This is a genomic window from Micromonospora sp. NPDC007220, assembly GCF_040634035.1.
GTDB lineage: Bacteria > Actinomycetota > Actinomycetes > Mycobacteriales > Micromonosporaceae > Micromonospora > Micromonospora reichwaldensis.
The window spans coordinates 57,672-114,296 of the sequence record NZ_JBEYEU010000012.1 but is presented as its reverse complement, the minus strand read 5'-3'; the positions used below and the strand labels follow the sequence as shown (position 1 = coordinate 114,296).

At 72.3% G+C, this 56,625-nt stretch carries 53 protein-coding genes and 2 pseudogenes (2 of these 55 running past the window's edge); 39 read left to right on the top strand and 16 right to left on the bottom strand.

From position 1 onward, the window contains the following. The 7 genes from ABZ573_RS21275 to ABZ573_RS21245 all read right to left on the bottom strand — a co-directional run. Positions 1-31, bottom strand: partial view of a carbohydrate ABC transporter permease gene (locus ABZ573_RS21275; RefSeq protein ID WP_151452652.1) — the beginning only. Its footprint begins 791 nt before the window's first position; the window shows 31 of its 822 coding nt (coding positions 1-31); its start codon is at positions 29-31; its stop codon lies off the left edge, out of view. Continuing rightward, positions 28-891 carry a sugar ABC transporter permease gene (locus ABZ573_RS21270; protein WP_192581238.1) on the bottom strand — a complete coding sequence of 288 codons (864 nt, stop codon included), beginning with the start codon at positions 889-891 and terminating at the stop codon, positions 28-30. The genes ABZ573_RS21275 and ABZ573_RS21270 overlap by 4 nt, the downstream gene beginning before the upstream one ends. 97 nt (positions 892-988) lie before the next feature. Next, entirely contained in the window at positions 989-2,284 is a 1,296-nt protein-coding gene (locus ABZ573_RS21265) for a sugar ABC transporter substrate-binding protein (RefSeq protein ID WP_358120208.1), read from the bottom strand. Between the two features lie 27 nt (positions 2,285-2,311). Continuing rightward, positions 2,312-3,418, bottom strand: coding sequence for a diphosphate--fructose-6-phosphate 1-phosphotransferase (locus ABZ573_RS21260; RefSeq protein WP_358120205.1), 1,107 nt, complete (start codon positions 3,416-3,418; stop codon positions 2,312-2,314). A 5-nt stretch (positions 3,419-3,423) separates the two neighbouring features. Beyond that, the gene (locus ABZ573_RS21255; RefSeq protein ID WP_358120202.1) at positions 3,424-4,899 is read right to left on the bottom strand and encodes an aldehyde dehydrogenase family protein; all 1,476 of its coding nucleotides are present in this window, start codon (positions 4,897-4,899) and stop codon (positions 3,424-3,426) included. Next, positions 4,896-6,116, bottom strand: coding sequence for a mandelate racemase/muconate lactonizing enzyme family protein (locus ABZ573_RS21250; protein ID WP_151452647.1), 1,221 nt, complete (start codon positions 6,114-6,116; stop codon positions 4,896-4,898). The genes ABZ573_RS21255 and ABZ573_RS21250 overlap by 4 nt, the downstream gene beginning before the upstream one ends. A gap of 403 nt (positions 6,117-6,519) precedes the next feature. Then, positions 6,520-7,302 carry a DeoR/GlpR family DNA-binding transcription regulator gene (locus tag ABZ573_RS21245; protein ID WP_151452646.1) on the bottom strand — a complete coding sequence of 261 codons (783 nt, stop codon included), beginning with the start codon at positions 7,300-7,302 and terminating at the stop codon, positions 6,520-6,522. A 128-nt stretch (positions 7,303-7,430) separates the two neighbouring features. On the opposite strand from ABZ573_RS21245, the gene ABZ573_RS21240 reads away from it, so the two are divergent. From ABZ573_RS21240 to ABZ573_RS21195, 10 genes are all read left to right on the top strand, one after another. Continuing rightward, complete coding sequence (locus ABZ573_RS21240; protein WP_358120198.1) at positions 7,431-8,306, top strand: hypothetical protein; 876 nt, start codon at positions 7,431-7,433, stop codon at positions 8,304-8,306. A gap of 2 nt (positions 8,307-8,308) precedes the next feature. Continuing rightward, entirely contained in the window at positions 8,309-9,037 is a 729-nt protein-coding gene (locus tag ABZ573_RS21235) for a sulfite exporter TauE/SafE family protein (protein ID WP_358120195.1), read from the top strand. Then, a complete protein-coding gene (locus ABZ573_RS21230) occupies positions 9,031-9,429 on the top strand; it encodes a DUF202 domain-containing protein (RefSeq protein WP_358120192.1) in 399 nt (132 codons plus the stop codon). The genes ABZ573_RS21235 and ABZ573_RS21230 overlap by 7 nt, the downstream gene beginning before the upstream one ends. After that, on the top strand, positions 9,426-9,869 hold the full coding sequence (locus ABZ573_RS21225) for a DUF202 domain-containing protein (protein WP_358120189.1): 444 nt from the start codon (positions 9,426-9,428) through the stop codon (positions 9,867-9,869). The genes ABZ573_RS21230 and ABZ573_RS21225 overlap by 4 nt, the downstream gene beginning before the upstream one ends. Before the next feature lie 86 nt (positions 9,870-9,955). Continuing rightward, positions 9,956-10,576, top strand: a complete 621-nt coding sequence (locus tag ABZ573_RS21220) for an L-threonylcarbamoyladenylate synthase (RefSeq protein WP_358120186.1) — start codon at positions 9,956-9,958, stop codon at positions 10,574-10,576. Between the two features lie 150 nt (positions 10,577-10,726). Beyond that, positions 10,727-11,296, top strand: coding sequence for a TetR/AcrR family transcriptional regulator (locus ABZ573_RS21215; RefSeq protein ID WP_151452640.1), 570 nt, complete (start codon positions 10,727-10,729; stop codon positions 11,294-11,296). A 10-nt stretch (positions 11,297-11,306) separates the two neighbouring features. After that, positions 11,307-11,663: a hypothetical protein gene (locus ABZ573_RS21210; RefSeq protein WP_327028524.1), complete on the top strand. Its 357-nt coding sequence runs from the start codon at positions 11,307-11,309 to the stop codon at positions 11,661-11,663. A gap of 72 nt (positions 11,664-11,735) precedes the next feature. After that, positions 11,736-12,725, top strand: a complete 990-nt coding sequence (locus ABZ573_RS21205; protein WP_327028523.1) for an ATP-binding cassette domain-containing protein — start codon at positions 11,736-11,738, stop codon at positions 12,723-12,725. Further along, complete coding sequence (locus ABZ573_RS21200) at positions 12,722-13,516, top strand: ABC transporter permease (RefSeq protein WP_327028522.1); 795 nt, start codon at positions 12,722-12,724, stop codon at positions 13,514-13,516. The genes ABZ573_RS21205 and ABZ573_RS21200 overlap by 4 nt, the downstream gene beginning before the upstream one ends. Positions 13,517-14,473: 957 nt before the next feature. Then, positions 14,474-15,862 (top strand): alkaline phosphatase PhoX, encoded by a 1,389-nt coding sequence (locus tag ABZ573_RS21195; protein WP_358120181.1) that lies wholly within the window; start codon positions 14,474-14,476, stop codon positions 15,860-15,862. A 160-nt stretch (positions 15,863-16,022) separates the two neighbouring features. Here the strand turns inward: ABZ573_RS21195 and ABZ573_RS21190 are convergent, their stop codons facing one another. Continuing rightward, positions 16,023-16,784 (bottom strand): hypothetical protein, encoded by a 762-nt coding sequence (locus tag ABZ573_RS21190; RefSeq protein ID WP_358120178.1) that lies wholly within the window; start codon positions 16,782-16,784, stop codon positions 16,023-16,025. Positions 16,785-17,312: 528 nt separating this feature from the next. Beyond that, positions 17,313-18,266 (bottom strand): hypothetical protein, encoded by a 954-nt coding sequence (locus tag ABZ573_RS21185; protein WP_327028521.1) that lies wholly within the window; start codon positions 18,264-18,266, stop codon positions 17,313-17,315. 1,380 nt (positions 18,267-19,646) lie between these two features. On the opposite strand from ABZ573_RS21185, the gene ABZ573_RS21180 reads away from it, so the two are divergent. After that, on the top strand, positions 19,647-22,553 hold the full coding sequence (locus tag ABZ573_RS21180) for a beta-N-acetylglucosaminidase domain-containing protein (RefSeq protein WP_358120175.1): 2,907 nt from the start codon (positions 19,647-19,649) through the stop codon (positions 22,551-22,553). A gap of 277 nt (positions 22,554-22,830) precedes the next feature. Here ABZ573_RS21180 and ABZ573_RS21175 read toward each other — a convergent pair. Further along, a pseudogene (locus ABZ573_RS21175) lies at positions 22,831-22,969 on the bottom strand (IS5/IS1182 family transposase); the annotation flags it as partial. A gap of 16 nt (positions 22,970-22,985) precedes the next feature. Between ABZ573_RS21175 and ABZ573_RS21170 the strand changes: the two are divergent. Beyond that, positions 22,986-23,132, top strand: a pseudogene (locus tag ABZ573_RS21170) (IS5/IS1182 family transposase); the annotation flags it as partial. A gap of 52 nt (positions 23,133-23,184) precedes the next feature. On the opposite strand, the gene ABZ573_RS21165 reads toward ABZ573_RS21170, so the two are convergent. Next, positions 23,185-23,883 (bottom strand): MFS transporter, encoded by a 699-nt coding sequence (locus tag ABZ573_RS21165; protein ID WP_151452632.1) that lies wholly within the window; start codon positions 23,881-23,883, stop codon positions 23,185-23,187. 191 nt (positions 23,884-24,074) lie between these two features. Here ABZ573_RS21165 and ABZ573_RS21160 point away from each other — a divergent pair, with 191 nt between their 5' ends. Beyond that, a complete protein-coding gene (locus tag ABZ573_RS21160; RefSeq protein ID WP_151452631.1) occupies positions 24,075-24,815 on the top strand; it encodes a hypothetical protein in 741 nt (246 codons plus the stop codon). Positions 24,816-25,091: 276 nt separating this feature from the next. Here the strand turns inward: ABZ573_RS21160 and ABZ573_RS21155 are convergent, their stop codons facing one another. Continuing rightward, positions 25,092-25,481 (bottom strand): hypothetical protein, encoded by a 390-nt coding sequence (locus ABZ573_RS21155; RefSeq protein WP_151452630.1) that lies wholly within the window; start codon positions 25,479-25,481, stop codon positions 25,092-25,094. Positions 25,482-25,883: 402 nt separating this feature from the next. Between ABZ573_RS21155 and ABZ573_RS21150 the strand changes: the two genes are divergently transcribed. The 3 genes from ABZ573_RS21150 to ABZ573_RS21140 all read left to right on the top strand — a co-directional run bounded on the left by ABZ573_RS21150 (position 25,884) and on the right by ABZ573_RS21140 (position 29,655). Continuing rightward, a complete protein-coding gene (locus tag ABZ573_RS21150; protein WP_358120170.1) occupies positions 25,884-26,339 on the top strand; it encodes a hypothetical protein in 456 nt (151 codons plus the stop codon). Positions 26,340-26,984: 645 nt separating this feature from the next. Next, positions 26,985-28,634 (top strand): family 10 glycosylhydrolase, encoded by a 1,650-nt coding sequence (locus ABZ573_RS21145; RefSeq protein ID WP_358120309.1) that lies wholly within the window; start codon positions 26,985-26,987, stop codon positions 28,632-28,634. Positions 28,635-28,740: 106 nt separating this feature from the next. Then, the gene (locus tag ABZ573_RS21140) at positions 28,741-29,655 is read left to right on the top strand and encodes a GNAT family N-acetyltransferase (RefSeq protein ID WP_358120167.1); all 915 of its coding nucleotides are present in this window, start codon (positions 28,741-28,743) and stop codon (positions 29,653-29,655) included. Positions 29,656-29,690: 35 nt separating this feature from the next. Here the strand turns inward: ABZ573_RS21140 and ABZ573_RS21135 are convergent, their stop codons facing one another. After that, entirely contained in the window at positions 29,691-30,332 is a 642-nt protein-coding gene (locus tag ABZ573_RS21135; protein ID WP_358120164.1) for an MBL fold metallo-hydrolase, read from the bottom strand. Between the two features lie 145 nt (positions 30,333-30,477). Between ABZ573_RS21135 and ABZ573_RS21130 the strand changes: the two genes are divergently transcribed. From ABZ573_RS21130 to ABZ573_RS21100, 7 genes are all read left to right on the top strand, one after another. Then, complete coding sequence (locus ABZ573_RS21130; RefSeq protein ID WP_358120161.1) at positions 30,478-31,023, top strand: hypothetical protein; 546 nt, start codon at positions 30,478-30,480, stop codon at positions 31,021-31,023. A gap of 127 nt (positions 31,024-31,150) precedes the next feature. Next, entirely contained in the window at positions 31,151-31,903 is a 753-nt protein-coding gene (locus ABZ573_RS21125) for an alpha/beta hydrolase (protein ID WP_151452624.1), read from the top strand. A gap of 77 nt (positions 31,904-31,980) precedes the next feature. After that, positions 31,981-32,796 (top strand): hypothetical protein, encoded by an 816-nt coding sequence (locus ABZ573_RS21120; protein WP_358120156.1) that lies wholly within the window; start codon positions 31,981-31,983, stop codon positions 32,794-32,796. 94 nt (positions 32,797-32,890) lie between these two features. Further along, positions 32,891-34,471 carry a phenylacetate--CoA ligase family protein gene (locus tag ABZ573_RS21115; RefSeq protein ID WP_327028514.1) on the top strand — a complete coding sequence of 527 codons (1,581 nt, stop codon included), beginning with the start codon at positions 32,891-32,893 and terminating at the stop codon, positions 34,469-34,471. A gap of 3 nt (positions 34,472-34,474) precedes the next feature. Beyond that, a complete protein-coding gene (locus tag ABZ573_RS21110; protein WP_132239827.1) occupies positions 34,475-34,915 on the top strand; it encodes a DUF4188 domain-containing protein in 441 nt (146 codons plus the stop codon). Then, positions 34,912-36,012 (top strand): hypothetical protein, encoded by a 1,101-nt coding sequence (locus ABZ573_RS21105; RefSeq protein ID WP_358120153.1) that lies wholly within the window; start codon positions 34,912-34,914, stop codon positions 36,010-36,012. Before ABZ573_RS21110 ends, ABZ573_RS21105 begins: the two co-directional genes overlap by 4 nt. 2 nt (positions 36,013-36,014) lie before the next feature. Beyond that, on the top strand, positions 36,015-36,998 hold the full coding sequence (locus ABZ573_RS21100; RefSeq protein ID WP_358120150.1) for a nitroreductase: 984 nt from the start codon (positions 36,015-36,017) through the stop codon (positions 36,996-36,998). Positions 36,999-37,072: 74 nt separating this feature from the next. Here ABZ573_RS21100 and ABZ573_RS21095 read toward each other — a convergent pair whose 3' ends face one another. Further along, the gene (locus ABZ573_RS21095) at positions 37,073-38,362 is read right to left on the bottom strand and encodes an MFS transporter (protein ID WP_358120147.1); all 1,290 of its coding nucleotides are present in this window, start codon (positions 38,360-38,362) and stop codon (positions 37,073-37,075) included. A gap of 210 nt (positions 38,363-38,572) precedes the next feature. On the opposite strand from ABZ573_RS21095, the gene ABZ573_RS21090 reads away from it, so the two are divergent. From ABZ573_RS21090 to ABZ573_RS21060, 7 genes are all read left to right on the top strand, one after another. Further along, positions 38,573-41,587 (top strand): MXAN_6230/SCO0854 family RING domain-containing protein, encoded by a 3,015-nt coding sequence (locus tag ABZ573_RS21090; RefSeq protein WP_358120144.1) that lies wholly within the window; start codon positions 38,573-38,575, stop codon positions 41,585-41,587. A 69-nt stretch (positions 41,588-41,656) separates the two neighbouring features. Next, a complete protein-coding gene (locus ABZ573_RS21085; RefSeq protein WP_151452618.1) occupies positions 41,657-41,959 on the top strand; it encodes a hypothetical protein in 303 nt (100 codons plus the stop codon). Between the two features lie 7 nt (positions 41,960-41,966). After that, positions 41,967-43,631 carry an alpha/beta hydrolase gene (locus ABZ573_RS21080; RefSeq protein WP_358120141.1) on the top strand — a complete coding sequence of 555 codons (1,665 nt, stop codon included), beginning with the start codon at positions 41,967-41,969 and terminating at the stop codon, positions 43,629-43,631. Then, positions 43,628-44,167: a hypothetical protein gene (locus ABZ573_RS21075; protein ID WP_358120138.1), complete on the top strand. Its 540-nt coding sequence runs from the start codon at positions 43,628-43,630 to the stop codon at positions 44,165-44,167. The genes ABZ573_RS21080 and ABZ573_RS21075 overlap by 4 nt, the downstream gene beginning before the upstream one ends. A gap of 153 nt (positions 44,168-44,320) precedes the next feature. Then, a complete protein-coding gene (locus ABZ573_RS21070) occupies positions 44,321-44,926 on the top strand; it encodes a dihydrofolate reductase family protein (RefSeq protein WP_151452615.1) in 606 nt (201 codons plus the stop codon). Further along, entirely contained in the window at positions 44,923-45,087 is a 165-nt protein-coding gene (locus ABZ573_RS21065; RefSeq protein WP_192581235.1) for a hypothetical protein, read from the top strand. The genes ABZ573_RS21070 and ABZ573_RS21065 overlap by 4 nt, the downstream gene beginning before the upstream one ends. Before the next feature lie 72 nt (positions 45,088-45,159). Continuing rightward, entirely contained in the window at positions 45,160-45,966 is an 807-nt protein-coding gene (locus tag ABZ573_RS21060) for an ABC transporter permease (protein WP_358120134.1), read from the top strand. Between the two features lie 90 nt (positions 45,967-46,056). On the opposite strand, the gene ABZ573_RS21055 is transcribed toward ABZ573_RS21060, so the two are convergent. Beyond that, positions 46,057-46,854 carry a siderophore-interacting protein gene (locus tag ABZ573_RS21055; RefSeq protein ID WP_327028506.1) on the bottom strand — a complete coding sequence of 266 codons (798 nt, stop codon included), beginning with the start codon at positions 46,852-46,854 and terminating at the stop codon, positions 46,057-46,059. 245 nt (positions 46,855-47,099) lie between these two features. On the opposite strand from ABZ573_RS21055, the gene ABZ573_RS21050 reads away from it, so the two are divergent. The 8 genes from ABZ573_RS21050 (at position 47,100) to ABZ573_RS21015 (ending at position 55,692) form a co-directional block, all read left to right on the top strand. Continuing rightward, complete coding sequence (locus ABZ573_RS21050; RefSeq protein WP_358120131.1) at positions 47,100-48,128, top strand: iron-siderophore ABC transporter substrate-binding protein; 1,029 nt, start codon at positions 47,100-47,102, stop codon at positions 48,126-48,128. Further along, positions 48,125-49,168 carry an iron ABC transporter permease gene (locus ABZ573_RS21045; protein WP_151455830.1) on the top strand — a complete coding sequence of 348 codons (1,044 nt, stop codon included), beginning with the start codon at positions 48,125-48,127 and terminating at the stop codon, positions 49,166-49,168. Before ABZ573_RS21050 ends, ABZ573_RS21045 begins: the two co-directional genes overlap by 4 nt. Further along, positions 49,165-50,199: an iron chelate uptake ABC transporter family permease subunit gene (locus tag ABZ573_RS21040; RefSeq protein ID WP_358120127.1), complete on the top strand. Its 1,035-nt coding sequence runs from the start codon at positions 49,165-49,167 to the stop codon at positions 50,197-50,199. The genes ABZ573_RS21045 and ABZ573_RS21040 overlap by 4 nt, the downstream gene beginning before the upstream one ends. After that, a complete protein-coding gene (locus ABZ573_RS21035) occupies positions 50,196-51,053 on the top strand; it encodes an ABC transporter ATP-binding protein (RefSeq protein ID WP_151455832.1) in 858 nt (285 codons plus the stop codon). Before ABZ573_RS21040 ends, ABZ573_RS21035 begins: the two co-directional genes overlap by 4 nt. An 84-nt stretch (positions 51,054-51,137) precedes the next feature. Beyond that, positions 51,138-51,260: a hypothetical protein gene (locus ABZ573_RS21030; RefSeq protein ID WP_358120124.1), complete on the top strand. Its 123-nt coding sequence runs from the start codon at positions 51,138-51,140 to the stop codon at positions 51,258-51,260. Between the two features lie 5 nt (positions 51,261-51,265). Further along, complete coding sequence (locus tag ABZ573_RS21025) at positions 51,266-52,972, top strand: ABC transporter ATP-binding protein (protein ID WP_358120121.1); 1,707 nt, start codon at positions 51,266-51,268, stop codon at positions 52,970-52,972. Then, positions 52,969-54,825, top strand: a complete 1,857-nt coding sequence (locus tag ABZ573_RS21020) for an ABC transporter ATP-binding protein (protein WP_151455834.1) — start codon at positions 52,969-52,971, stop codon at positions 54,823-54,825. The genes ABZ573_RS21025 and ABZ573_RS21020 overlap by 4 nt, the downstream gene beginning before the upstream one ends. Before the next feature lie 99 nt (positions 54,826-54,924). Continuing rightward, positions 54,925-55,692, top strand: a complete 768-nt coding sequence (locus ABZ573_RS21015) for a DUF2071 domain-containing protein (protein WP_358120117.1) — start codon at positions 54,925-54,927, stop codon at positions 55,690-55,692. Here ABZ573_RS21015 and ABZ573_RS21010 read toward each other — a convergent pair. After that, positions 55,684-56,163 (bottom strand): winged helix-turn-helix domain-containing protein, encoded by a 480-nt coding sequence (locus tag ABZ573_RS21010; RefSeq protein WP_358120114.1) that lies wholly within the window; start codon positions 56,161-56,163, stop codon positions 55,684-55,686. The two genes, ABZ573_RS21015 and ABZ573_RS21010, sit on opposite strands and share 9 nt — an antisense overlap. Before the next feature lie 357 nt (positions 56,164-56,520). Here ABZ573_RS21010 and ABZ573_RS21005 point away from each other — a divergent pair, with 357 nt between their 5' ends. After that, positions 56,521-56,625, top strand: the start of a protein-coding gene (locus ABZ573_RS21005) for a S8 family serine peptidase (protein WP_358120111.1). The gene runs 4,278 nt beyond the window's last position; the window shows 105 of its 4,383 coding nt (coding positions 1-105); it begins with the start codon at positions 56,521-56,523; its stop codon lies beyond the right edge, outside the window.

Here is a 56,625-nt window from a genome sequence, read left to right as displayed (position 1 = left end):
AGACGCCGACCAGCCGCTTGCCCGCGCTCATTTCGCGGCCCTCCTTCGGACCAGGGTGAAGACGGTGGCGATCAGTACGACGAGCACCAGCAGGGCGATCTGCAGGGCGGCGGCGTAGCTGGGCGCCTGGTTGATGAACGCCTCGTTGTAGCCGTACACGTTGAGGGTGTTCGTCGAGTCGACCGGCCCGCCCTGGGTCATGATGTAGATGGTGTCGAAGAAGCGGACCAGGTCGACGGTGCGCAGCAGCATCGCGACGATGAGCACCGGCCGCAGCAGGGGCAGACCGATGTTCCACGCGGTACGCCAGCCGCTCGCCCCGTCGATGGCCGCCGCCTCGAACGGCTCCTCCGGCAACGACCGGATGCCGGCGGAGATGATCAGCGCCATGAACGGCGTCCACTGCCAGATGTCCACGAGCGCGATGGACCAGGGCGCGATGGACGGGTCACCGAGCCAGACCACGGGGTCGATCCCGATGACGGCCAGCAGTTCGTTGGCCGCCCCCAGCGACGGATCCATGATCAGCAGCCAGAGCAGGCCGACCGCCACCGACGCGGTGATCGCCGGGATGAGCATCATGCCCTGGAAGACGCGCCGGCCGGGCACGTCCAGGCTCATCACGTAGCCGAGCGCGAGTCCCAGCACGGTCTCCACGGCGAGGCACACCACGAAGAGGAAGAGCGTGACCTTCAGGGAGTTGTAGAACGCCGGGTTGGCGAACATCTGGGCGTAGTTGTCGAACCCGAGGAAGCCCGTGTTCGTGCCGTCGGACTGCCGGTCGGTCACCGACAACCAGACGGTGTACGCGATCGGCAGCAGGACCAGCAGGGCGGTGACCACGGCGGCCGGCACCACGAAGGGCCAGATCCCCCGGGCGGTCGGATGCACCGTCCTTCTCGGCCGGCGCCCCGCCCCCCGCCCCGCCGTGCTGGCGGGGCGGGGGCCGGTCGGGCGTTTCGTCGTCGTGTCGGTGCTCATGAGGCTCCTACTCGCTGTTCTTCGCCAGCAGCGGGGTGAGGCCGTCCTGGATCTGCTTGGCCGCGTCCGCAGCGCTCGCCCGGCCGAGGATCACGGTGCCCACCGCGTCGCCGATGACCTTGCGCATCTCGGGGGCCGCGACACCCACCGGCCCGACCTCGGTGTCACCGTCGGTCTGCGCCTTCGTCAGCGCCGCGTTCCACTGCTTGAGCGTCTCGGTGTTGAGCGTGGCGGTGTAGGCGGGGTCCTGGCTGACCGAGGTGCGCGGCGGGGCGATGCCGGACTTGGTGAGCTCCAGCTGCGTCTTCGCGCTGGTGGCCCACTGCACGAACTTCCACGCCGCGTCCTTGTTCTTCGAGAACGAGGAGACCGACAGGCCCCAGGACAGCACGGTGGTCTTGGAACCGGCGGCGCCGGCCGGGAAGTCGAGGACGCCGATCTTGTCCGCGATCTTGGAGGTCTTGGGGTCGACGATGCTGCTGACCTCGTTGCTCGACTCCAGCTCCATGGCGGCGTTGCCGGCGGCGAACAGGGCCGAGGACTGGGTGAAGGTGTTGTTCACGACGCCGGGCGGGCCGTACTCGCGGGCCAGGGTGGCGTAGCGGTCGATCGCCTCGATCGCCTTGGGGTCGTCGAAGTTGGGCGTGCCGTCGGACTTGGTCCAGCTCACGCCCTGCGAGTGCAGGAACGGGCCGAAGGTAAACGGCAGCGCCGCGGACTGCCCGCGCAACGCGATCGGGGTGACGCTGCCGCCGGACTTCTGCTTGATCGTCTCGGCGGCGGTGGTCAGCTCGTCGAGCGTCTTCGGCGGCGTGACGCCGTACTTGTCGAACAGGTCGGTGCGGTAGTACAGCACCACGCCCTCGACGTTGATCGGCGCGGCGATCAGCTTGTCGTCCACGGTCATGCCGGCCCGTACGGCGGCCGGGAAGTCGTCGACGTCGTAGTCCGCCCCCGCCTTGCCGACGTGGTCGTCCAGCGGCTCGTAGTAGTTGGACTTGGCGAACTGGGGGCCCTCACGGGAGGGCAGCGTCATGAACACGTCCATCGAGGCACTGCGCGACTGGAGGTTGAGCTGCACCTTGTCGCGCATCTGCTGCTCGGCGAACGTCTGGACCTTCACCGTGACGCCCGACTCCTTCTCGAAGTCGTCGATCAACGGCTCGATCGCCCGCTGCCAGGGGTGGTTCGACATGATCAGGTTGATCTCGTTGGCGGAGCCGGCGGAGTCCGAGCCGCAGCCGGCGGTGAGTCCGCCGACCAGGGCCAGGGCGAGCGCCGCGCTCAGGTACCTGTGCCGCATGTGCCTGCCTTTCGATGGAGGGGTCACTCAGGCGATGAGAGGGGTGAGCCAGTCGTGGAAGTCGCCGAGGTCGGCGGGGTCGGTCGTGCGCCACGGCGCGGGTACCGGTCGGGTGTGGCCGGCCACCTGGGCCAGTGGCACCGGGTCGTACCCGGCGGCGTAGGGGTCGGTGCCGACGCGGTGCAGGCCGACCATGAGCCCGCTGCGCCCGTCCGCGAGCAGCCGCGCGGCGTGCCGTCCGGCCTCGGTCGCCTCCCGGCGATCGACGTCGCCGGCCAGGGCGCCGGCCGAGCGCTGCACCATGCCGAGGACCTCGCCGCGGGCGGCGACCCCGAGTTCGGCGGTTACCAGCGCGGCGAGCCGGCGGGACACCCCGCCCAGCAGGATCCGGGTGTGGTTGGCCGCCTCGAAGGGCTCGTCGGTCAGCTCGCGGGCGGCGCCCTCGCTGGTCACCACGAACGCGCGGCCGTGCGCGTGCAGGGCGTCGTCGACCTGGCGCAGGAAGTCCGCCCGGTCGAACGGCACCTCCGGCAGCAGGACGAGGTGCGGTGCGTGCGCCGGGTCCTCCCGGTGCCACGTCGCGGCCAGCGCCAGCCAGCCCACCGACCGGCCCAGGGTCTCCACGATGCGTACCGGCTCGATCGCCCGCATGGCCGCGTGGTCGCGGGCGAGGTCGGGCACGACCCGGGTCAGGTAGCGCGCGGCGGAGCCGAATCCGGGGCAGTGGTCGACGCCGACCAGGTCGTTGTCGACGGTCTTGGGGATGCCCGCGGTGCACAGGGGCAACCCGGCCTGCTCGGCGCGTTCGGTGAGGGCCCGCAGCAGCGCCATCGTGCCGTTGCCGCCGATCAGCGCGACCCCGTCGACGCGGTGCTCGGCGAGCGTCGCGACCGCCGCGTCGAGGTCGTCGCCGGTGACCGCCCGGCGGCCGGCGCCGAGCCAGGACCCGCCGCGGTGGGTCCAGGCGGGCGGGACGTCGGCGAGGGCGACCGGGGTGAGCCGGCCGTCGACGAGACCGTCGGGGCCCCCGCGCAGGGCGAGGACCTCGTGTCCCTCGGCGCCCTCCAGGAAGCCGCGCAGGCTCGCGTTGACGACGGCGGTCGGCGCGCCGGTCTGGCCGATGAGCAGGCGCATGACGCTCAGGCCCCCACCGGGCGGGAGGCGACGCTGAGGTGGGTCTGGAACGCCTCCAGGCCCGGCCGGCCGCCCTCGTAGCCGACGCCCGAGTCACCGAGCCCGCCGAACGGCACCCACGGCGTGTTCGGCGTGCCCGTGTTGATCCCGACGATGCCGGCGCGCAGCCGGTCGGCGACCGCCCGCGCGGCGTCCAGGTCGGTGCCGCACACGTAGCCGGCGAGCCCGTAGCCCGTGGCGTGGTGCACCGCCAACGCCGCGTCGAGGTCGTCGTAGACGTGCACCGGCGCGACCGGTCCGAAGATCTCACCGGTCATGGCGCGGCTGTCCACGGGCGCGTCGAGCAGCACCGTCGGGGCGGCGTAGTGCCCGGCGGACGGTGCCGCGCCGTGCGGCGCGACGGCACGGGCGCCCCGGGCGACGGCCTCGTCGACCAGGGCGGCCATGCGCGCCGGGTCACCGGCCGGGGCGAGCGGGCCGATGTCGGTGCCGGGGTCCCGGGGGTCGCCGACGCGCAGGGCGCGGGTGGCCTCGACGAACGCCTCGACGAACTCCCCGGCCACCTCCCGGGCGACCAGGATCTGGTTGGCCGCGATGCAGGACTGGCCGTTGTTGCGGTACTTGGCGACCATCAGGGTCTGCGCCGCGGCCTGCGGGTCGGCGTCCGGGAGGACGACGAACGGCGCGCAGCCGCCTAACTCCATCACCGTACGCAGGAACCGCGGCGCCGCCTCGGTGGCCACCAGGCGACCTACCCGGGTCGAACCGGTGAACGAGACCGCCCGCACCGCCGGCGCCGCGAGCCACGGGGAGACGACGTCGGCCGGGGTGCCGAGGACGGTGCCGAGCGCCCCGTCGGGCAGGTGCCGCTCGCACACCGCGGCGAGCACCATCGACGACAGCGGAGCCAGCTCCGAGGGCTTGAACAGCACCGGGCAGCCCGCGGCGAGTGCCGGTGCGATCTTCCGGGCGGGGATGGAGACCGGGAAGTTCCACGGGGTGAGTACGGCCGCGACCCCGACCGGCCGGGCGGCGACCCGGTGCTCGTGCTGTGGCACCACCGTCAGCCGTTGCTCCTCCTGCCGCTCGACGAGGTCGGCCATGACCCGGAAGTAGGTCACGGTCAGCCCCAGCTCGGCGGTGGACTCGGCGAGCCGCTTGCCGGTCTCCCGGGTGATCAGCCCGGCCCAGTCCGGGCGGGTCGCCAGGGCCTCGATGTCGTCGGCGATGGCCCGCAGGGCCGCGGCGCGCTCCGCCACCGGGGTGGCCGCCCAGGTCGGCAGCGCGGCGGTGGCTGCGGCGAGCGCGCGGGCGGCGTCGGCCGAGCCGCCGGTGCTGACCTCGGCGAAGGCCGTCCCGGTGGACGGGTCGACGACGGGCAGGGTGGGCGCCCCCGTGACGGCGCCCGGGACCGCCCGGCCGCCGATGCGCACCGCGCTCGGGGTTGCCAGGACCTCGTCGACGATCGGGGAATCGGTCACGACAGCTGCTCCTCGTACGGCTCGAGCTGGTCCGGATCGAGGTCGATACCGAGACCGGGGCGGTTGGGCACGGTGACCGTGCCGTGGGCGGTCAGGAACTCGTCGGCGGCTTGGCGCAGCGGGTTGGACCGGACGTCCCACTCGACGAGGGACGTCGCCGGGCTGCTGGCGGCCACCTGCACGGTCGCGGCGGTCGCGATCGCGCCGTTGTACAGATGCGGGTTGACGGTCTTGCCGGCGGCCTCGGCGGCCCGGAGCACCGTCAGGTACTCGCTGATCCCACCGACCTTGGTGAGGTCCGGTTGCACGATGGTGACCCCGCTGCCCCGCAGGTACGGGGTGAAGGCCGCGGCGCCGTAGAGGTTCTCGCCGGTGGCCAGGGGCATGCCGGTGCGGGTGCCGAGTTCGTCGAGTTCCTCCGGCCGGTCGCCGGCGAGCGGCTCCTCGACCCAGGCGACACCCAGGTCGGCCAGCGCCGGCAGCATCCGCAGCGCCTCGGGCAACGACCACGCCTGGTTGGCGTCGGCGAAGATCTGCGCCCCGTCGCCGAGGACGCGCCGCGTGGTGCGGACGTTGTCCAGGTCCCGGTCCCGGCCGAAGCCGACCTTGACCTTCACGGCGGTCAGCCCGAGCGCCCCGCAGTGCGCCGCGGTCTCGGCGACCCCGGCGGGGCCGAGGCTGGAGCCGTAGACGGGCAGTTCGGTGCGGGGGTGCGTGGTGAGCAGCGACGCCAGGCTCCGCCCCGCGTGCCGGGCGGCCAGGTCCCACAGCGCGATGTCGACCGCGCTCACCGCCTGGTGGATCGGGCCGGGCGCACCCCACTGGCGGCCCAGCGGACCCAGCTTCGCCATCAGCGCCCGCTGCGCGTCGGCGGGGTCGGCCGGCCGCGTGCCGAGCAGCAGTGGCGTCACGCCCTCCCTGATCGTGGCGATGCGCTCGCGCCAGGCCCAGGACGGGTAGTTGGCCCAGCTCTCGCCGACGCCGATCGAACCGTCGGCCAGCTCGACCTCGACCAGCACCATCACCCGGTGGGTCAGGGGGGCGAAGGACATCGCGATCTGCTCGGCGGGCCGGGCGCGGAACACCCGGCACCGCACGTCGGCGACGGGGACGTCGGGCAGCCGCACGGCGCCCACCGAGGGGCCGGCCTTTCCGGCCGCGGGGGCGGCCTGGTCGACCACGTCCGGGGCGTGCTGCAGATCTCCGCTGAGTCCCATGAGGCCTCTCTCACACTTGTGAAGAACTGCATGCAGTTCTAGCCGGCGTTCATCCGCCCGTCAAGGGCTGGAAACAAACTGGGTCGTCCCGGTGACCGGCGGTGGCGGGCGAAAAAGGACGACGCGCCCCGCAACGGGACGTGTCGCCGCGGTGGTGCTGGTGGGCTACCCGGACCGCCGGGCCCGCCGCAGGGCTACGCGGACGGCAGGGCCCCGCCGCTGGGCTACCCGGACCGCCGGGCCCGCCGCAGGGCTACGCGGACGGCAGGGCCCCGCCGCTGGGCTAGCTGGACGGCCGGGCATGCCGCTGGGCTACCGGGACGGCCGGAGCCCGCCGCAGGGCGTCGTGACACCCGGTGCCGCCCGCCGGACCGGCGGCCGGTGGCGGAGTGGGCCGGGGAGGTCAGGCGGTGATGACGCGGATGCCGTTGCGCCGCACCGTCGTCGCGACCGGCTCGGGCAGGGGCGCGTCGACGACCACGCTGTCGATCCGGTCGAGCCCGCAGACCTGCACCGGGGCGGTGGCGGTCAGCTTGCTCGCGTCGACCACCAGGACGATCTCGTCGGCGATCTCCATCAGGGCGTGCTTGGCGCTGAGCTCGATCTCCGAGCGCACGTAGACCCCGCGCTCGTCGACGGCGCCGGCGCCGAGGAAGAGCATCCGGATCCGCAGGCGGCGGGTCAGGTCCAGGGCCGCGAAGCCGACCAGCGCCTGGTTGTCGTGCAGCAGCTCGCCGCCGATCCCGATGACGCGGGCACGCGGACGCGACAGCATGTGCCCCAGCACCGGCACCGAGTGGGTGACCACGCATCCCTCGAACTCGGCGGGCAGGGCGTGGGCCACCTCGGCGGCCGTGGTCCCGCTGTCGATGCCGATGGTGTCGCCGGGCTGCACCAGGGCGGCGGCGGCCGCCCCGATCGCGAGTTTGGCCTGCGTGTGGGTCTGCGCCCGGGAGGCGAAGCCGGGGCCGGCCACACCGCCGGGCGGCAGGCTGACCCCGCCGTGCACGAGGGTCACCTCGTGGGACTCGGCGAGCTGGCGCAGGTCGCGGCGGACGGTCATCTGCGAGACGCCGAGCTGGGCGCTGAGCTCCGCCACGGAGAGGAAGCCCGCCCGCCGCAGCGCGGCCATGATCTGCGTGCGGCGCCGGGGGGCGCTCTCGTAACGGGACGTCTGCACGCTCACGCCGGGCCCTCCTGCCGGATGTCACCCCACGGGGCTCGGTGGAGAGTTTAGAGCAACCGAGGGATGTTATTTTTCTACCATCCGATGGTACGTTGCCAACGTCCTTTGGTAATCCTGGGAGGTACCCCATGACCGTCGCCACCGTGTCGCCCACCGTCCTGGCCCGCCCCTCCGGCGGCTACGCCATGCTCGCCGTCGACCAGCGGGAGGCCCTGCGGGCGATGTTCGCCGCCCACCAGAGCCAGCCGGTGACCGACGAGCAGATCACCGCCTTCAAGGTCGCGGCGGCCCGCGCGCTGAGCCCCCACGCCTCGGCGATCCTCGTCGACAAGCAGTTCGGCTGGGACGCCGTCATCGCCGAGGAGGCCGTCGCCGCCGAGTGCGCCCTGATCGCCGCCGCCGACCGCTTCACCGCCAGCGCCACCGAGTTCGTCGCCGACGTCGCCATCGACGACGACGTCGACCCCGCCGCCGTACGTGCCCAGGGCGCCAAGGCGCTCAAGCTGCTCGTGCTCTGGCGCCCCGACGAGGACGCCGCCCCCCGGGTCGCCCTGGTGACGGACTTCGTGCGGCGGTGCCGCGACAACGGACTCGTCAGCATCATCGAGCCGGTGTCCCGCGCCCCCCGCCAGGGCGGCGCCTTCGACCACGACGCCGGCATCCTCGCCGCCGCCAGGGAACTCGGCTCGCTCGGCGCCGACCTCTACAAGGCCGAGGTCCCCACCGCCGGGCAGGGCACCCCGGCGGAGATCGTCGCCGGCTGCTCCCGGCTGAGCGAGTCCATCGCCGGGCCCTGGGTGGTGCTGTCGTCGGGCGTACCCGCCGAACTCTTCCCCGACGCCGTCCGCCTCGCCTGCCAGGCCGGGGCGTCGGGCTTCCTGGCGGGCCGGGCGATCTGGGCGTCGGTCGTCGGCAGCCCCACGATGGCCGACGACCTGCGGACCATCTCCGTGGATCGGCTGCGCCGCCTCTGCGACGTGGTTGACGACGCCGTGTCCCGCTGACGGTGGCCCTCCTCGGCGCCGCCCTCGCGGTGGTGGCGGTCGCCCTCGGGGCGGCCATGCAGCGGGTCACCGGGCTCGGCTTCGCGCTGGTCGCGGCGCCGTTCCTGGTCATCATCCTCGGCCCGTTCACCGGTGTCGTGCTGGCGAACCTGCTCTCCGCCGCGATCAACCTCGTCGTCCTGGCCTCGACCTTCCGGGCGCTGCACCGCAGGTTGGCCGTGGAGATGATCGTGGGCGTCGTGGTCGCCGTCCCCCTCGGCGCCTGGGTGGTGGCGTCCCTGCCCGGTCCGCTGCTGCTCATCGGCGTCGGCTCGATCACGGCGATCTCCGTCGCCTGGGTCGCCCGGGGCAACCCGCTGCGCTTCCTCCGCGGCCGGGCCGGGCCGGTGTTGTCGGGCTTCACCTCGGGGTTCTTCAACACCACCGCGGGCACCGGCGGGCCGCCCCTGGCCGTCTACGCGGTGAGCACCGACTGGAGCCAGCGCAGCTTCGTGCCGACCGTGCAGGTCGTCGGCCTGGTCACCAACGTGCTGTCGCTGGCCGCCAAGGGCACGCCGGCGCTGTCCTGGCCCCTGCTGCTGGCCTGCGGCGTGGCGATGACCGTCGGCATCGCCGGAGGTCAGGTGCTGTCCCGTTGGCTGCCGGAGGAGCGGGCCCGAGGATCGGTCATCGGGCTGGCCTTGGTCGGCAGCGTCATCGCCGTCGGAAAGGGAGTGACCGCCCTGTGGTAGTCGAAACGGACGACGAGACCTCCTCGCGGACGCCCGGGCGACGCCGGTGGCCCGGCCGGGTCTTCGACCGGGGCGTCGATCCCGACCCCCGGTTCAGCCTCGCCAACGAGCGCACCTTCCTGGCCTGGATCCGTACGTCGCTGGCGCTCTTCGCGGCCGGGATCGCCCTGGAGGCGCTGGCCCTGCCCATCGCGCCCGGGCTGCGCCGCGCCGCGGCCGTCGTGCTGATCGTGCTCGGCGCCGCGGCCCCGGTGCAGGCGTGGATCGGCTGGCTGCGTACGGAGGCGGCGCTGCGCCTCGGTCGGAGCCTGCCGCCACCCGCGCTGGCGATGCCGCTCGGCCTGGGCCTGGTCCTAGCGGCCGGACTGATCCTGGTCGGCCTCGTCTGGTGAGCCGTGCCGCCGCACCCCGCGACGGGGACCGCCCGGCGTCGGCGGGTCCACCCGGGACACCCCCTCGCCTGGACGGCGACCCCGGCCTGCAACTGGAGCGGACCATGCTGGCCTGGCGGCGCACGGCGGCGGCGTTCCTGGTGGCCGGTGCCGTCGGCGCGCGACTGCTCACCCCGCTGCTCGGCGGCTGGGCCTATCCGGCCGTGGCGGCACCGGCGCTGTGCGTGGGCGCGCTCGCCCTCGCCAGGCGCGTCCCACCGCGCCGCCCTACTGGGCGGCGACCGGCCACGACGGCGCGCGGGAAGTCGATGCCACCGGGTCCGACGGTCGTCACCCCGGGGGCGGGCCGGATGGCCGGCGTCGCGGCCCTGACCTGCCTCCTCGGCCTCGCCGCGGCGGCGACCGTGCTGACCGCCACGACGCCGTCGTCGACCCCCTGACCGTGCGAACTACGGCGACCGCGTCGAGGTGGCCGTACCAGAACTGGGGGAGGCGCGTCGTCCGGGCAACACCTAGTCTCGGGCGTATGGCGAGGTACTACGACGTGCACCCGGACAACCCGCAGCCCCGGGTCCTCCGGCAGGTCGTCGACCTGATCCGCAGCGGCGGCTTGATCGCCTACCCGACGGACTCGTGCTTCGCGTTCGGTTGTCAGCCGGGCAACCGGTCCGGTCTGGATCGGATCCGGGAGATCCGTCGGCTGGACGAACGGCATCACTTCACTTTGGTGTGCCGTGACTTCGCCCAACTCGGCCAGTTCGTGCAGGTCAGCAACTCGGTTTTCCGGATGGTGAAGGCGTGCACCCCGGGCAGCTACACCTTTATCCTGCCGGCGACCCGCAAGGTGCCGCGCCGGCTGCTGCACCCCAGGAAGCGCACCGTGGGCGTACGGGTCCCCAGGCACACGGTCGTCCAGGCGCTGCTGGCCGAGCTCGGCGAGCCGTTGGTGTCGAGCACCCTGATGCTGCCTGGCGAGGACGAGCCGATGACCCAGGGGTGGGAGATCAAGGAACGGCTGGACCATCTCCTCGACGCGGTGATCGACGCTGGCGACTGTGGAAAGGAACCGACCACCGTGGTCGACCTGTCGCAACCTGAGCCCGAGATCCTGCGCTACGGGGCCGGAGACCCGGGCTGCTTCGAGTAGCCGCATCGTTGGGGCGACGATCGTTCGGGACGCGGGCGCGGGTTGCCCACGGTCACCTACCGCTTGCGGTTAGTCACCGGACATCTCTCGACGGAATTTAGGAACGACTGTTCTTGACTGGTCGTTCCTAAACCCGCTACCGTGGTTGACATGGGAAGACCACGCGGGTTCGACGAGGAACAGGCTGTTCAGGCGGCTGTGGAGGTGTTTGCCGACCAGGGCTACGACGGCACGTCCGTCGATGACCTGGTGGCCAAACTCGGCGTCCATCGCAACAGCCTGTACAAGACTTTCGGCAGCAAGCGTGGGCTCTACACAAGGGCGCTGCGCTGGCACGTGGAGCACCAGGTGCGACCACTCGTCCTGGCCGTCTCGGCGGCCCACGACATCACCGAGGCCCTGCATCGCGCACTTGCCGCCGACGCGGCGCAACCCGGCTTCGACCTGCTCCTGAGGGCCGCGGTTGAACGCGCGCCCATCGACGCCGAGGTCGCCGAAATTGTCGCCGGTTGCTTGCAGGAGTTCGACGAGGCCCTCGGCCGGGTTCTGATCGCCACGTATCAGGGCGCTGACGAGACCGCTCGCGTCGCGGCGCCGGCCACCGAGCTGACCGCCGCTGTGCTGGGTCTGCGCCTGCGAGCCAGGGCCGGCGCGTCCGGAACGCACACCACCGAAGCCGGCGGCGCTGTGGCCGACCAGCTCAGCCGGCACGAGATCTGAGGAGAGAGACATGGCACGTGTGCACATCGACGGCGAGGCCCTCGTCGTGGAGATCGAAGGCCTCGACAAGCTCTGGGCATTGAAGAGCCGACTCACGATTCCGCTGGTCAACGTCAGGGGCGCGACCGCCGACCCGGGAATCGTCAAGGAGTCGAAGGGGCTGCGAGCGCCGGGAGCGCACCTTCCCGGGGTCATCGTCGCGGGCACCTTCCACCTCGACGGCGAGCGGGTGTTCTGGGACGTTCGCGACCCGGCCCAGGCCGTCGTCATCGAACTGACCGACGAACGCTACAACCGCCTCGTCATCCAGGTCAGCGACCCCCGCGCGACGGTCCGGCTCATCGAAGAGGCCACCCGGAAGTCCTGACCGGTTCGTCCGTCCTTCCCCGGCCGGTGGCCACACCGGCCCCTGCCGACCCACCACGAATGGCGATGCCTCATGCCCGCGATCCGGAAACTGATTCCCGATGACCACGACGAGCCGCTCACCGGCATCACGAAGACGTCCGACGGCGTAAGGGTGCAGGTGCGCAACCTCACCAAGCGGTTCGGTGCCGTCCCGGCCGTCACCGACCTGAGCTTCACCGTGGAGCCTGGGCGGGTGACTGGTTTCCTCGGACCGAACGGCGCCGGGAAGTCGACCACCCTGCGGATGATCCTGGGATTGATCCGGCCCACCTCTGGCGACGCCCTCATCGGTGGCCGACACTACGTCGATCTGCCGCAGCCGGCTCGTACCGTCGGCGCGGCTCTGGACGCATCGAGCTGTCACCCAGGAATCAGCGCCCGGGACCACCTGCGGATCTACTGCGACATGGCCGGGCTGCCGGTACGGCGCGCGGACGAGGTCATCGAGGCCCTGGGCATGTCCGGATTCGCGGGCCGGAGGACCGGCGAGTTCTCCACGGGTATGCGCCAGCGGCTCGCCCTCGCCACGGCCCTGCTCGGCGATGCTCCCGTGCTACTCCTGGACGAGCCGACCAACGGGCTCGATCCCGGGGGGATCGCCTGGCTACGCCGGTTCCTGCGCCAGTTCGCCAACGAGGGGCGCACCGTCCTGGTCTCCAGTCATGTGCTCAGCGAGGTGGAGCAGATGGTGGATCGCGTGGTTGTGCTCGACAGTGGGCGCCTGATGGCCGAAGGCACCCTCGACGAACTCGCTGCGGTAACCGTTCCCGCCGTCGTGGTCCAGTCTCCGGACGCTGACCTCCTCGCCGTGCTATTGGGCGACGTCGGGACGACCGACGGTCGCCCGCCCCAGATCGAGAACACCGGTCCGGGCACCCTCCGAGTCCATGGCCTCAACGCCGAACGGGTGGCTGACACCGCGGCGGGCGCGGGCCTGCGGGTGTACGGACTGACTCCGTACCGCACCGACCTGGAACAGGCATTTCTGCAGTTGACCGGGGAAAAGAGGACCACCAGATGAGCCACCTCGTCCGAGCCGAGTTCCGTCGGCTGGTCGCCACCCGCCTCTGGATTTGGGCGGTGGTCGCCGCGGTCGTCTTCGGAGGCGGCCTGGTCGGGCTGCTCACCGTAATCGGCCCGGAGAACGTCAACCCGCCACTGCCCGGGATGGACACTGAGGCCGGCATCCGGGCGGTACTCGGCCTCGCCGGGCTCGGAGTGATCGTCCCTGCGCTGTTCGGCGCAACGGCGGTCACCTCCGAGTACCGGCACCGCACCATATCGACCGCGTTCCTGTTCGCACCTCGACGCTGGAGCGTGCTGGCCGCGAAACTCCTCGTCTACCTCGTCGCCGGAGTGGCCTATGGGCTGATCACCACGACCACGGCCGGCATCGCGCTCTACGCCGGGATGGCTGTCCGGGACATCCCCGCCGGCGCAACACTCGATGTCGTCGTCGGTTTGCTGCTGCGCCTGGTCGTGGCGATGGCCGCCTACACGGTACTGGGCGTGGGCATCGGCGCACTGGTCCGCAACCAGGTGATCGCGTTGGCCGGCCTGGGCGCGTACCTCTACATGGGGGAAAACCTGCTGCTCTTCATTCCCGAGGTGAACACGGCTTACCCGTTCCTGCCTGGCGGCGCCACCGCCGCGCTGACCAATTTCACCGCGCTCACCCAGGCGGCCCAGGGCGCGGCCGGGGCCGCACCGCAGCTCCTCTCCCCGCCGGCCGGGGCCGGGCTGCTGATCGCCTACGCGCTTGCCGCCGCGCTACTGGCCATCGTCCTGCCCCAACGTAGGGACGTTGCCTGACCGGGGCGGACCACGGGGTCCTCCGAAGAGGGCACATGAGCGGGGGCCACCGTGCCGCCGTGTCCGGCGGGGAGCCCCGGCGGCCCGGGCTGCTCCGGGACCGTGACGGTGGCCGCAGGAAAGCTGCCGTAGGCCGTTTTTCCCGGGTAGATATAACTGGGACGACCCGCGCGCGTTGGACGCGTTGCGGCGTGCCGCACACGATGAGGACCTATCTGATGTGGCGGGAGACGAGATCGGCCGATCGTTGGCAGCATTCGTGGATCGTGGCCTCGCAAGGGATCTACTCGCCGAGGACTTGCACGTCATGGTGCGGTACGGCGTCAACGAAGCATCGGGCCGTTGACCCGCATTGCTGCGGTGCTGGCGCAGGATGGGTACGGCCCGAAGTGGAGGGAACCCGTCGCCGCGGTGCTGCTGTGGCGGGCGGACCGGACCGAGTTCTCCCAGTCAGTTGACCGGCGGACGGTCGAGGACCTCGACGAACATGCTCCTGGAGCACTCGGAGACTGTCGACCTGGTCGACCAGGTCGCTCTCGTCCGCCTCGTGAAGCGCGGTCGCAAGCTCCGCCGCCAAGCGTGGCCATTTGTTGGCCAGAAGTGGTGGTTGCTCAAGCGTCATCGTTGACGACGGTAGTCGACGACGGAGGTTCGCAATTGTACGTGCTCACCGGGCGCGGCGTGGAGCCCGGGGGACGGCCGAGCGAGCGTCACCGTCGCCAGTGGCCTGCGACCGGAACATCCGGGTGCGCATCTCCGGCGCGAGCAGCACGCCGCGCTCGATCGAGTCCACTGTCGATGCCACTGCCTCGGGTGACTGCCGATGTCATCCTGCCCGGTCCCACTGTCTAACCGTCATCTACTTGACGGGTGGGTCGGGATGTGACGTAGTGGATCGAGCGATTCGGGTCGATGTCGGCCGGACGCGACGGTCCGTGACGTCTAGGAGGCTTGTCCGTGTCTTTGTCTCGCCGCCAGTTCCTGTCCCGCTCGGCCGGAGTCGGTCTCGCCGTGGCCGTGGCCGGTTCGGCCGACGCCCTGTTCACCGCGGCACCCGCGCTGGGGGTGTCCGGCCCGGAGGCCGGGTACGGTCCGCTCGTGCCTGACCCGGCCGGCATGCTCGACCTGCCGGTGGGCTTTCGCTACACTGTGCTGTCGCGCGAAGGCACCGTCCGGCCCGACGGTGGCATCGTGCCGAGCCGGTTCGACGGTATGGGTTCCTTCGCCGACAAGGCGCGCGGCACCCGCCTGGTCCGTAACCATGAGTGCTCCCCGACCGCGAGGATCACGGTTGTGGCTCCGCCGGAACGCACGTACGACCCGGCCGCCGGGGGCGGGACCAGCACCCTCGCCGTCGACGCGTCGAACCGTGCCGTCTCCGAGCACGTCAGCCTTGGCGGCACGGCCATCAACTGTTCCGGCGGCCGGACGCCGTGGCGCACGTGGCTGACCTGTGAGGAGACCGAAGACAAGGCGGGTGCCCGCGGGTACGCGAAGGACCACGGGTTCATCTTCGAGGTTGACCCGTACGACGATGCTCGCAACATCGATCCGACACCGCTGACCGCGATGGGTCGGTTCCAGCACGAGGCGGTCGCGGTCGACCCGCAGACCGGCATCGTCTACGAGACCGAGGACGCGTTCGTGGCGCCGCTGGGCAGCTTCTACCGTTTCCTGCCGAACCGGCCGCTCGGCGGTCACGGGAGCCTGCGGGCAGGCGGCGTGCTGCAGGCCCTGCACGTCCCGGATCTGCCGGACCTGTCGGTGGTGACGACGGCGGGCACGTCCTTCTCCGGCGTCGAGTGGCTTGACGTGCCTGACCCGCTGGCGACGACGGAGTCGGTCCGTGCCCAGGACTACGGCAAGCCGATCACCGGTGGGTACAAGATCGAGGGCGCCTGGTGGGGGGAGGACGACGGCTGCGCCTACTTCGTCTCGTCGTTCGCCCGGCGCGCGCAGGGCTCGGCCCGCGACCACGACGGTCAGGTCTGGCGGTACGACCCGCGAGCCAACACGTTGCGCCTGGAGACCATCTTCACCCGCTCCACCCCGGCACCGGAGAACCCGGAGTTCGACGCCCCGGACAACATCTGTATGTCGCCGTACGGGGGCCTCATGATGTGCGAGGACGGGATCGGGGACCAGCACATCCTTGGTACGACTGCCGCCGGGGAGGTGTTCGTCTTCGCACGTAACCGGGTCGACGTCGGCACCGCCGGTGACCCGGAGTTCGGCGAGTTGGCCGGCGCGACGTTCTCCGCCGACGGCCGGACCATGTTCTTCAACGTCTACAACCCGGGCATCACGTACGCCGTCACCGGCCCCTGGAACCGCCGCCAGCGCTGACCCCGCGGCCACCGTGCGGTGCTTGCGTGGTCCCCGTGTGATCGGGGACCCCGCCTCGCCGCGACCTCGGGGCGCCCACGACCGTGCGGCTGATTCACGGGTGGCTGCGCCGACCTCCCCTGCTCCTGACCCGGTCTTTCATCCTTGCGGTGGAGGCGTTTCAGACCAGGCCGGCGACGGCGCCTATCGCGGTGATGGCGACTGCGACCTGCTCGGTAAGGGCGCCGTCGACCGGCCACGAGCCGTCCGGGCGCTGGGTGGCGGTGAGCCGCCGGACCACGACGCGGAACACTGGATGCTCCGGAGGCAGCAACGTCGCCCGTAGCGCGCATCCGGCGCGGGCGATGTCGGCCGGCGGGGCGTCGAGCAGCCGTCGCGCCAGGATGTCCAGCCCTCGGTCTGCCTCCTCGCGCAGCCCCGCCGCCAACAGCAGGGCGGCGGCGAGCCAGGTGGTGGTGAGGCACGACGGCCAGACCCCTGAGGCCTCGACGGCGTCGCGCACCGCCCGGGCGGCCGGCCCGGCCGCCTCGGGCCGGTCCAGGACCGCCAGGCACCAGCCGACCTTGGCGGTCAGGTAGAGCGGGTCCCGCGACGGCAGGTGCCCGGTGTCCACGGCGGAGCGCACCGCGCCGTCCGGCGCGACCAGCGCGGCGAGCCAGTCGGCGCAACGATCCACCCGTGAGCTGTACCGCAGGTCCAACTCGATGATCCGGTCAAGCCGTTCGCACGTCGCCGCCACCGAGGGGGCGCCGGGTGACCAGGGCGCCGGGAAACCACCCTCGGGAGACTGGTCGGCGAACAGGGCGTCCGCCACATCCAGCGGCGCCGGCCACACCCCTGTCAGCACCGTCGCCAGTCGGTGCCTGTCGGGCTCGTCGCCGTGCGCGATCACCCACTCGACCGCCGCAGCAGTGTCGATCATGTGCGGAACCTAGCAAGCGCGAAGCGACGAGCAGAGGCGCACCTTCGGAGATCCTCGCCGGTGGCCAGCGGAACGAGCGCACCGGCCCTGCGGAGCGCGGCCTGCATCTGACCGGCCTCGTGCTGGGCCTGCCGCACCCGCCGCCGGTGCCGACCGTCCACCACCCGCGTCCGGGCCCGGTATCGGCCCACGATCGAACATCCCAAGCCCGAGTCCGACGGTCCCACTACCAGCGCAGACTCAGTCACCAAGCCAGCCGAAAGATCAAGTGACGTTGGTGTACCACATGAACTGGTCGAGGCACGACAGCAGAGCGGACACCATCATGTCCTCATTTTCGGCCGTGGTGAATCCAGCGTCTGAGTGGTGGCTGCGAACAGGTCCAGGTTAGCGATTGGCACGCCGAGCAGGGCGCAGATCCTACGGGTGGAAGTGGCGCAGCGCCAAGCTGCGCCTGCTCGGCAGCCGTTCTACCGAGGTGCGTCATCAGAACAGTACTATCGCCCTTGGCATCGACGTCCATCGCGGCTACGGGCAGTCGTAGAATAGTATCGTCTCGTCAATGACGCCTCCACGGTTGATGGAAGGGTCATGGCGCTGGAAGGGGCGAGCAAAATAGGCCTCCATCAACTGCATGTCTTGGCTGCTCAAATATTTCGCATAGAAGTTCTCTGGAGTGCCGAGCCATTCTGGCCGAAGGGCGCGATTGACGATGATGTCTTGGCAAAGGACCATGAAGTGATATGCGCGCTCGGCTGGCGACGCGGAGGGGGGCGACTGAAGATCCCCTTCCTCCAGTATCACCACAGTTCCTTCGGGGGCGACACGTCTCAGGAAAGCGCCTATCTCGGACCACCGATATTCAGGAAAGACGTGGTGCAGTGTCCAGAAGGCTAGAATTACATCGAATTTCGTGCCGCCCATCCCTTCCAACTCGGTTGATTGCAGATCATTGATGTCGGGATGCTGGAGGCTGCTGAAAGGATTGTAGCGAAAAATGGTGGCCTCTTTGCAGATCCCCCGCCTGATGAGTCTCTCGGCGATCCGGCGTTCATCCGCACACGAGTCAGCTCCATAGCCGAGAATATTGATCGAATCTCGAGGGGGCAGAGCTGAGAGGTGTCGCATCATAGTGGCGTTGAGGGCGCGGTCGCGGGCGGCCGTTATCTCAAAAAAGGTCTTGGCCGACACTTGTGACGGATAGTTGAGATAGTTTCGAATGAGTACGTGGATCACCTCCTCCTCGACGGCTTCGCCAGAGAGGAGTCGCGTCATCAACTCGCCATGCGCGGCGACAAACTCCCTTGCCATGACGCAGTATTCATCGCCAATGACCGGATATGATCGGAAGATTCCAAGCTTGCGACACCTGCTTGCCATGTCCGGCGACGAGAGCATTTCGATAACCTGGCGAGACGTGATGCTGTTAGAGCCAAAAATCAGTTCCGAATTGCTCGTTGTTCTGCGCACAACTCTGACCACCTGCTCCTTGTCATCCTCTAGGTGTTGGCGTAACAGGAACTGCGCCCTCCTGGACCCTTGCCGGGGTCGACCAGGAGCGCGCATTGCCTGTCCTGTTCATGAACAGTCGCAAACTACCGACACCTGATCGGTTCGCGATTCCGCAATTGGCAGCTGTGTGCACCTCCTACTCAAGCTTCGCTAACTGCATGGGCTCACAGCGGTGATCAGTGCCTAAGCAAATACTTTCCCTGGCCTCGCCCACGGGTGTCAATCCCCTGGAATCGTGGAGTGCGTTGTTATGCGGCCCAGGCCTCCGGTGCGCGGGTCTCTGACCGTTCTCAGTCGATGGGTGATCGCCGGTCGCAGACGGAGTGCCGGCGGCGCCGGTTGTAGAAGTCGGTGATTCAGGTCGCGATCTTGCGGCATGGAGTACGCCGGCTGGAAGTCGTTGCCCACCGACGTCGGCTTCGAGATCGCCCCCCGCGAGCGGAACGTCCCGCAACGACTGGATCGTCACCAACCGTCTCGCCCCGGTGGCCGCCCTCAGCACCCCGGCCGGCGAGCCGTTGGACTGGCTGGTCACCCACGTGCGCCTGGTCGCCCGCGTCCGGTCAACACCTGACGCCCGGTAGCCCGGTCGGGGGAGGACCGCGATGTCGGCGGTCGGCCCAGTGCCGACCCACCTTCGCGTGCCGTCGGCTCGCGGAGATCGTCAGCCGCTTCGCCGAGGCTCACAGATGGGTTCCGCCGGTGGCGTCGATGGTTTGGCCCGTGATGCATCTGCCGGCGTCGCTTGCGAGGAAGCGGACCGCGTCGGCCAGGGCGGCGGCGACATCATCGCGTACGACCCGCCCCGGCGACCCGAGGTCCACTGGGCCCGGGCGGTGGTGGACGGCACGTCCCCGCGAACAGCACGTGCGGTGTGGGGGCGATGAGCGTGCCGCTGCCTCTCGGCCCGGTGGCTTCGTGCATCGATGAGACATCATGATCGCCGTGGACAGATCGTTGGGACGACGGTCGGCGCGCTTCTCGCGGCGGTATGGACGACCGGCGCCGCCTTCCTGCTCTGGACCGTGGCGGTGTTGTACCTGGTCGCCGCGACCGGCTTGGGCCCCGCCGCCAGGGACACGCTTCGACTCGGTGGACTCCTACACGAATACGCAAGACGCCGTCTGACCAGCGCGGACGAGGTTTTCGGCACCCGCAGGGCCCCGGGGCGCCCGCTGCGTGCGGGGGTCCGCCACCCAGCGGACCCCGCGGATCCAGGCTGATTCAAGATCATGACTGCTTGGCTGACCGCATCCATTGACGAGACCATCTGGTCTAGCCCAGTATCTCCTTGAGTCGCTAGGTGCCATCGGCTCCAGTCATGATTCTCAAGTGCCCAGGAGTACGCCCATGCGAAGCAGTTACCGTCAGGGACGCTGGCGCTTTTCAAACCCAGTGGCCGCCTACGCGTTCGCCTCGCTCCTCGTTGCGGTCACGCTGATCGGCTCACCGCCCACGGCCAGTGGCGCTGCAGCCACCCCATCTCTCAGTCCCAAGCCACGGGAATTGTCCGTTACCGGAACCGCACTTGACCTGCCGGCCGCTTTGACAGTTGTTCGTGGCACGGCTGCGGACCAGTCGGCCGTTGACGCCGTGGTGGCTGCTTTCACCGCGCACAACACGAGCGTCACCATCACCGGCACCGATCCGGGCGCCGGAACAACCGTCTACGTCGGGGGAGAGCAGGAGACGCCCGCCAGCGCGGCGGCCCTGAATGCAATCGGTGTCACAGCGCCGAGCACCTTGCCGGATCAGGGCTATCTGCTGGCCACCGGTACGGACTCTGCCGGCAGGCAGCGAGTCGTGCTCTCCGGCGGCCAGAAGGTGGGCACCTTCTACGCCGCACAGACCCTGAAACAGCTCCTGACGTCGGACTCTTCTGGCGCGGAGATCGCGCGGGTCACGATCAAGGACTGGCCAGCCTTCACATTCCGCGGTGGGATGGACTCGGCCAACCCCCCACCCGCAGGGGTGGCCCGGTGGACGAAGGCTGACCGGCTGGAACAGGTGGAGGTCCTCGCTCGGAACAAGATGAACCGCTTCTTCTACGGGCCCGCGGCTGACCCGCGCACGGGCGGTAGCGGAAGCAACAACTGGCGCACCCCGTACACGAACGCGGAACTTGGCGACCTGCGAGAAGTCGTCACCAAGGCCAACAGCCTGCATGTCGCGTTCGTCTACCGGATCTCACCCGAGATGCCGCTGGACCAGGCTAGCGGCATCTGCCACTCCTCCGCCACGGAGCGCAACACCCTCCTCTCCCGGCTCGACCAGATGTACCAGATCGGGGTCAGGCACTTCGTCATCGCCTGGGACGACGTCTTCCCGACGCGGCCGTTCTCCTGCGTCAGCGACGGCCAGACGTACGGAACCGGGGAAACGGCGTGGGCCCGGGCGCAGGCCGACGTCACGAATTTCGTCCAGACGAAGTTCGTCCGAGCCCACGCCGACATGGGCCAGCTGTACACGGTCAGCAGCGAGTACGCCGGGATGGCGGTGAGCAGCTACCGGACCGAGTTCGACACTCGGCTCGACACCGCCGTGGGCGTGTACTGGACCGGTCCCGAGGTGCTGTCGCCGAGTATCACCCGGAAGAACCTCGACGACGCACAGTTGGCGTTCCCCAGGCACCGCCTCGCCATCTGGGACAACTTCCCGGTCAACGACCAGGTCTGGGACCGACTCCAGATGGGCCCGCTGGTCGGGCGCGAGGCTGCGCTTTCCGCTGCTCCGGGAATCCTGTTCAACGAGATGACCCAGCAGGGCCCCTCCCAGCTGCCCCTGCTCACTGCCGCCGACTTCGCCTGGAATCCGGGCCACTACCGGCCAGAGGACTCCTGGTCCCGCGCCATCAACACCCTGGGTGGATCGATGGCCAGCCAGCTGCGAACCTTCGCCGAGATCAACCGTTCGTCCGTCATCGACCACACCGACTCGGTGGCGCTGGCCGATGCCATCAGGAACTTCCGCAACGCCCTCCGTACCGGAAGCGGGGTGGACAACGCCGCCGCCGCACTCAAACAGAGGCTCTCTGGCCTCAAGACGGCCAGTACGGCCCTGCAGACCATGAACACCAGCCTGACGACCGAGGCGGGACCATGGTTGCAGCAGACGGTGCGCCTCGTGGAAGTGGCGACTCGCGCCGTGGATCTCCTGACCGCCGAGCGCGCCGGACAGACCACCGTGGCGAACAACCTTCGCCAGGAGATTCGTAACCTCCTTCCCGCCATCGCCGCCCATCCCGAGTCGGTGGCGCACGGCGTGCTCCACCCGCTGGTGACCTTTGCGCTGCGCCGGGGCGTCGACAGCGTGGATCTGAGCGGAGACGGGCGCTCCGATGTGCTGGCAGTCAGGGCAAACGGCACGCTGAACGCGTACGAGAACCTGCGTACCACAATGAACTGGCCGGAGCTGGGCGCTACCCAGACGGTCGGGCAGGGTTGGTCGGCCACGCAGCTGCCTATCGTCGGTGATCTCGACGGTGACCGGCTCGCGGACCTGCTGACAGTGACCAGCACCGGGGCCCTCGTGCAGTTCAGAAACACCGGGTCCTTCACGGGTGGCATGTTCGCGGCAGGTGTCCAGGTCGGCAGCGGCTGGCAGGGGATGCTGGCGGTGCACCTGACTGACCTCGATGACGACGGGCGCGCTGACCTGCTGGGAGTGTTCCCGGACGGCACGCTCAAGGCGTTCCGTAACACCGGCATGAACAACGGTGCTGTCACCTGGGGTCTGGCCGTCCAGGTCGGCCAGGGGTGGAGCACCGCCGAGCGTCCCATCGTCGGTGATCTCACGGGTGATGGAAGAGCCGACCTGGTGTCCATCAAGTCCGATGGATCGCTGTGGCACCACCTGAACACCGGTAGCTTCACCGGCGGAATGTTCGCCACCGGTCAACGGATCGGTGAGGGCTGGGCCGGTTACCTGGCCGTGCACGTCGTCGACCTCGACGGCGACGGACCTGCGGATGTGCTCGGTGTACTGGTGGACGGGACGCTTGCCGCCTTCCGCAATCAGGGCATGACGAACGGACGTGCCAGCCTGGGACCCCGAGTTTCTGTGGGTCAGGGTTGGAACGCCAACATGCTGCCCAACCCGACCGACCTGAGCGGGGACGGTCGCGCCGACCTGGTCTCGATCAACGGTGAGGGCAGGCTCATCACGAACATCAATGCAGGCCGCTTCGCTAGCGGATTGATGTTCCCGACGACGGCAGCACACGGCCCAGGATGGCAAGGAACCCTCTTTCTCCGCTGACGGGGCTCTGAGCCGGCCGCCGGCCGGCAATGCCGACGGGTTCCATGCGTGGCTGCGCGGCACCGCCTGGCCGGGGTGGCGGGGTGCAGGTCGATCGAACTGCGCCCCGCGGCCAACCTGAGAACCGCAGGTGTGGGTGTGCTCGATGCGGTGAGCAATAGTGTCGAACCCCAGCCATCAGGCATGCCTCAGCTCCGGCAGACGGACCAGCGAAGTGAACGGCGAGCTGCTGCATCTTGCGCGGGTACATCGGGGCGACCGTCAGGTGGACCTGCGGGCTCCCGCCGGCTCCCTGGTAGCCCTTGTCGACGAAGGTCATCACGTCGGCGCTGCTCAGCGCGTCGATGATGCAGTGAACGCGGGCGGCGCTGAGGTCGTGGGTGGCCCCGCAGCGCATCCGACGCCCAAATGAGCCGGGGTCGTCGAATGCACATCGGCTGGATCATGCACCACCGACGCCTGGCCCGCGACTACGAAGCCCTACCCGACAACTCCGCCAGCATGAGCCGCATCGCCATGATCGACAACTTCACCAAACGCGTCACCGACGAAACCATCCCAGCCGGGCGAGACGATTGAAGGCAGCATCACTCACGAAATTCGCAATTCAGACGCCTCTAAGTTGTTCAGGTCAAGTTGACGGATTGTCAGCGTGCTGGCCGCCGAACCGGGTCTCGTCGGGAAGCCGCGTCGCCCGGGCAGGCGCGGCCGGCGGGCTCGGCCGGGACAGACGCACGACCCGCATTGCGATGCCGCCCGCTATGGTGCCGGCCAACGCGAGCACGACCACCAGCACGTCGAACAGGAACACCGGCCGCCAACTCAGCGCTTGCGCCACCACGCCGCTCGCGACAGGTCCGAACAGGAGTGCAGCACCGAGCGCGACGCCGAGCACCAGTCGCGCCCGGGAACGCCAACGGCCCAGCTGACCGGACAGGGCGAGGGCGACACCAACTACGGTTCCGGCACCCAGCCCGACAATCACCCGCCCAACCGTCATCAGCGCCGCCCCCGACGCGAGCGCACTCACCATGCACCCAACGACCAGGAGCACAAGCGCCGGCACCCCGGCTGCAGTGGGCCACCGCCGCCCGAGCAGATATCCGGGCACGACCAAGGCCGCCGTCGCCACCACGCCCGGTGCAACCACAGTCGCTGCCATGGCTGCGGTGGAAAGCCCAAGATCACGCCCGATCGCGCCACCCAGCGGGCCGATCGGCGCGGTGAGCAGTCCGGCGGCGACCATTGCACCAAACGCCGGACCGGCAAGCGACCAGAGCGGGCGGACCACCGGCGGTCGGGCCGGGGCGGGGTATCCAGGTGAGCTCATCCGCCGAGTGTATGCACCGGGCGAAGCAGCCTGGAACGGATCGGGTTGGGGCTTAGGCGGTGTCTTCAAAGGGTCTTGCGGTGCACTCGCTCTCGTCGGCACCCGATCCCGTCACCGCCTTCTGTCGTGGGCCTGGCGGGGGCGCCGGAGCTTGCGCTGGGCCCGCTCTGCCGGTGCGGCAGGATGCTGGTGTGAGCGCGGAGGAAGACGACGAGTTCGAGGAAGTCGCCGATGTCCTTCGAGGGCGGGCGACCGTTGACGCGGAACTTCGCCCGGCACTTGAGGCGCTTGAGGCTCGGCTCGGTCAGCCCCTCATTGCCCTTACCTGCGGGTCCATGAACTTTGTGGCCGGCCACGGAGTCCCGGGCGTGGAGGTTCCGACCATCACCGCCTGGGTACGCGGCGCGGCACCCGACCATGATCGCCGCCTGCCGGCGGACGCGGTCCTCGATCAGATCGTCGCCGACTTCGGTCCGTGGCGGTGGCGGCAGTTCACGGCACGGGCGTTGCGGATCGGGAAACTTCCAAGTTCGCGGGCCCGGCGCATCGCAGCACTTGCCGGCGTCGAGTTCGTCACTGGTCCGGTCATGGGCGGGCTGGGGTACTTCGATGAGGAGGCCACGGCACGCGTCATGGCAGCGATACCGCAGGAGCGGTGGGACCAGTCCCGCGACGACTGGGGAGACAGCGTCTGGACCGTCGCGGTGAACGCGGATCTTCACCGCGTCTCCGTGTTCGTCCACACGGCGGCTCAGATCGCGCAACTGCAGCAGACACCGCGATGGCATGAGTGGGAACGACAACTTCGCGCTCTCATCGCCGAAGAGGACGAGTTCGGGTCGACCAGCATCATCCCGGTAGATATTGCTCTCGAGAGCCGGGAATCATTCGAGTCCGACTGCCAGGGAAACTGGAGCTACTACTGGTACTGAAGTTCGTGCCAAGCTCGGGTTGCGCCGAGCACAACACCGACGGCCCGCCATCGCAACAGGCCGGCGTTGACCACCGGCTGCGCCCGGTCTCGGGATCGGGCGAGGGTCGCAACGGCTCCTGGGCGAAGGTGGGGGAGTGGATCGGCGGCGGTGTTGCTGCCAGCCAACGTGGTGTCGGCAGGGCTGTCTCGTTGCCCTCATCTGGCCGGCCTGCGGTCGTAGCGCCAGTTGACGAACAGCCGGTGAGAGTGCGTCGCTCGACCGGCAGCCTCGCGATCAAAGCAACTCGCCGGCGCAGCATTCATGCTCGCCGCAGCCGTAGCAGGTGTATCGCATGCAGCCGGTGCAGATCCCGAGGTTCTCCAGTCGGTACCGGTCATGGCAGGTGGAACAGATCTCGCGGCTGTTGAGCATGGCGTTCCAGCCGACGGACCCGCCATTGAGTTCGTACGAGGCGGCGACGAACTCGGCCAGTTCGGCATCGTGGGCCGGAGCCGTCGAGTCGCCGATCTTGTAGTTCAAGCTCCAGCAGTAGACCGCGAAGAACGCCGTGCCGGTGACCAGGAAGGCGCGACCTCGTCCGTCCCGGGCCCAGGCGTCGTGGAGGTGCTGGACGCGTTCCCGGATAGGCCGCGAGCCGTCCAACATGACGCGTTCGCCAGTCATCATGGCATTATGCGGGCAGAGCCAAGTGGTGGTGCAACGGCGCTGGTGCGCCGTGGGCTCGTCCCACACCGTCGGTGTCACCTGTTCGATCCGCTCCCGGACGCATGTCGGGCATCACCGAGTAGCTCACGCATCGCGGCCTCGGCGCCTCGGGCGTCGCTGGCCGCAACGCAGTTCGCGACCCGGTCGTGCAGGTCGCCACCGGCTGGGAACATTTCGGCATCAGGCCATGCTCGGTCCGTCCGGCGAGCACCTCGGCGATCACGCCGGTCAGCGCGGTGAACATCTCGTTGAGGCACGCGCGGAGGGCTGTCCGCCGAGGGCGCCTGCGCTATCACGCTCCTCTACGACAACACCGACCTGGTCGGCTACCACGTCGTCTGGGGCGCGGCCGGCGGTGCGGTGACGCCGACGCAGGAGCAGATCAACCGGATGAAGACCGTGACCGGTGGCATCCACGTCGGCACCGGACTCCAGGACTGGCTGATCGGCATCGCCCCGAACTCGCTCGCTCGAACCGAGAACTGGCGTCCGGCCGGCGTCGACGTCACCGAGCACAACATCAACGGTGTCCATGTCTGGGATGTCTGGCGGCAGATGCTCGACGACTATCTCCGCGCCGTGGCGTTCCGTACCACCACCAGCCTGGAGGTCGACACCACCTCGGCTGGCAACCCGCACCGCACCCACGTCACCGCGACCGCCGAGGTGGACCCGGTGACCATCAGCAACCGCGCACCGTCCGGCACGGTCGACTTCTACGCGGGCGCCAAGTACCTCGGCTCCGGGGCGGTCGGCGGTGGACGCCGGCTGACCCCGACGCCCAGACACGGCAACACCTGCGCCGGCTCAGCGTAGACGGTCTCCGCGAACCTGCCGCGTCCCCATCGCTGCGGTCAGCTCGATCTCTGCGGTCGGCTCGGCGCAGGTCATGACCGCCGGTCCCGGTTCGGCGCGATGGGCGATTGCCCCGGTCGCACCTCACCGTCTGCAAAGGGCGTGAAAGCGGTAGGCTGTCGAAGGCGGGTATGTGGCGGCCGATGACGCGCCCCAACCACCCGCCTTCTTCCCGGCTTGCAGCTGCCAGCTGATCTGTTGTGCGCTGCCCTGTGACATCTTGGAGTCCGTTTTGGCAGATATGACGCCGCCCGTCCTGAATCCCTTCGCTTCAGGGAGCGACCGGGACACCGACCGCGAACACGGGCAGGCGGTGGACGTGAGCGCGGACGCGATGACCCGCATGCGCACCCCGTTCGTCTCCCGGAACACCGACCGCAGCACCGCTGACGAAACCGACCGACAGTAGCCACAGGTGTCCCGCGTCCCGTGACGCCTGAAGATCACCGGGTCGGTCACGGCAGATCCGCTCTGGTGGCCGCTCTCCGGGGAGCGCTCCCGCTGCCGGACGCGTCGCAGTCCTCCGGGTCGGCGGCCAGCCTTATCCGACCGTTAAGTAGCGGTCGGCCTGGTGCGCCCGGAGGTTCGACTGTGCAGACTGAAGCGATGCGCGCCGCCGACTCGCCCGCCCGCCGCCGTCGTACCCAGGCATTCGTCGCGGTGGTCGCCGCGCTCGCCGTGGCGGTCGCCCTCGGCGCCTGGTCGCTGCGAGAACGGGTCGCCGGTGGACCCGGCCTGTCGGAGCGGGGCGCCGTGACCGCCTTCGGGGCCGCCCCGGCGGATCGCACCCCCGCCTGCGCCGGTCGACCGGCCGAGGCGCCCCGCGAGCTGCGGGGCATGTGGATCACGACGGTCAACAACATCGACTGGCCGAGCCGGCGGGGGCTGTCGCCCGAGGCGGCGCGGGCCGAGTTCCGGGGCTGGCTGGACCTGGCGGTGCGGCACCACCACAACGCGGTCTTCGTGCACGTGCGGCCGAGCGGGGACGCACTCTGGCCGTCGGCGTACGCGCCGTGGTCGGAGTGGCTGACCGGGCGCCGCGACGGCCGCGACCCGGGCTGGGACCCGATGGAGTTCATGGTCGCCGAGGCGCACGCCCGCAACCTGGAGTTCCACGCCTGGTTCAACCCGTACCGGGGCGGGCAGCCGGCCACGGTGGGCGGGCCCGGCCCGAGGCTGGACCGGCTCGCGCCGACGCACCCGCTGCGGCGGCACCGCGACTGGGTGGTGACCTACCCCAGCGCCGACCGGCCCGGCAGCCGCCTCTACTTCAACCCCGGCATCCCCGAGGCGCGCACGTTCGTCGAGGACTCGATGCTGGAGGCGGTCCAGCGGTACGACGTCGACGGGGTGCACTTCGACGACTTCTTCTACCCGTACCCGGAGGCCGGGCAGGACTTCCCGGACGACGCGACGTTCGCCCGTTACGGCCGGGGGTTCGCCGACAAGCACGCCTGGCGCCGGGACAACGTGAACACGCTGGTCCGCGAGATGAGCGAGCGGATCAAGGCGATCAAGCCCTGGGTCAAGTTCGGTATCAGCCCGTTCGGCATCTGGCGCAACGAGCGCACCGACCCGGCCGGCTCGGCGACCGCGGGGTTGCAGAGCTACGACGACATCTACGCCGACACCCGACTCTGGGTACGGCGGCAGTGGCTGGACTACGTCGTGCCGCAGCTGTACTGGCACATCGGTTTCGACAAGGCCGACTACGCCAAGCTGCTGCCGTGGTGGGCGGCCACGGTGCGGGGCACCCGGGTGCAGCTCTACATCGGCCAGGCCGACTACCGGGTGGGCGAGCGCGGCGCCTGGCGCGACCCGGCCGAACTGGACCGCCAGCTCGCCCTCAACCGCCGGCACGGCGCGAGCGGAAGCGTGCACTTCAGCGCCAGGCAGGTGCGCGCCGACAAGCTCGGAGCGGTCAGCCGGTACCGCGCGGCCCACTACGCCGGGCCGGCGCTGGTGCCCGCGATGGCACAGCTGCCGGCGACGCCGCCGGCCGCCCCCACGGTCACCGGCGCGCGGCGTGCCGGTGTCGGCGGGGTGACGCTGACCTGGCGTGGGGACGGCGCCGCGAGCTTCGCCGTCTACCGCGTCGACGGCGACACGGCCCGGCTCGTCGGCACCGCCCGGGGCACCGGCTGGGTCGACCGCACCGCCCCGGCCGACCGTCCACTGTCCTACTGCGTCTCCGGCCTGGACCGCAGCGGCAACGAGGGCCGCCTCAGCGCACCGGTAGCCGTCGCGGCGCGGTAGGAGGGGTTTCCAGGCTCGCCCGCGGCGCCCGGCCCGGACGGACCGCGACGGGGTGGCCGGCAGTAATCGTGTTGACCGGACGGGGCGTCTCTGGCGGACTTTGCCGGTGGACACTGCCGATCTCGCCGCGCGCCTGGCCTGCGTCCGGCGAACCTGGACCCCGCAGCAGCGGCTGCACGTCGGCAACGTCGCCTGGTCCCACGCCCACGGGGACGGCAGCGCGGCCCCTGACCGCACCCTCGCCTGGTGCCGCCCCCTGCTGGGTTTCGCCGACATCTGGCTACCGGCGTCGGCCGAGGAGCCGGCGAACGCGTCGCTCCACCTGTCGCCGCGGACCATGACCCCCCGCCAACTGGTGAACGCGCTCGACGAGCTACGACAGGTCGCTCCCCGCGTCAGCCTGGAGGTGCCCCTACAGCAGACCGAGCTCATCGACGCGCTGTCGGCGCGGGGTTTCGTCGAGTCCGGTGGGCCGTGGTTCGCGCAGCTGTGGCGCAGTCTCGCGGACCTGTCCGACCTCGAGGCGCACACCGTCCCCGACGGCTACTCGATTCGCGCCGTCCGTCCCGACGAGCTGGCGGCTCGGGTCGAGGTGCACCGTCGCTGCTGGGACCCGGCACGCATCAGGCGCATGCTCGGCCTTCCGGTGACCGGCGATGAGGGCAGCTCGAGCTACTCGATCGACAGACACCTGGCGGTGACGGCCACTCCGGTCTACCGCGGGGAGCTGGACATGGTCGCCGTGGCAGCTGACGGATCGCTGGCCGCCTTCGGTCTGGGATGGCTCGACGCGGAGTCGGGGTCGGTCTTGTTCGAGCCGGTCGGGACCGGGCCGCACCACGCCGGGCGTGGACTGGGGCGCGCCGTGTGCGCCGAGATCCTGCGGGCGGCACGAGACCTCGGCGCCACCCAGGCGGTGGTCGGCCCGCGCGGCGACGGCGGATACCCGGTGCCACGCCGGCTCTACGAAGGGCTGCGGATGCGGGAGGTCGCCCAGGTCGTCCGCTTCGCCACCGCATGAGGACGGACGACCCGGCTCGGCCGACGAGCGTACGGTCAACCGACGAGGTGGACACGCTCCCCGGGTCGCAGGCGGCGGATGTCGGCGCCCAGGCGGTCGGCCTCGCTCCGCAGTACGCCGTCGAGCACCCGCAGGCCCCAGTCGTTGAGGAGGCCGTCGTGGATGGCGTAGGCGCGCCGGGGTGCCGTCCGGCGTAGGTGCTCGATCAGGTCGGGGACGGTCATCCACGGCGCCTGGCCGGGCACGAGCAGCGTGGGCACCTCCACGACGGTCAGCGCGTCACCGGGATGGAAGACCTCCTCGTCGATCAGGAAGCCGACGTTGTCCACGGGCGGGACGTCGGGGTGGCTGCGGTGGTGTTTCTCCCCGACCACCCGTACCCGGAAGCCCGCCACGTGCAGCACGTCGCCCTCGCGGACCACGTGGACCCGATCCTCCAGGCCCGTCAGGTGCCGGGCGACACCCGGACAGGTGTAGACGGCCAGAGCGGGATCGACCGCGACGGCCGCGTGCAGCCGGTCGGGCTCGAAGTGATCGAAGTGTTCGTGGGTGATGAGCACCGCCTCCACGTCCGCCAACGCCTCGGGCTCGGGCGTCATCGCGCCGGGGTCGATGACGAGCGCACGCCCCGCCTTCTCCAGTCGGACGCAGGCGTGGCCGTACTTGGTCAGCTCCATCGCTCCCTTGTAGCACCACCCGCGCCGGAAGGGCTGCCCACGGGTCTGCCTCGGTGGCCGGATCTGCCGCAGGCAGAACCCGGTAGGCGACGGAGGGGTCGCCCCGGTTGCGGCCACGCCCGGGCGCGCCGGTTACCCTGCGGCGGTGGTGGTCGGCGAGGACGGGGAGCGGCTGGCGGCGTCGCTGGCCGACCGGCTCGACGCGGTCACCTTCACCGACCTGACCACGGACCAGGTCACCGCCCGGCTGATCGACGCGGTGGTCGACTGGGCGGGGGAGCGGGGCTGGCGGGTCTACCGGCGGGCGTCCAGCGTGTTGCCGCTGCCGCCGCCGATGTCCGCTCAGCAGTCGGTGCTCGACGTGGCCTGTGCCCGCCCGGACGGGCCGCCGGTCGTCGTCGAGGTCGATCACGGTACGCGCCGCCGTACCTGGGAGAAGCTGCTCGCCGAGGCCGACGCGGGGCGTCTCCCGCTCTGGGTGCGCTGGGGCGCCGGCCGGTTCACCGCGCCGCCCGCGCCGATCCTGATGGTGGCCTGCGAGGTGAGCGGGCGGCCGGATCCGACCGGCCGGGGCCGGGTGCACAGTCGTTCGCCGCGAGCCGACAAGCTGCCGCCGGCGCATTCGGCCGTGCGGGTCGCGACGGTGGACGCCGTCGAGCTGCCGCTGCCGCCGCCCGGCACCGGGGCCTGAGCCGGACGGCAACGGCCGCCGTACGCCTCGCGGGGACCGCCCCGGCGCATGGGCGCCAGCGGGCGGTCGACGGTGCGACGCTCGGCAGGGGCACCACAGAGTGGCCGAGCCGTGCCAGACTGCGATCATGGACGAGACGCCGAGCTTCCTTCGCCCCTTCGTGCTGACGCCGACGGCACGCCAGCCCGAGCGGGAGGCGAATCTCGACTGGTACGTGCCGGAGGGCGGCGGTCCGCACCCCGCCGTGGTCCTCGTCCACGGTGGACCGCTGCCACCCGGCCCGCACCAGGGTCCCCGCGACTGGCCGGTCTTCCGCGGCTACGGCTGCCTTCTCGCCGACCTCGGTCTCCTGGCCGTCACCGTCGAGCACCGGATGCGCGTCGTCGTCGGTCCGCAGGGCCCCGTCACCGACTGCCCGACCGCCGCCCTCGACGTCGCCTCGGCCGTGGAGCGGGTCCGCGCCGACCCGCGCGTCGACGGCGGGCGGATCGCCCTGTGGTTCTTCTCCGGCGGGGGACTGCTGAGCACGGACTGGCTGCGGGACCGGCCTTCCTGGCTGCGGGCGGTGGCACTGACGTACCCCGTCCTCGCGCCGCTGCCGGGTTGGGGCGTCGACCCGCGCTTCGCGCCGGGCGCGGCGATCGGCGCGGCGGGTGGGCCCGTACCGCCGCTGCTGATCACCCGGGTCGGCCGGGAAGGGGAGGAGATGGCCGAGACGGTCGCGGCGTTCCTCGACGCGGCGGGCGACGCCGGCGTACGGGTGGACGTGATCGACGTACCGGGCGGGCAGCACGGGTTCGACATGCTGGACCACACCGACGAGTCCCGGCGGGCGGTCGAGCAGGCGGCCGACTGGATCTCGCAGCGACTGGCCCCGTGACCGGCTCCCCTTCCCGTCCCTGACCGGCGACGCTCAGCGGCGCGGCGGCGGGCCGGGCGACCGGGAGGAGCCCGCGAGTGCACGTCAGCATGGCGACCAGCGCCGGTAGGGCCGGCAGGCCGAACGAGGACTTCGTCGGCGCGGTCCCCGGCGCCGCCGTGCTGCTGGACGGCGCCGGCATCCCGGGCACGGAGTCGATCTGCTCCCACGGTGTCGCCTGGTACACGCACCGCCTCGGCGGCGCGCTGCTCGGCCGGCTGTCGCGCGACGACGGGCGGGACCTCGTGGCGATCCTCGCCAGCGCGATCGACGAGACAGCCGCCGAGCACCGCGACACCTGCGACCTCACGAACCCCGGCAGCCCGCAGGCGACCGTGGTGATCGTCCGCGCGCACCGGGGTCGCCTGGACCACCTCCTGCTCGCGGACTCCTTCCTCGTCCTCGACCAGGTCCGCGGCGGCCCGCAGGTCCGCACCGACGAGCGCGAGGTCACCGCCAGGCGGGTCTGCTCGGCGCCCCTGGACGGCGTCCCCAGGGGAACCCGGGAGTACGACCGCATCCGGGACTCCTGCGTGGAGGCGCTGCGGGCGCGTCGGAACCAGCCGGGCGGCTACTGGATCGCCAAGGACGATCCGCGCGCGGCGGAGGAGGCGGTGACCGGCAGCCGGCCCCTCGACGACCTCAACGGCGTCGCGCTGCTCAGCAACGGCGCGAGCCGCATCGTCAGCCCGTACGGCCTGACCGACTGGTCCGGCGTGGCGGACCTGCTCGGCGCGCACGGGCCGGCCGAGATCATCCGCCGCGTCCGGCAGGCCGAGGCCGGTGCCCGCGGCGGCCCCGATGCGCCGGTCCCGGACGACGCCACGGTCGCCCACTGCACCCACCTCGGGTAGGGGCCGGCGCCCGGATCGAGCTGGGTGCGGGTACTCAGCGCCGACCGGTGCGACAGCTCAGGCATCCTCGGTCGGCGGCGCCGAGGATTCTGACATGGCCGAGACGCTGCATCGATACGCTGATCCGTCCTTTCTCACGGCACCACGTCTGACGGCCGGCGAGCGCTGGCGCCGGGTACGTCTGACGATCTCCGGTCGGTTGATCGGGGCGGCGGTGCGGCTCGCCGGCAGCCATCCCGCCTCGTGGCGGTGGTCGGCCCGGCGGCACCACCGGGCACTGGACGTGCTCGCGGCGGCGAACGCGCGCGCCGGTTGCGCGCTCGCCGCGCTGGACGTCCCGGCGTACCGCGCCTTCCTGCGCGCCCGGCCGGCCGGGGCCCGCCGCCGGCTGCGGGACTTCCCGGAGACCGACAAGGTGAGCTACGTCGTCCCCTTCGACGCGGCCCGGCGCTGCCGGGGCGGACGACTGCCGGAGCGGGGCGTGGTGGTCGACGAGTCGGCCGGCTCGTCGGGCCGGCCCTTCAACTGGCCCCGGGGCGAGCGCGAGCTGCGCGCGGTGCACCGCGACATCGTCGGCTACACCAGCCTGGTCTTCCCGATGCGTCGTCCGTTCGTCATCAACGCCTACTCGATGGGCGCGTGGGCGACCGGGACGACGACCGGCGCCGCGATGGCCCGGATCGCGGTGGTCAAGAACACCGGCCCGGACCTCGGCAAGATCGTCGACACGCTTCGCGAGTTCGGCCCGGACTTCGACTACCTGGTGACCGCGTACCCGCCGTTCCTCAAGCACCTGCGCGACCGGCTCGACGCCGAGGGCTTCGACTGGTCGCGCCACCGCATCTTCGCCAGCTGCGGGGGAGAGGCGATGACGGAGGCGTTGCGCGCCTACCTGGAGGAGCGGTTCCTGCGGGTCCGGTCGGCGTACGGCGCCTCGGACCTCACCATCGGCATCGGCGCGGAGACCCGGTTCACCGTGTGGCTGCGGCGGCGCCTGCGTGACGACCCCGAGCTGCGGGCGGCACTGCTCGGCGCCGACGAGCAGCGGTTGCCGATGGCGTTCCAGTACAACCCGCTGGCCACCTACCTGGAGACCAACGAGCGCCGGGAACTGCTCTGCACGATCACCGGCCCCGACGTCCTGCAACCACGGCTGCGGTACAACGTCGGCGACGAGGCCCTGCTCGTCGGGTATCGACGGATCCTCGACCTGGTCCGCGGCGACCCGCGGCGCTGGGCCGAGTGCCGCGCGGCGCTGGCCAGCGAGCGGATGACCCTGCCGGTGCTGCTGCTGTTCGGCCGGCGCGACTCGACGGTGTCGTACCTGGGCGCCAACCTCTATCCCCAGGACGTGGAGTACGGCCTCTACGCCGACAACCCGTACGCCGCCGAGATCAGCCGGTTCTGCCTGTCGCTGGCCGAGGACGCCGCGCTGGAGACCCGGCCCGTGGTCCACCTGGAACTGCGCCGCCCACTGTCCGGGTCGGACCGCGAGGCTCTCGCCGCCGCCTGCCGCAGCGGGGTACGCGGACACCTGGCGGCCGTCTCGCGCGACTTCGCGCAGTCGCTGACCGAGGACCCGACGGCCGGTGATCTCCGCATCGAGCTGCACGAACCGGACGCCGGCCCGTTCGCCGGACAGCAGAAGATCAAGAACGTCTACCTGAAGGGCTGAGCGATGCGTACCCGTGACTTCTCCCGCGCCCCCGCGCGGGCCCAGGCCGGCGCCATGTTCTTCGGCGCCACCCGCTACCGCGGCCCGCTGGCGATCCTGCGGCTCTTTCCGGCCTGGCGCCGGATGGTCCGCGACATGCGCCGCATGTCCGGATACCGCTGGCACCGGGTGTACTGGGAGTTCCCGTTCACCCTCGGCACCGTCGCGTTCTTCACCGACCGCGAGGCACTGATGCGCTTCGCCCGCTCCCGCCACCACCGCAAGCTGATGGTCTGGCTCACCGACGGCGACCGCAACGCCACCGCGGGCTTCATCCGGCTCTTCACCGCCGAACCCGACGGTTACTCCAACGGCCTGTGGCGGGCCGAGTCCACCGAGTTGGGGCACATCGAGACGTTCACTCCGCTGGGCTCGGAGACGGTGGGACCGGCGGTGCGGCGATGACCGCCCCGCGCGGCCTGGAGCGGGTCGTCGACCGGCGCGGCCTGCGCGAGTTCCTGGCGCTCACCGACCGGGTGTACGCCGGCGAGCCGCGCTTCGTGCCGCCCTCGCGCCAGCAGGTGCGACGGTGGTGGCGAGACGGCGTGCCGATGTACGTGCTGCGCGACGGCGGAACCGGTGCGGTCGTCGGGCGCACCACCCTGCACACCGACGCCGTCCTCGACGCCAAGCTCGGCCGGCGGTGTCAGCTCTTCGGGCTCACCGAGTTCACCGAGGCGGCGGCGCGACCGCTGTTCGAGGCGATCGTCGCGGCCGCCCGCGCCGCCGGCGACCGGGACGCGCTCTTCGGGCCGGTGGCGTTGCTGCCCAACCAGGCGGGCGGCGTCATCACCTCCGGGTACGCCGACCGGGGCTTCATCGACAGCGCCTGGAACCCGCCCCGGTACGTGACCGCCTACGAGTCGTACGGGTTCCGCCGGCGGTTCGAGTCGGACACCTGGATCTGCCCGGTCCCCGCCGGCGACGACGAGCCCGGCGCCGACGAACCTGGCACCGACCCCGACGGCGCGGAGCTGCGGGTGCACCGGGGCGACGTCCGGCGCCTCGCCGAGCAGCTCGAACTGCTGCGCGGGATGCTCAACGCGTCCTTCGCCCAGCTCGGCTACTACACCGAGATCTCCGCCGCGCAGCTGCGCCGGCAGACCGACGGGCTCGCGTACCTGCTGGACGAGTCGCTGCTGCTCTACCTGACCAGGGCCGGGCGGCCCGTGGCGTTCGTGCTCTGCGTGCCGGACATCAGCGAGTTCGTCGTCCGGGTCCGGGGCGACCTCAACCTGCTCCACCAGCTCCGGCTGCTGGCGGTCCGCCGCCGGTACCGGCGGGAGGCGGTGCTGATCGTCAAGGGCGTGCTGCCCGAGTACCAGGGGCGCGGATACCAGCGGCTGCTCTCCGCCGCGCTGCGCCGCAACCTGCACGCCGGCGGGTACACCACTCTGCGCAGCACCTACGTCGGCCGCGACAACCCGGCCTCGGCCGCGCAGTACCGGGCGTCGGGCGGCCGGCCGCTGCACGGGTACACCTTCTACGAGAAGGCGCTGTAGAGATGGACCTCGCGGCGTTCCGCGCCCTGGCGCCGCTCTGCTGGCGGGCGCCGAGCGCGCACAACACCCAGCCGTGGCGCCTCGACCATCAGCCCGGGGCGGTCCGGGTCGGCTGGGAGCCGGCGCACACCCTGCCGGCGGCCGATCCGTCCGGCCGGGACCTGCGGCTGTCCCTGGGCGCCTTCGTCGAGACCTGTCTGGTCGTCGCGGCCGACGCCGGGCTCCGGCTGCGCTTCGTCGCCGACCACTGTGCCGCCGACCGTCGGGCAGGCTGGCTGCGGGCGTCCCCGCACCGCTACGACACCCCGTTCGACGCGGCGCAGGTGCTCACCCGCCGCACCCATCGGGGCCGGTTCTCGGCCGGCCCGGACGCCGAGGTACTGGCCGCCGCCGACGCCGTCGCGCGGGCGTCGGGCGGGACGGTCCGGGCCGTACCGGACGCCGGCCGGCTGGCCCGCCTGCTGAGGACCGCCGACCGGCAGACGTACGCGGAACCCGCGGTGGTCGCCGAGCTGCGGTCGTGGCTGCGGCTCACGCCGGCGCACCCGGACTACCACGCCGACGGGCTCACCGACCGGTGCCTGGGCCTGTCCGGGCGCGAGGCGACCGCGTTGCGGGCGGCGCTGGCGGCGTACCCGGTCCTGCGCCCGCTGGGCCTGCCCCGGCTCCTCGCGGCGGCGTCCGGCAACCCGCTCGCACGCGGTGGCGCCGTGATCGTCCTGATCGGACCGCCCGGGACGGACGACGCGACACATGTCGAATTCGGTCGGGTGCTCGCGCGCGTGTGGCTGACCCTGCACGCGGCCGGGCTGGCGGCGCACCCGCTGAGCCAGCTGATCGACACCGCCGCGACCCGCGACGCCCTCGGCTCGCTGCTGGGCGTGGCGCCGGAGCGCCTGCTGCACGTGGCCCGCGTCGGCCGGCCGGTGGGCCCGGCGGCACCCTCGGCGCGCCGGCTCGGCGGCTCCGGGCAGGGCTACCGTTGACCCCCGGCGAGGGTGGCGGCACGGCTGCGTCGGTGCCGCGCGGAAGGCCGGCGTGCGGGTGGTACGTCCCGAGGTCACGACGCCTGGCTGGTCGCGGGCCGCGGGGTCGCCGACGGGCGGGCCATCGGCTCCGAGCCGGCGCGGCGGATCGGGGTGAACAGCCCGCCGACCGCGACCAGGAGGCACCCCGCTCCCGCGACGACGGTGACCGCGGTGACGCCGTAGCGGCCCGCCGCCCAGGTCAGCACGGCGGCGCCGGCCGGGCCGAGCGCGTAGTGCGTGCTCCAGAACGCCGAGGTGACCCGCCCGAGCAGGTGGTCCGGCGTGATCTCCTGGCGCAGCGACATCGAGCAGATCCCGCCCACGCTGACGCCGCACAGGTAGACCGCGGTCAGCACGGTGACACCCCGTACGCTCCCCACGACGCCGATGCCCACGATGGCGAGGCCGCACACCGCGTGCGCGCCGATCCAGGTGATGCCGAAGCCACGCCTGCGGCGCAGCGGCGCCACCAGCAGCGCCCCGACGACCGTGCCCAGGGCCGCCAACCCCAGCACCGTGCCGACCGTGCCGTCGGAGCCGCCGAGGTCGTGCTTGACGTGGTAGACGAGGACGTCGGTGAAGCCGTACGTCAGGAAGATGAAGACCGACAGCAGGATGGTCAGCGAGCGGAGCACGGGCTGCCGCCAGAGGAACCGCGCACCGGCGAGGAACTCGGCCAGCCGGCCCTCGCGCCCCGCCGCGCCGCCGGCCGTCGCACCCTCGTCGGACCGCCGCAGCCGCACCAGCCAGAGGCCGAAGGCCGACAGGGCGAAGCTGGCCGCGTTGATGGCGATGGCCGCCGTGGCGCCGAAGCGGGCCGACACCACGCCGGCGAGCAGCGGCCCGAGCACGGCCGCCGCCGCGTACGTCGCCTGAAGGCGACCGTTGGCCTCGGTGATCCTGGGCCGGTCGACGAGGTTGCGCACCGCCGTCACCGCGGCGACCTGGAACACCATGCCCGCGGCCTCGCAGATCGGCAGCACGACGAAGAGCAGCCAGACCTGCGGGCCACCGAGCCAGGCCAGGGGGATGAGGCCGTAGAGCACCAGCCGGACCAGGTCGGCGGTGATCATCAGTTTGCGCCTGTCGTACCGGTCGACCAGGACGCCGCCGAAGATCCCCGCGCCGACGGCCGCGGCACCGGCCGCGGCCGTGAGCAGGCCCATCTGGGCGACCGACCCGGTCGCGTGGAGCACGAGCAGCGGCACCGCGATGTAGGCGAACGAGTCGCCGGCGGCGGAGAGCGACTGCGCGGCCCAGTAGGCGCCGAAGTTGCGATCGCGCCACAGGGGACGCGGAACCGGATCGGTGCGTCGGCTCATACCGGCGAGGGTAATCCGATCCGTCCTGCGGGCGTTGTCCCTGGCGAGCCAGCCGGGCGTGTGCTGGCCGCGAACCGGGGTGAGGATGGCCGTGGCTGCCCGTATGATCCTCCCCGCGGTGGGCGGCTCCCCGCGGTGCTTCCTTCTCACCCTGTCCTGGCAACTAGCGTCGCGACTCTCCGCCCACCGCTTCGCACGGGAGGCGCGAGCATGGATCCGCTGGCTGTGGTGCTGCTGCGACGCACCGGCCGGGTCGCGGTGGTGGGCACGGGCGCCGCCCCTGCGGACGGTGTCGCCTGGGTGGCCGCGCTGGAGGCCGATCTGGCCGGTCGTGGCTGGCTGCTCCGGGACGACCTGCGCACGGCGGCGGCCCGGCTGCCGGCGGCGGTGCGGGTCCGGTGGGCCGACTGGCTGCTGGCGACCGTCGACGAGATGGTCGGCGCGGACCGCCCGATGCTGCCGCTCTACCGTTCGTTCCCCGACACCCCGCGCGACGTCGAGGCGGTCTACGTACGGCGGCTGCTGACCCACCTGTTCGCCGTGCCCGGCGCGCCCTGCGTGCTGTGCGGCCGCGAGGACGGTGGCGCGCCGCTGGATCCGTGCGGCCATCCCGTCTGCCCGGCGTGCTTCCCGCCGGAGCAGGTCACCGCGTGCCCGATCTGCGGCCGCCGGCTGGCGGCGGACGACACCTACCTTGCCATCGTCGCGCCCTCGGCCCCGACGCGACGCCCGCCGCGGCGAGCCGGTGCGTCGGCCGGGGACGCCGGCGAGCACCCCGTCCCGGCCGCGCCGCCGCTGCCGATGCGCCTCGCCGGGCTCGAGACCGACCCGGTCGGCGCCGCGGTCCGGCTCCGGGACGAGCTGGTCGCCCGGCCCGCCGCGCTGAGCGAGTCCGACCGGGCCGACCTCGGGGTGCTGGTGGACGCCACCGCGCCGGGCCGCCTCGACTGGTTGCCCGAGGTGGTGCCCGCGCGGGAGACCCTCGCGCTGGTCGTCGCCCGGGCGCTGCACGCCGCGACGGGCACCCCCGGCTACCGCGACGTGGTCGCCGCGGCCCGGCGGCGGTGGTCGACCGCGACGGACGTGGCGCGAACCCTGTGGGCGTACTCGGGTGGGGACCCGGGGCTGGTCCTGCCACGGCGCGACGACGAGTCCGCGGCTCCGGGCGTGGCCTGGCGTCCGGTCCACGAGCCCGCCGTCGTCGTGCCGGTCACCCGGGTGCGGGCCCTGCCCCGGCCGCTGCGGCGTGCGGCTCTCGCTCATCTCGACGCCTGCGGCGCCGGGGGCGCGGCGGAGGATCTGCGGCGGCATCCGGCCGTCTGGAAGCGCCTGGGCGAGCGGCTGCACCCGTACGAGAACGTGGCCGCGCACCCGGCGGCGGCCGTCGCCTTCGCCGCGCTGCGCGGCACCCGCGCGGCCCGCGCCGGTGTCCTCGGCGCGGCCATCGTGGCGGCCTGCGCCCGCGAACCCCGGCGGCTCGTGCCGACCGGGCACCCCGACGGCACGGTCACGGTCCGCGTGCGGACCCACGCGTCCCTGGTGGAGAAGGCCCTGACCGGCGACGACGCGGCGGAGGCCGCCCGCCTGCTCACCGAACGTCCGGGCGAGCTGTGGCGCCGGCTCGACCACCTGCTGCGGGTCGCCGGCGACGATCTGGCGGCGTACGCGGCCGTCGAGGCAGCCATGCGCCGGACCGTGGCCCGGGTGGCACCCGGCGTGCTCGCCGCGGCGGCGGCTCAACTGACCGGCCGCGACAAGACGGTACGGGCGACGGCCGTCGAGCTGGCGGCGACCGCGCGGGCGCGGGCGGCGGCGCGGTCCCGCCGCTCCGAGCAGGCGGGTGCCGCCCCGGTGCTCACCGTCGGCCTGGGCGACGTCCTGCGCGCCGTCGCGCGGGGCGTGCGCGGTGCCGGCCCCGCCTTCCTGCGGGGGGCGCTCCGGCCGGGCGGCGAGGCATCCCCTCCCGCCGAGGCGCCGCCCGGAGGCGGCACCGTCGAGGAGCCCGACACCGTCGAGGAGCCCGACACCGTCGAGGAGTCCGGGATCGTCGGTGGCCGTCCCGGTCCCGGTATGCCCCGGCGGGTGTTCCATCCCCGCGGCAGCGTCGTGACCACCTGGACGGAGCCCGAGCGCCGCCCGCCGGTGCCGGCGCCGGCGATCACCGCGGTACGCGAACTGGTCGACGCCGAGTTGACCGCCCGCGCCGCCCGGCTCGGCCGGTTCGACGTGGCCGTCCTCGACGCCGCCCTGGCCGAGGTGCCCGCGCCGACGCGGGAGCGGGCCGCCTCGGCGCAGCTGGCGGGGTGGCCCCGGGGCAGTGTGCGGGCCCTGCCCGGCGCGCAGGTGTTGCGGTTCTTCCTGCACTGGGAGGACCCGGGCGCCACGCGGGTCGACCTCGACCTGTCCTGCGTGTTCTTCGACCGGGACTGGCAGCGGGTGGGCCACTGCGACTTCACCCGGTTGCGTTTCGCCGGCGACGGCGCGATCCACTCCGGCGACCTCACCTCCGCCCCGGCTCCGCTCGGGGCCACCGAGTTCCTCGACCTCCACCTGGCCCGTCTCGCCGAGCGCGGCGTGCAGTACGCGGTGCCGACCGTCCTCAGTTACAACGCCGTGCCGTTCGAGGCCCTCACGGAGGCGCTCGCCGGCGTCATGCTGCCCCTCAACAGGGGCGAGCAGTTCGACGGGGCCCGCGTCGCGCAGCGGTTCGACCTGCGCGGCAACGCCCGGATGCTGCTGCCGATGGTCGTGGACCTGCGTTCCCGGCGGTTGCTCTGGACCGACCTGACCCTGACCGGCCGTGGCTACGGCCACAGCGTCGACCGCCACGGTGACCAGCTCGCCCGGGCGGCCGCCGACCAGTGGGAGCACTTCCTGGGCGGCCACCACACCACGGTCCTCGACCTGCTGGCGTGGCACGCGGTCGGGCGCGCCGACCGGATCCTGGTCGGCCACGCGGACCGCACCTACATCGAGGTGCCGGCCGACGTGTCCGCCGTCCGCGCGGCGGCGTCGATGGACACCGGCGGGATCCGCGTACCGCCCGACCTGGCCGGCCGCACGGTCCTGGCCGGCGCCGCCGACCCCGACGCCCTCGACCGCCTGGTTCCCGCGCCCGCCCCGGTCGCGCCGGGCTCGACGGTGGTGACGGTGACCGGCACGCCCGGTCGCCCGTGGACGGTGCTGCGCGCCAGCGACGTGCTCGCCGGGCTGGGCACCGGCTGAGTCGACCGATCCGCGCGGCGCGTGGGGCGGGTAGGTAGGCTCGCATCGATCTTCGCGGGAGGCCAGTCAGTGATCGAACTTAACGTCGAGCCGGAGTTGCTGGAGAAGGCGTCGCGGATGTGCGACGACCTGCGGGACGACCTGCGGCGCGGTGTGTCCGACGTCGGAGACGAGACGCGGGCCGCGGTCGCCGGGCTGCCCGGCTGGCAGACCCGGGCGGCGCTGGAGCAGCTGCGCTGGTCGTGGTCGGACGACCTGGCCGGGTTGGACCGCTACCTGTCCCAGGTCGGCGACGCTCTGCAGGGCTGCGCGATGGACTACCGCTACAGCGACGAGGCCAGCGCCGCCCGTTTCGACATCCCCGAGCGGTGACCGCACGGTGGTGACGTACGCGGACCTGCGCGAGGCGCGCGTCGCCCCGCTGCGGGACGTCGCGCAGGCCTGGACGGACCTGTCGCGGGCCTGCGCGGAGCTGGAGGCGCGGTGTGGGGCCGAGCTGACCGGGCCGCTGCGCTCCTCGGGCTGGCAGGGACCGGCCGCCAGCGCCGCGATGGGCCGGCTCAGCGAGCTCGACGACGAGTTCGAGGTCGCGAGCCTGCAGACGCGGACCGCCGCGAGCGTGTTGCGGGAAGCGGCGGAGGAGTTCGGCGACCTGCAGCGGCGGTTGGAGTCGGCCGTCGGCGCCGCCCGATCCCTCGGACTGACCGTGGACGAGGCCGGGCGGGTGTCCGCGCCGGCGATGGCGGCAGGGGACAGGCACGACCCGGACGCGGAGACGATCCACCGTCGGCATGTCCAGAACGCCGCGATCCACACCGAGCTCATCACGCGCATCGTCACCGAGGCCACCGAGGCCGACAGCCGGATCGCCCGCGCCCTGACCCAGCTGAAGGCCGGCGCGCCGGGGCAGTTCGCCTGGGAGTACGACCGGGCCAACGACGGCGCCCTCGCCGCCGCCGTGGCGCTTCAGCTCAGCGAGGAGAGCATCCCGGCGCCGGGCAGCAGCCCCGCCGACGTGCACGCCTGGTGGAGCGGCCTGTCCGACGACGAGCGGCAGGTCTACCTCACCGCCTACCCGGAGCGGATCGGCGCACTCGACGGGCTGCCCGCCACGGACCGCGACGCGGCGAACCAACTGGCGCTGCGTACGTTCGTCGGTGACGACGTGGGCCAGCACCGCGACCGGGACGACCCGCGGCACGCCGCCGCGCTCATGCTGCTGGACAAGCTGGAAGGCGCGGAGAACGCGGCTCCGCACGAACGGCTCTACCTGCTCTCGTTCGATCCGGCGGGCGACGGGAAGGCGGCGGTCGCGATCGGCAACCCGGACACCGCCGCCCACACCGCGGTCCTCGTACCCGGCGTCGGCACCGAACTCGACGACATCCGTGGCCTGATCGGGCGGGCCGACGACCTGCGGGAGGCCTCGGTCGAGCTTGCCCCCGCCGGCGCCGACGTCTCCGTCGTGGCCTGGCTCGGCTACGACACCCCGTCGGTGAACCTCGACATCGTCAGCGCCGTGTTCGGGGCCAAGTCCGAGGCCGGGGCCCGCGCGCTCGACGGCTTCGTCGACGGACTGCGCGCCTCCCACGACGACAGTCCCTCCCACCTCACCGCCATCGGTCACAGCTACGGGTCGACCGTCCTCGGCGAGGCGGCCAGCACCGGCGACGGCCTCGCCGCGGACGACCTGATCGCCGTCGGCAGTCCCGGCATGCGCGTCGAGAACGCCGGCGAGTTCAACATCGACCCGAGACACGTGTGGGCCGGTGCCGCCGCCGACGACACCGTCGTCGCGCGACCGGAGGAGACGATCGGCTGGCTCGACGGCGTACCCGTCGTCGGGGAATGGTTGGTCGACGGTCTCGTCGGCATCCACGGCCCCGCCCCGCACGACCCGGAGTTCGGCGGCAACGTCCTGCACGTCGACACCTCCGGCCACAGCGGATACTGGGCGCAGAACAGTCAGATGCTGCGCTCCCAGGCGGCCGTCATCGTGGGCGACTACGAGGCAGCCGCCCTCGACCACGGCAAGGCCCCATGACCTCGCGTCACCGCCCGCCCCGGTGGCGCGCCGTGGCGGTGGTGGCCGTGCTGGTGCCCGCCACCGCCTGCGCGGGCGGGGAACCCGGCTCGTCGTCAGGAAAGGACGATTCGTTGCAGACCAAGGCCGCCGCCGAGGTGAGCACCCTGGCCGAGGCTCGCGCCCGGGCCGTCGCCACCACCGCCGGCGTCGCGCTCGACGCCTGGCGGACCAACACCTCGCCCTGCCAGGGCCAGCGGGGCGAGATCGCCGACGACGGACGGTGGACGTTGAGCGGCTTCGCCGGACTCCCGGTCCCGCCCGCCGACCAGATCGCCACGCTGGGGCGCATCCGCGACATGTGGCGGCAGCAGGGCTACGAGATCACCGAGGACCGCACCTTCGCCGACGGCACCCGGGGCGCCGTGTCGATGCGTGACCCCGACACCGGAATCACGATCAGCCTCACCACCACCGCGAGCCGGGACCGCGTCGCCCTGATCCTGGCGAGCGACTGCTACCGGCCTGCGGCCGGCGAGGACCCCGCCAACGCCTAGGTCACCGGCTCGTCAGCCGTGCCGAACCGGGCGTTGAAGCCCGGGCCGCGCCTGCGCATGATGGTGATCATCAGAACGGCGCCGTACGCCCACCCGGCACGGGCGGTACGCCGTCGTCCACCGCCTGAGCTTCCCGAACAGAAGGAAACAACCGTGCGCAAGCTCGTGTACTACATCGCCGTCACCCTGGACGGCTTCATCGCCGGCCCCGACGGCGCGGACCCCACCGGCCCCGGCGGATTCTGGCCGATCCCGGACGACTACCTGCAACACCTCGTCGCCGAGTATCCGGAGACGCTGCCGGGCCCGGCCCGGGAGGCGTTCGGCATCACCGGCGAGGGCGCCCGGTTCGACACCGTCCTGGAGGGGCGTCACTCCTACGAGCTGGGGCTGAAGGCCGGCCTCACCGACGCCTACCCGCACCTGCGCCACCTGGTGTTCTCTCGCACGATGGGGCAGAGCCCGGACCCGGCCGTCGAGGTCCTGTCCGCGGACCCGGTCGCCACCGTACGCGAGCTCAAGCGGCACGACGGCCGGGATGTCTGGGTGATCGGCGGCGGCGCCCTGGCCGGCGCCCTCTATCCCGAGATCGACCGCCTCGTGGTCAAGCTGGCCCCGTTGACCATCGGCGCCGGCATCCCGCTGTTCGGCCGCGGCGCCGTCTTCGAGCCGCGCACCTGGGAGCTGACGGACCATGTCGTCCTCGGCAGCGGCGCGCTCTTCCTGACCTACGACCGCACCGGTCGGGCGGACGCGTGACCGCCCCCGGTACGGCCACCGAGGGCACCCGCATCCCGGCCGACGAGGCCGTCCCGCGCCTCCGTGCGGCCACCGACCTGGGCGACCTGCCCATGGCGGACGCCTTCGTCAGGGCCGGCTACGTCAACGTCGAGCGCGCCATGGACATGTTCTGGAACTGATCCCCTGGGCGGTCGGCGCACGCGGCCCGGCGTCGTGCGCGCTGGCCGTCGGGGTGGCGGGAGACTGACCGCATGCCCTCGACGATGTTGGTGGTCGGCCCGAAGCTCGGCGTCGCGTTGGTGGTGTTGACCCTCGTGGCGGCGGCCGTCGTGACCGTGGGGAAGTTGGGCCACGGTCGGCAGGTGATGGTCGCCGCCGTCCGTGCCGCGGTCCAGTTGGGTGCGGTGTCGTTGCTGATCGCGGCCATCGTGGCGTCGCTCTGGGCCACGGCCGCGTTCGTGGCCCTGATGTGCGCCGTGGCGGCGGCCACCTCCGGCCGGCGCGTCACGGGCGGCAGGCGGGGGTGGTGGGCCGGCGCTCCGATCGTCGCGGGAAGCATGCTGGTGGTGCTGGGGCTGCTGCTGTCGGGCCTGGTGCCGCTGCGGGGCATCGCGATCGTTCCGGTGGCGGGGATCCTGATCGGCGGGGCGATGACCGCCACCTCGCTGGCCGGCCGTCGGGCACTGGACGAGCTGACCGGCCGGCGCGGCGAGGTGGAGGCCGCCCTGGCCCTGGGCCTGCTGCCACGCGAGGCGGTGTTGCTGGTGTGCCGCCCGGCGGCCGGGCAGGCGCTGGTCCCCGCACTGGACCAGACCCGGACGGTGGGCCTGGTGACCCTGCCGGGCGCGTTCGTCGGGGTGCTGCTCGGTGGAGCGAGCCCCCTGGCCGCCGGGGTGACGCAGCTGGTCGTGCTCGTCGGGCTCCTCGCGGTCGAGGCCGTCGCCGTCGTCCTCACCGTCGAACTGGTCGCCCGCGGCCTGCTGCGACCCGCGCGGCGCGAGCACCACCGCACCGACGCGTCAACCCGGTCGCGGCCAGCGGACCCCGGCCCGCCCTGACCGTGGGGCGGGCCCCGGGCGCGTACGCAGGAGGCTGCCCCGCGCGCGGCGGCTCCGGGTGCCCCGGCGGGCACACCGGCCGGCGGGCGCTCAGTGCGGGGCGAGCTTCCAGTAGCCGCCGAAGTATACGCGCTCCTTGGCGATGCCGCGTTCGGTGCACAGGTGCCGACGGACGGTCGTGACCATGGCGGACTCGCCCGCGACGAAGGCGTACGGCGTGCCGGCCGGGAACGCCAGGTCCCGCAGCGTGCGGATCACCACGTCGCTGCCGCCCGCCGGTGTGCCGCCCCGGTGCAGCCAGGTCAGCGTGACCCCGGCCGGCGTGCGCACCCCGATCTCGTGTTCCGCGGAACCCACCTCGATCAGCGCGATCGCCCGCGCGTCCGGCGGCAGCGCCTCGACAGCCGCGGTGATCGCCGGCATGGCCGTCTCGTCGCCGACGAGCAGCTGCCAGTCGGTGTCGGCGGGCGGGGCGTACGCGGCGCCGTCACTGAGCACGCCGATCCGGTCGCCGGGCGCGGCTCTGCGCGCCCAGGCGGAGGCCGGCCCGCCGTCGCCGTGCAGCACGAAGTCGATGTCCAGCTCGCGCCGCCCGGCGTCCAGGCGCCGGACGGTGTAGTTGCGGACCACCGGTCGCTGCTCCGCCGGCATGGCCTGCAGGGCGGGCCACCACTGCGGCGAGCCCGGCAGGTGCAGTTCGGCGCCGGGTGCGGGGGCGAGGAAGATCCGTGCCAGCTGGTCGGGCCCGTCGTAGCCGAAGCGATCGAGCTCGGCGCCGGTCAGGGTGATGCGCCGCAGGTGAGGTGTGAGCGGCCGGTTGGCGACGACCTCGGCGAGCATCGGGCGCCTGATCACCCCGGCTTCGACCGCAATGGTGCCGACGGTCATGACGTCGCTCCTTCGTGGATCGCGAGCCATCTCCTGACTCTGAAGTTAGGTTAGCCTGTCCTGGGTTGGCCGAAATCCCGCCCCCGGTCGGTCGCGCGGCGCGGCGCGGCGCGGACTGTGCCGCCTCCGTAACCGCAGGTGGAACGGCATGCGGGGGCCCTTCATGGCGACCCCGCCGTAGATCAGGACAGCCTTGGAGCGTGTGTTAGGTTAGCCTCCCCTTACCAGCATTGAGGTGTACTTTCATGCGCTCAAACCGCCTCCTCGCCGGGGTCGTCGCCCTGGCCGCCACGTTGGCGCTCACCGCGTGCGGCGGTTCGTCGAAGGCCGACGACGCCTCGACCGACGGCAGCTCCGCGGCGTTCCCCGTCACGATCACGCACGCGCTCGGCACGACGACGATCAAGGAGAAGCCGACGCGGGTCGCGACAGTGGCCTGGGCGAACCACGAGGTTCCGCTGGCCCTCGGCATCGTTCCCGTGGGAATGGCGAAGGCCAACTTCGGCGACGACGACAACGACGGCGTCCTGCCGTGGGTCGCCGAAAAGCTCAAGTCGCTGGGCGGGACAGCCCCGGTGCTCTTCGACGAGAACGACGGCATCAACTTCGAGGCGGTCGCGGACACCAAGCCCGACGTCATCCTCGCCGCGTACTCGGGTCTGACCCAGCAGGACTACGACACCCTGAGCAAGATCGCCCCGGTGGTCGCGTACCCGAAGGCGCCCTGGGCCACGGCGTGGCGCGACACGATCAAGCTGGAGAGCCAGGCCCTCGGCCTGACCAAGGAGGGCGACGCGCTGATCGCCGACATCGAGAAGCAGATGGCCGACGCCGCCGGGAAGCACCCGCAACTGGCAGGGAAGTCGGCGATGTTCATGACGCACGTCGACCCGACCGACCTCAGCAAGATCGGCTTCTACACGACGCACGACACCCGGGCCCAGTTCTTCGCGGACCTCGGGATGAAGGCGCCGGCAAGCATCGCCGGGCTCTCCGCCGGCACCGACAAGTTCACGCTCGACCAGAGTGCCGAGCAGATCCAGGTCTTCGACGACGTGGACGTCATCGTCGCCTACGGAGACGAGAAGCTGCTCGCCGCCGCGCAGGCCGACCCGCTGCTGTCGAAGATCCCCGCCATCAAGCGCGGCTCGGTCGTGATGCTCTCCGGCAGCACGCCGCTGGGCACCGCGGCGAACCCGACCCCGCTGGCCATCCCGTTCGTGCTGAACGACTACGTCGCGATGCTCGCCAAGGCCGCCGACAAGGTGTCATGACCACGCTCGACTCGCGCGCCCTGCCGGACGTCGCCGTGGTGCGGCGTCCGGCCCGGGTACGGCTGCTGTGGTTCCTCGTCGCGGCCGCGGTGCTGCTGGCGGTCATGGTGGCGTCGGTCGCGCTGGGCTCCCGCACCGTCGGATGGTCCGACATCCTCGCCGCGTTGCAGGGCGCGGACGGCACCATGGAGCAGGCCGCCGTCACCAAGCGGATCCCGCGGACCCTGCTCGCCGTGGTCGTCGGCGCGGCCCTCGGCCTGTCCGGGGCGGTCATGCAGGGCGTGACCCGCAACCCGCTGGCCGACCCCGGCATCCTGGGCGTGAACATGGGGGCGTCGCTCGCCGTGGTCACCGCGATGGTCACCTTCGGCCTCTCCTCGGCGACCGGCTACCTCTGGGCGGCGATCCTCGGCGCCGGCCTCGCGGCCGTCTTCGTGTACGCCGTCGGCTCCCTGGGGCGCGGTGGCCCGACGCCACTCAAGCTCGCCCTCGCCGGTGCCGCCACGTCCGCCGCGCTCGCGTCGCTGATCAGCGCCTTCGTGCTGCCCCGCAACGACGTGGCCGGCGGCTTCCGTTCGTGGCAGATCGGCGGGGTCGGCGGTGCGACCTACGACAGCATCCGGCAGGCACTGCCGTTCCTCGCCGTGGGTTTCGCGATCTGCCTCCTGTCGGCCCGGGCCCTGAACTCGCTCGCGCTCGGCGACGAACTCGCGGCGGGACTCGGCGAACGGGTGGCCGTCGTGCGGGCCGTCGCGGCGATCGGTGCCGTGCTGCTCTGCGGCGCCGCCACGGCGGTCGCCGGACCCATCGGGTTCGTCGGCCTGGTCGTCCCGCACGTGTGCCGCCTGCTGGTCGGGCTCGACCACCGGTGGCTGCTGCCGTACTCCGCGCTCCTCGGCGCGTCGTTGCTGACCGCCGCGGACGTCGTCGGCCGGGTGGTGGCGCGCCCGGCGGAGATCGACGTGGGCATCGTGACGGCGCTGATCGGCGCCCCCTTCTTCATCTACATCGTCCGCCGGCAGAAAGTGCGCGAGCTGTGAGCACCACGACTCTCGAGGCGGTCACCCACGGCCGGGTCCGCCGTACGTTCCGGCGACGCGGCGTGCTCGTCGTGCTGGCTGCCCTCGTCGTCGCCGCGTTCGCCGTCTCGCTGATGGTGGGGCGCACCTTCTACCCGCCGGCGGACGTGCTGGCGGTGATCGCCGGCGAGGACGTCCCCGGGGCCTCCTTCACGGTGGGCACGCTCCGCCTGCCCCGGGCGGTCCTCGCGATCCTGGCCGGGGCCTGCTTCGGGCTCGGCGGCGTCACCTTCCAGACGATGCTGCGCAACCCGCTGGCCAGCCCCGACATCATCGGCATCAGTTCCGGAGCGAGCGCCGCGGCCGCCTTCGCGATCGTGACGCTGCACCTCGGGGAGGCGGGGGTGTCCGCCTTCGCGATCGTCGTCGGCTTGGCGGTGGCGCTGGTCGTCTACACGCTGTCGTTCAGGGACGGCGTCGCGGGAACCCGCCTCGTCCTGATCGGCATCGGCATCGCCGCGATGCTCGACAGCATCACCGCGTACGTCCTGACCCAGGCCGCCGAATGGGACCTGCAGGAGGCGATGCGCTGGCTGACCGGCAGCCTCAACGGCGCCACCTGGGCGGAGACCGTCCCGGTGGCGGTCGCTGTGGCCGTCCTGGCACCGGTGCTGCTGGGTCAGGCCCGCAACCTCTCCATGATGCAGTTGGGCGACGACACCGCGGCGGCGCTCGGCGTACGCCTGGAGCGCACCCGGATCCTGGTCATCGTCGCGGCCGTCGGTCTCATCGCCTTCGCCACGGCGGCGACCGGGCCGATCGCATTCGTCGCCTTCCTCTCCGGGCCGATCGCCGCCCGGATCGTCGGCCCGGCCGGCTCGCTGCTGCTGCCCTCCGCCCTCGTCGGCGCCCTGCTGGTGCTCGTCGCGGACTTCGCCGGTCAGTTCGCCTTCGACACACGCTTCCCCGTGGGCGTCGTCACCGGCGTGCTCGGCGCCCCCTACCTCATCTACCTGCTCATCCGTACGAACCGCGCGGGAGGCACGCTGTGACCACCACCCACACGCTCGCGGTCGAGAGCCTGACGCTCGGCTACGCCGACCGCGTCGTCATCGACTCGCTCGACCTCCTCGTGCCGCCCGGGAAGATCACGGCGATCGTCGGCGCGAACGCGTGCGGCAAGTCGACCCTGCTGCGGTCGATGTCGCGCCTGCTGGCGCCCCGCGCCGGCCACGTCCTGCTCGACGGTGAGCAGGTGCACCGGCTGCCGGCCAGGCAACTGGCCCGTACCCTCGGCCTGCTTCCCCAGTCGCCGACGGCGCCCGAGGGGATCACCGTGGCCGACCTCGTCGGTCGTGGCCGCAACCCGCACCAGCGCGTGTTCTCGCGCTGGAGCCGGGAGGACGACGCCGCCGTGGCGGCGGCCCTGGACGCGACGCAGACGGCGGACCTCGCCGACCGCCCGGTCGACGAGCTCTCCGGCGGCCAGCGGCAACGGGTCTGGATCGCGATGGCCCTGGCCCAGCAGACGGACCTGTTGCTGCTCGACGAACCGACGACGTTCCTCGACGTCAGCCACCAGGTCGAGGTCCTCGACCTGCTCACGGACCTCAACCTGACGCGCGGCACGACCATCGTCATGGTGCTGCACGACCTCAACCTCGCCGCCCGGTACGCGGACCACCTCATCGCGCTGGCCGCCGGCAGGCTGCACGCCGCAGGAGAGCCGGCGCGGGTCCTGACGCAGGAGTGCGTCCGCGCGGTGTTCGGCCTCGAAAGCCAGGTGATCGTCGATCCGACGTCGCAGAAGCCGCTGATGCTGCCGATCGGCCGCCACCACGTGACGACCAGCCCGGGCCCCGGCGCGCCTGACGGTCGCCGAGCCCCCGTTCACCGGAGCCATTAGGTGAGGCTAACCTGGCCCTCGATCGCTGGGAGGGCGCAGCTCGTGCACACATCGTCGTTTCTCCGGGTCGCGTGCGACCCCGGGGTGCGGACCCTGAACCCCACCTGGGCCGACGTCACCACCTGGGCCGACGTCACCGTGCCGGCCGGCTGCGGCGCCCCGTCCGCCGGCCGGCCGGGCGTCCCCGTCGCGCCCGTCGGGGCCTGACGCACATGGCAGCCGAGAAGATCAGCGGCGGGACGGTCCTGCGCCGCGCCCTGCGCCGCCAGCGCGGCCGCGTGGTGGCCGGCACCGCACTGCTCTGCACCCACCAGGCCACCGAGGCCCTCGTCCCGGTCGCGATCGGCGTGATCATCGACCGGGCGGTCGCCACCGGGGACGTACGGGCGCTGCTGCTCTCCCTCGCCGGTCTCGCCGTCCTGTTCACCGTCCTCGCCTTCGCCTACCGCACCGGCGCCCGCCTCGGCTACGCCGCCCTGGAGCAGGAGGCCCACCTCCTGCGCGTCGAGATCGCCCGCAGCGCCCTCGACCCGCGCGGCAACCGCTCCGGCATGCGCGACGGTGAGCTGCTGTCCGTCACCGCCTCCGACGCCGAGTTGACCGCGCTCGTCGTACGGGTCGCGGGGCTCTGCGCCGCCGCGCTCACCGCCATCGCGGTCTCCGCCGTCGCGCTGCTCGTCGTCGACGTCCCCCTCGGGCTGGGCGTGCTCGTCGGCGTGCCGCTGGTGGTCGTCGCCCTACAACGGATGGCGCCGCTGCTCAGCCGGCGCAGCGCCGCGCAGCAGGAGGCCCTCGCCGCCACGACCTCGCTCGCCGTCGACCTCGTCACCGGCCTGCGCGTGCTGCGCGGCATCGGCGCGCAGGACCACGCCGCCCGCCGCTACGCGGCCGCCAGCCGCCACGCCCTCGACGTCACCCTGCGCGCCGCCACCACCAAGGGCCTGCACCTCGGGCTCACCACCACCGTCAACGGCCTCTTCCTCGCGGCGGTCGCCGGGGTCGCCGGCTGGCTCGCGATCCAGGGCCGGCTCACCGTCGGCGAACTCGTCGCCGTCGTCGGGCTGGCCCAGTTCGTCGCCGAGCCCGTGCAGACGCTGGGCTGGTCCGTGCAGCTGTTCGCCATGGCCCGCGCCAGCGCCGGGCGGGTCGCCCGGGTGCTCGGCGCCGAGCCGCTCACCCGGCCGGGTACCGCCGGGCCACCCGCCCCGGACCCGGCGCGGCTCACCCTCGACGCGGTCGGGTACGCCGGACTCGACGGGCTGTGCCTGCGGGTCGGCGCCGGTGAGGTCCTGGGTGTGCTCGCCCACGAGCCGAGCGAGGCCGAGGCGCTGGTGACGCTGCTGTCCGGCCGGGTGCCCCGGGAGGACTACCGGGGCACGCTGTACGTCGACGGCGTGCCCGCCGAGGACCTGCACGTCGACGCCGTACGCGGCATTCTCCTGGTCGAGCAGCACGACGTGGCGTTGTTCGAGGGGACGCTGCGCGCCAACCTCGCCGCTGGCGCCGACGCCGACGAGGCGGTCCTGCGCGCCGCCGTACGCGCCGCGGCGGCCGAGGACGTGCTCGCCGCCCACCCGCACGGCCTCGACCGGCTGCTCACCGAGCGGGGCGCCAACCTCTCCGGCGGGCAACGGCAGCGGATCGGGCTGGCCAGGGCGCTCGTCGCCGACCCGCCGGTGCTGGTGCTGCACAACCCCACCACGGCGGTCGACGCGGTGACCGAGGCACTGCTCGCCGAGGGGCTGACCTCGGCCCGCGCGGCGGCGGCCCGCGGCACGGTGCTGATCACCAACAGCCCGGTCCTGCTGCGCAGCACGCACCGGGTCGTCGTGATCGACCGCGGGCGGGTCGTCGCCGAGGGCCCGCACGAGCACCTGCTCGCCAGCGACGCCCGCTACCGGGAGGAGGTCCTGCGATGACCGACGAGTCGAGCACGCCCGGCCTGCGGACCAGGCGGCTGCTGCCCACGGCCACCGCGCGGCAGACCTGGGCCGCCCTCCGGGTCGAGTTCGCCCGGCTGCCCGGGCTCAGCGCCGCCGCCGGCACGTTGCTGGTCGCCGCGGCGGCGGCCGGGCTGGTCGCCCCCTGGGTGCTCGGCCGCCTCGTCGACGACGTCATCGCCGGTGCCGACACGCCCCGCATCGTGGCCTGGGCAGGGGTGATCGCGGGCGCCGCGGTGCTCGCCGGCCTCCTCACCGCGATCGGCGCCGCGCTCACCGCACGCCTCGGCGAGACCGTGCTGGCGCGGCTGCGGGAGCGGGTCCTCGACCGCGCCCTGCACCTGCCGTCGGCCACGCTGGAGCGCGCCGGCACCGGGGACCTGGTGGCCCGCGCCGGCGACGACGTGGCCGTGGTGACGAACGTGATCGCCACCAGCGGACCCGCCTTCCTCGGCGCGCTGCTGTCCATCGTGCTGACCGCGGCGGGGCTCTTCGCCCTCGACTGGCGGCTCGGCCTCGCCGGGCTGGCCGCCGCCCCCGCCTACGCGTTGGCGCTCTACTGGTACCTGAAGCGGTCCGTCCCGTACTACGCGCGCGAGCGGGTGGCGACCGGCGAGCGGGCACAGGCCATGGCGGGGGCGCTGCGCGGCGCCGCGACCGTGCGCGCGTACCGGATGGAGGACGCACACGTCGATCGGATCGCCGATCGCTCCGCCACGGCCCGCGACCTGTCGTTGGAGATCTTCGGCCTGCACACCCGGTTCGGGCTGCGGATCAACCGGTCCGAGTTCGTGGGGCTCGCCGCCGTACTGCTCGCCGGTTTCCTGCTGGTCCGCGACGACCTGGCGACCGTGGGGGCGGCGACCACCGCCGCCCTCTACTTCCACCGCCTCTTCAACCCGATCGGCCTGCTGCTGCTCCAGTCCGACTCCGTGCTCCAGGCCGGGGCGAGCCTCGCCCGGCTCGTCGGCGTCACCACACTGCCCGACACCGCCGCGCCCGACGGCTCCGGGCCCGCCCGTGCGGAACGGCCCGGGACGGGCGCGCTCGAACCCGCGGCGCTGGAGGTGGTCGTCGACCGGCACTGCTACGACGACGGACCCGTCGTGCTGCGGGACGTCGCCCTCCGTCTCGCACCGGGGGAACGCGTCGCCCTCGTCGGCGCGAGTGGCGCGGGCAAGAGCACGCTCGCCGGTGTCGCCGCCGGAATCATCGCGCCCACCAGCGGCTCGGTCCGCTTGCGCGGCGTGCCGCTGACCCACCTGGACGAGCACCGCGTCCGACGCGAGATCGCGCTGATCAGCCAGGAGGTGCACGTCTTCGCCGGGACGCTCGGCGACGACCTGCGCCTCGCCGACCCGGACGCCACCGACGCCGAGATCACCGCCGCGCTCGACCTCGTGGGCGTCGCCGACTGGCTCCGTACCCTGCCCGACGGTCTCGACACGTGCGTGGGGGAGGGCGGTCGGCACGTCACCGCCGCCCAGGCCCAGCAGCTCGCCCTGGCTCGCCTCGTCCTCGCCGACCCCGCCGTCGCGGTCCTCGACGAGGCCACCGCGGAGGCCGGCAGCGCGGGCGCGCGCGACCTCGACCGCGCCGCCACGGCGGCCACCGAGGGCCGTACCACGCTGATCGTCGCCCACCGCCTCAGCCAGGCGGCCACCGCGGACCGCGTCGTCGTCCTGGAGCACGGGCGCGTCGTCGAGCACGGCACGCACGAGCAGTTGCTGGCGGCCGGGGGCGGGTACAGCCGCCTGTGGCGGTCCTGGAGCACGCCCGATCCGGTCCTCCCCAGGGGGCGCGAGGGCGAGGAGGCCGCCGCTCGTCGTTGACCGGCCGCGCGTCGGCGCGCGTCGCCGGCGACGCCCAAGGCGGCAGACCGGACGCTGCCGGGGTGACGTCGCCCGCCCCGGCGGGGCAGGATGGGGTACGTGCACATCGAGCCGGTCGACGCCGCGCCCGAGCAGGCGTTCCGGCGCGGGATCCTGCGGCAGCGCTGGGAAGACCTGACGTTCCTGCACTGGGCGGTCGCGCCGGAACTCGTCGCGCCGCTGCTGCCCGAGGGAACCCACCCCGACACCCTCGACGGGGTCAGCCACGTGGGTCTGATCGGCTTCCGGATGGTGGGGCTGGGCCTCGGCCGAGGGCCGGGGATCCCGTACTTCGGCAGCTTCTGGGAGACCAACGTCCGGCTCTACTCGGTGGACGACGCCGGCCGGCGCGCGGTGGTGTTCCGATCGCTCGACGCGTCGCGGCTGGTCCCGGTGCTGGTCGCCCGGGTGACCCTGGGGCTGCCGTACATGTGGTCGGCGATGCGGTTGGTCCGGGACGGCGACCGCCGCACCTACCGGTGCCGGCGCCGCTGGCCCGGCCCGGTGGGCGCGACGAGCCGCATGGTGGTGCGGGTGGGGGAGCCGGTCGCCGACCCGACCCCGCTGGAGCACTTCGTCACCGCCCGCTGGGGGCTGCACACCCGGGCGTACGGGCGGACGCTGCACCTGCCGAACTGGCATCCCCGCTGGCCGCTGCACCGGGCGGAGCTGTTGCACCTGGACGACGAACTGGTCGCCGCCGCCGGGCTGCCGCCGCCCGCCGGGGCGCCGGTGAGCGTGCTGTATTCCCCCGGCGTCCCGGTCCGGTTCGGCCCGCCGGTCGCGCGGGGCCGGACCCGGGCTGCCCAAGTCAGGCAGTCATCCTGAACCGCTGACCTTCGGCTGCTGATGGTCGGTCAGCCGGAACCCGACGCCGCGCACCGCGTCGATGGCCACCCCGGTGCCGAGTTCGTGGAGCTTGCGACGCAGCCGCTTCACCAGGGACTGCACGTCCGCCCTGCGTTCCCGGCCCTCGTCACGCCAGACCGAGCGGTGCAGCTCGGCGTAGCTCCACACCCGGATCGGCTCGGTGGTCAGGCAGGCCAGCAGGTCGTGCTCGAGGCGCGTCAGGCCGATCTCGCGGCCCCGGCTGCGGGCCGTCGACCGGGCCGAGTCGATCAGCAGCGCGTCGTCGTCGGCGGTCGGCGGGCGCGCGGACGCCGCCGGGGCGGGCCCCGGCGGCGCCGCGATCAGCCGGCGCAGCTCGTCGAGGTCGGCGACCAGCAGCAGCGGCGCGACCCCGTCGAGCCGTTCCGCGAGTCGTATCCGCTCGGCCGCCGACGGCGTCACCGCGATCACCAGCGGAAATGGTTCGTCGGCCGGATCTGGTCCGCCCGGCGCAGTGCTTTCGTCGCGTGCCCCCACAGCACCCACCCGGAAACTACGGGCAGCCTCTGCCCATCTTCGTCATGACCGTGACAATCATTGGCAAGCTCCCCATTCGCCGGCCAACGGCTAGTGACAAATTGCTTACGGCAAGTTCTTGATCGCCCATTCTTGTCGATCATAGTGTCCAGACGGGCAGCCGGCGTGACCCGCGCGGTGCCCTGGGGGGCATGGAGGGGTCGGATCCCGCTCATCCGAACGGAGACGAGCCCCTGCACCCTCCACCATGGCTCGTTCCACTCTGGGTCGTTCTGGAGGAGGCACCACCGAATGTTCACACGTCCACCCACCAGGCGCTGGGCCAGATCACTGGTCAGCGCCGGTGCGGCGATGATCCTCGCCGCGACAAGCCTGGCCGCGACAGGGTCAGGCGCA

Bases quoted from the DNA above. Each gene is read 5' to 3' on its own strand.
- ABZ573_RS21265 (WP_358120208.1), bottom strand. From the start codon at position 2,284: ATGCGGCACAGGTACCTGAGCGCGGCGCTCGCCCTGGCCCTGGTCGGC.
- ABZ573_RS21260 (WP_358120205.1), bottom strand. From the start codon at position 3,418: ATGCGCCTGCTCATCGGCCAGACCGGCGCGCCGACCGCCGTCGTCAAC.
- ABZ573_RS21250 (WP_151452647.1), bottom strand. From the start codon at position 6,116: ATGGGACTCAGCGGAGATCTGCAGCACGCCCCGGACGTGGTCGACCAG.
- ABZ573_RS21240 (WP_358120198.1), top strand. From the start codon at position 7,431: ATGACCGTCGCCACCGTGTCGCCCACCGTCCTGGCCCGCCCCTCCGGC.
- ABZ573_RS21220 (WP_358120186.1), top strand. From the start codon at position 9,956: ATGGCGAGGTACTACGACGTGCACCCGGACAACCCGCAGCCCCGGGTC.
- ABZ573_RS21215 (WP_151452640.1), top strand. From the start codon at position 10,727: ATGGGAAGACCACGCGGGTTCGACGAGGAACAGGCTGTTCAGGCGGCT.
- ABZ573_RS21210 (WP_327028524.1), top strand. From the start codon at position 11,307: ATGGCACGTGTGCACATCGACGGCGAGGCCCTCGTCGTGGAGATCGAA.
- ABZ573_RS21205 (WP_327028523.1), top strand. From the start codon at position 11,736: ATGCCCGCGATCCGGAAACTGATTCCCGATGACCACGACGAGCCGCTC.
- ABZ573_RS21200 (WP_327028522.1), top strand. From the start codon at position 12,722: ATGAGCCACCTCGTCCGAGCCGAGTTCCGTCGGCTGGTCGCCACCCGC.
- ABZ573_RS21190 (WP_358120178.1), bottom strand. From the start codon at position 16,784: ATGATCGACACTGCTGCGGCGGTCGAGTGGGTGATCGCGCACGGCGAC.
- ABZ573_RS21180 (WP_358120175.1), top strand. From the start codon at position 19,647: ATGCGAAGCAGTTACCGTCAGGGACGCTGGCGCTTTTCAAACCCAGTG.
- ABZ573_RS21165 (WP_151452632.1), bottom strand. From the start codon at position 23,883: ATGAGCTCACCTGGATACCCCGCCCCGGCCCGACCGCCGGTGGTCCGC.
- ABZ573_RS21155 (WP_151452630.1), bottom strand. From the start codon at position 25,481: ATGACTGGCGAACGCGTCATGTTGGACGGCTCGCGGCCTATCCGGGAA.
- ABZ573_RS21145 (WP_358120309.1), top strand. From the start codon at position 26,985: ATGCGCGCCGCCGACTCGCCCGCCCGCCGCCGTCGTACCCAGGCATTC.
- ABZ573_RS21135 (WP_358120164.1), bottom strand. From the start codon at position 30,332: ATGGAGCTGACCAAGTACGGCCACGCCTGCGTCCGACTGGAGAAGGCG.
- ABZ573_RS21125 (WP_151452624.1), top strand. From the start codon at position 31,151: ATGGACGAGACGCCGAGCTTCCTTCGCCCCTTCGTGCTGACGCCGACG.
- ABZ573_RS21115 (WP_327028514.1), top strand. From the start codon at position 32,891: ATGGCCGAGACGCTGCATCGATACGCTGATCCGTCCTTTCTCACGGCA.
- ABZ573_RS21110 (WP_132239827.1), top strand. From the start codon at position 34,475: ATGCGTACCCGTGACTTCTCCCGCGCCCCCGCGCGGGCCCAGGCCGGC.
- ABZ573_RS21105 (WP_358120153.1), top strand. From the start codon at position 34,912: ATGACCGCCCCGCGCGGCCTGGAGCGGGTCGTCGACCGGCGCGGCCTG.
- ABZ573_RS21100 (WP_358120150.1), top strand. From the start codon at position 36,015: ATGGACCTCGCGGCGTTCCGCGCCCTGGCGCCGCTCTGCTGGCGGGCG.
- ABZ573_RS21095 (WP_358120147.1), bottom strand. From the start codon at position 38,362: ATGAGCCGACGCACCGATCCGGTTCCGCGTCCCCTGTGGCGCGATCGC.
- ABZ573_RS21090 (WP_358120144.1), top strand. From the start codon at position 38,573: ATGGATCCGCTGGCTGTGGTGCTGCTGCGACGCACCGGCCGGGTCGCG.
- ABZ573_RS21075 (WP_358120138.1), top strand. From the start codon at position 43,628: ATGACCTCGCGTCACCGCCCGCCCCGGTGGCGCGCCGTGGCGGTGGTG.
- ABZ573_RS21060 (WP_358120134.1), top strand. From the start codon at position 45,160: ATGCCCTCGACGATGTTGGTGGTCGGCCCGAAGCTCGGCGTCGCGTTG.
- ABZ573_RS21055 (WP_327028506.1), bottom strand. From the start codon at position 46,854: ATGACCGTCGGCACCATTGCGGTCGAAGCCGGGGTGATCAGGCGCCCG.
- ABZ573_RS21050 (WP_358120131.1), top strand. From the start codon at position 47,100: ATGCGCTCAAACCGCCTCCTCGCCGGGGTCGTCGCCCTGGCCGCCACG.
- ABZ573_RS21045 (WP_151455830.1), top strand. From the start codon at position 48,125: ATGACCACGCTCGACTCGCGCGCCCTGCCGGACGTCGCCGTGGTGCGG.
- ABZ573_RS21025 (WP_358120121.1), top strand. From the start codon at position 51,266: ATGGCAGCCGAGAAGATCAGCGGCGGGACGGTCCTGCGCCGCGCCCTG.
- ABZ573_RS21020 (WP_151455834.1), top strand. From the start codon at position 52,969: ATGACCGACGAGTCGAGCACGCCCGGCCTGCGGACCAGGCGGCTGCTG.